Origin of the sequence: Pusillimonas noertemannii (genome assembly GCF_003096595.1) — a bacterium.
GTDB lineage: Bacteria > Pseudomonadota > Gammaproteobacteria > Burkholderiales > Burkholderiaceae_B > Pusillimonas > Pusillimonas noertemannii.
In genome coordinates, this window is sequence record NZ_QEKO01000007.1 from 57,338 (window position 1) to 100,127 (window position 42,790).

The 42,790-nt window shown below is 60.6% G+C and carries 32 protein-coding genes and 4 tRNA genes; 35 read left to right on the plus strand and 1 reads right to left on the minus strand.

Annotation, left to right across the window (positions count from 1 at the left end; translation table 11 throughout):
• Window positions 1–215 precede the first annotated feature (215 nt).
• The 7 genes from C7440_RS17270 to C7440_RS17300 all read left to right on the plus strand — a co-directional run bounded on the left by C7440_RS17270 (window position 216) and on the right by C7440_RS17300 (window position 8,860).
• Window positions 216–1,649, plus strand: a complete 1,434-nt coding sequence (locus C7440_RS17270) for a catalase (RefSeq protein ID WP_116519374.1) — start codon at window positions 216–218, stop codon at window positions 1,647–1,649.
• Window positions 1,650–2,019: 370 nt separating this feature from the next.
• Window positions 2,020–3,540 (plus strand): tRNA uridine-5-carboxymethylaminomethyl(34) synthesis GTPase MnmE, encoded by a 1,521-nt coding sequence (gene mnmE / locus C7440_RS17275; RefSeq protein ID WP_116519375.1) that lies wholly within the window; start codon window positions 2,020–2,022, stop codon window positions 3,538–3,540.
• Window positions 3,541–3,745: 205 nt separating this feature from the next.
• The gene (locus C7440_RS17280; protein WP_017523008.1) at window positions 3,746–4,534 is read left to right on the plus strand and encodes a crotonase/enoyl-CoA hydratase family protein; all 789 of its coding nucleotides are present in this window, start codon (window positions 3,746–3,748) and stop codon (window positions 4,532–4,534) included.
• 102 nt (window positions 4,535–4,636) lie between these two features.
• On the plus strand, window positions 4,637–5,401 hold the full coding sequence (locus tag C7440_RS17285) for an SDR family NAD(P)-dependent oxidoreductase (protein WP_017523007.1): 765 nt from the start codon (window positions 4,637–4,639) through the stop codon (window positions 5,399–5,401).
• A gap of 18 nt (window positions 5,402–5,419) precedes the next feature.
• A complete protein-coding gene (locus tag C7440_RS17290; RefSeq protein ID WP_017523006.1) occupies window positions 5,420–7,240 on the plus strand; it encodes an acyl-CoA dehydrogenase C-terminal domain-containing protein in 1,821 nt (606 codons plus the stop codon).
• Complete coding sequence (locus C7440_RS17295) at window positions 7,221–7,688, plus strand: MarR family winged helix-turn-helix transcriptional regulator (RefSeq protein WP_051019202.1); 468 nt, start codon at window positions 7,221–7,223, stop codon at window positions 7,686–7,688. The genes C7440_RS17290 and C7440_RS17295 overlap by 20 nt, the downstream gene beginning before the upstream one ends.
• A 119-nt stretch (window positions 7,689–7,807) precedes the next feature.
• On the plus strand, window positions 7,808–8,860 hold the full coding sequence (locus C7440_RS17300; protein ID WP_017523004.1) for a metallophosphoesterase: 1,053 nt from the start codon (window positions 7,808–7,810) through the stop codon (window positions 8,858–8,860).
• Window positions 8,861–9,680: 820 nt separating this feature from the next.
• Here the strand turns inward: C7440_RS17300 and C7440_RS17305 are convergent.
• Window positions 9,681–10,850 carry a methionine aminotransferase gene (locus C7440_RS17305; protein ID WP_116519376.1) on the minus strand — a complete coding sequence of 390 codons (1,170 nt, stop codon included), beginning with the start codon at window positions 10,848–10,850 and terminating at the stop codon, window positions 9,681–9,683.
• 250 nt (window positions 10,851–11,100) lie between these two features.
• Here C7440_RS17305 and cspE point away from each other — a divergent pair, with 250 nt between their 5' ends.
• From cspE to tuf (C7440_RS17445), 28 genes are all read left to right on the plus strand, one after another.
• Window positions 11,101–11,307 carry a transcription antiterminator/RNA stability regulator CspE gene (gene cspE, locus C7440_RS17310; protein WP_017523001.1) on the plus strand — a complete coding sequence of 69 codons (207 nt, stop codon included), beginning with the start codon at window positions 11,101–11,103 and terminating at the stop codon, window positions 11,305–11,307.
• 1,415 nt (window positions 11,308–12,722) lie between these two features.
• Window positions 12,723–14,639 (plus strand): tRNA uridine-5-carboxymethylaminomethyl(34) synthesis enzyme MnmG, encoded by a 1,917-nt coding sequence (mnmG, locus tag C7440_RS17315; protein ID WP_026067647.1) that lies wholly within the window; start codon window positions 12,723–12,725, stop codon window positions 14,637–14,639.
• A complete protein-coding gene (rsmG, locus tag C7440_RS17320; RefSeq protein WP_017522998.1) occupies window positions 14,639–15,316 on the plus strand; it encodes a 16S rRNA (guanine(527)-N(7))-methyltransferase RsmG in 678 nt (225 codons plus the stop codon). Before mnmG ends, rsmG begins: the two co-directional genes overlap by 1 nt.
• A 31-nt stretch (window positions 15,317–15,347) precedes the next feature.
• The gene (locus tag C7440_RS17325) at window positions 15,348–16,184 is read left to right on the plus strand and encodes a ParA family protein (protein WP_017522997.1); all 837 of its coding nucleotides are present in this window, start codon (window positions 15,348–15,350) and stop codon (window positions 16,182–16,184) included.
• 9 nt (window positions 16,185–16,193) lie between these two features.
• Window positions 16,194–17,114: a ParB/RepB/Spo0J family partition protein gene (locus C7440_RS17330; protein WP_017522996.1), complete on the plus strand. Its 921-nt coding sequence runs from the start codon at window positions 16,194–16,196 to the stop codon at window positions 17,112–17,114.
• Window positions 17,107–18,108, plus strand: coding sequence for an asparaginase (locus C7440_RS17335; RefSeq protein ID WP_017522995.1), 1,002 nt, complete (start codon window positions 17,107–17,109; stop codon window positions 18,106–18,108). The genes C7440_RS17330 and C7440_RS17335 overlap by 8 nt, the downstream gene beginning before the upstream one ends.
• Window positions 18,109–18,148: 40 nt before the next feature.
• Window positions 18,149–18,235 (plus strand) — tRNA-Tyr (locus C7440_RS17340).
• Window positions 18,236–18,281: 46 nt separating this feature from the next.
• Window positions 18,282–18,355: transfer RNA gene (locus C7440_RS17345), tRNA-Gly, on the plus strand.
• Window positions 18,356–18,424: 69 nt separating this feature from the next.
• A tRNA-Thr gene (locus tag C7440_RS17350) sits at window positions 18,425–18,499 on the plus strand.
• 48 nt (window positions 18,500–18,547) lie between these two features.
• Window positions 18,548–19,741 (plus strand): elongation factor Tu, encoded by a 1,194-nt coding sequence (gene tuf, locus C7440_RS17355; RefSeq protein ID WP_017525503.1) that lies wholly within the window; start codon window positions 18,548–18,550, stop codon window positions 19,739–19,741.
• 101 nt (window positions 19,742–19,842) lie between these two features.
• A tRNA-Trp gene (locus C7440_RS17360) sits at window positions 19,843–19,918 on the plus strand.
• 52 nt (window positions 19,919–19,970) lie between these two features.
• A complete protein-coding gene (gene secE / locus C7440_RS17365) occupies window positions 19,971–20,351 on the plus strand; it encodes a preprotein translocase subunit SecE (RefSeq protein ID WP_017524623.1) in 381 nt (126 codons plus the stop codon).
• Window positions 20,352–20,360: 9 nt separating this feature from the next.
• Entirely contained in the window at window positions 20,361–20,894 is a 534-nt protein-coding gene (gene nusG / locus C7440_RS17370) for a transcription termination/antitermination protein NusG (RefSeq protein WP_017524622.1), read from the plus strand.
• Between the two features lie 65 nt (window positions 20,895–20,959).
• Complete coding sequence (rplK, locus tag C7440_RS17375) at window positions 20,960–21,391, plus strand: 50S ribosomal protein L11 (protein WP_017524621.1); 432 nt, start codon at window positions 20,960–20,962, stop codon at window positions 21,389–21,391.
• A gap of 1 nt (window position 21,392) precedes the next feature.
• Window positions 21,393–22,088, plus strand: coding sequence for a 50S ribosomal protein L1 (gene rplA / locus C7440_RS17380; protein ID WP_017524620.1), 696 nt, complete (start codon window positions 21,393–21,395; stop codon window positions 22,086–22,088).
• Between the two features lie 251 nt (window positions 22,089–22,339).
• Entirely contained in the window at window positions 22,340–22,864 is a 525-nt protein-coding gene (gene rplJ, locus C7440_RS17385) for a 50S ribosomal protein L10 (RefSeq protein WP_026067971.1), read from the plus strand.
• 72 nt (window positions 22,865–22,936) lie between these two features.
• On the plus strand, window positions 22,937–23,317 hold the full coding sequence (gene rplL / locus C7440_RS17390; RefSeq protein ID WP_017524618.1) for a 50S ribosomal protein L7/L12: 381 nt from the start codon (window positions 22,937–22,939) through the stop codon (window positions 23,315–23,317).
• A gap of 159 nt (window positions 23,318–23,476) precedes the next feature.
• Window positions 23,477–27,589: a DNA-directed RNA polymerase subunit beta gene (gene rpoB, locus C7440_RS17395; protein WP_116519377.1), complete on the plus strand. Its 4,113-nt coding sequence runs from the start codon at window positions 23,477–23,479 to the stop codon at window positions 27,587–27,589.
• Complete coding sequence (gene rpoC, locus C7440_RS17400) at window positions 27,589–31,851, plus strand: DNA-directed RNA polymerase subunit beta' (RefSeq protein WP_116519378.1); 4,263 nt, start codon at window positions 27,589–27,591, stop codon at window positions 31,849–31,851. Before rpoB ends, rpoC begins: the two co-directional genes overlap by 1 nt.
• Before the next feature lie 202 nt (window positions 31,852–32,053).
• A complete protein-coding gene (locus C7440_RS17405; RefSeq protein ID WP_116519379.1) occupies window positions 32,054–34,174 on the plus strand; it encodes a hydantoinase/oxoprolinase family protein in 2,121 nt (706 codons plus the stop codon).
• An 8-nt stretch (window positions 34,175–34,182) separates the two neighbouring features.
• Window positions 34,183–35,997: a hydantoinase B/oxoprolinase family protein gene (locus C7440_RS17410; RefSeq protein ID WP_116519380.1), complete on the plus strand. Its 1,815-nt coding sequence runs from the start codon at window positions 34,183–34,185 to the stop codon at window positions 35,995–35,997.
• Window positions 35,994–36,281 carry an acetone carboxylase subunit gamma gene (locus C7440_RS17415; RefSeq protein WP_017524613.1) on the plus strand — a complete coding sequence of 96 codons (288 nt, stop codon included), beginning with the start codon at window positions 35,994–35,996 and terminating at the stop codon, window positions 36,279–36,281. Before C7440_RS17410 ends, C7440_RS17415 begins: the two co-directional genes overlap by 4 nt.
• 37 nt (window positions 36,282–36,318) lie before the next feature.
• Entirely contained in the window at window positions 36,319–37,005 is a 687-nt protein-coding gene (locus C7440_RS17420) for an isochorismatase family protein (protein WP_100224203.1), read from the plus strand.
• Between the two features lie 85 nt (window positions 37,006–37,090).
• Window positions 37,091–37,921, plus strand: a complete 831-nt coding sequence (locus C7440_RS17425) for a BMP family protein (RefSeq protein WP_116519381.1) — start codon at window positions 37,091–37,093, stop codon at window positions 37,919–37,921.
• Window positions 37,922–38,414: 493 nt separating this feature from the next.
• On the plus strand, window positions 38,415–38,792 hold the full coding sequence (rpsL, locus tag C7440_RS17430; protein WP_026067970.1) for a 30S ribosomal protein S12: 378 nt from the start codon (window positions 38,415–38,417) through the stop codon (window positions 38,790–38,792).
• Between the two features lie 136 nt (window positions 38,793–38,928).
• Window positions 38,929–39,399: a 30S ribosomal protein S7 gene (rpsG, locus tag C7440_RS17435; protein WP_017524609.1), complete on the plus strand. Its 471-nt coding sequence runs from the start codon at window positions 38,929–38,931 to the stop codon at window positions 39,397–39,399.
• A gap of 18 nt (window positions 39,400–39,417) precedes the next feature.
• On the plus strand, window positions 39,418–41,520 hold the full coding sequence (fusA, locus tag C7440_RS17440) for an elongation factor G (protein ID WP_017524608.1): 2,103 nt from the start codon (window positions 39,418–39,420) through the stop codon (window positions 41,518–41,520).
• A 70-nt stretch (window positions 41,521–41,590) separates the two neighbouring features.
• A complete protein-coding gene (tuf, locus tag C7440_RS17445) occupies window positions 41,591–42,784 on the plus strand; it encodes an elongation factor Tu (protein WP_017525503.1) in 1,194 nt (397 codons plus the stop codon).
• The last annotated feature ends 6 nt before the right edge of the window (window positions 42,785–42,790 follow it).

The window sequence follows — 42,790 nt, forward strand, 5'->3', positions numbered from 1 at the left end:
CGGCCCGGGGCGCAGGGGTCCGTACCTCCTTTCCCTTTTCTTGGCGATTAATAGTTAAATACTATTTACCTGTTTTAATCAATTAATTTTATCTTTGATCTTCCCATCGATATACTCGCCTTGTGCCTTTCGCTTTCGCCTTCACGAAAGCACGCCTTGAAGCACTCGGTTTGAATCAGCACGCCTTGCGCGAGCGCAATAAGAGGAAAGATAAGATGAAAAAACTTACCACCGCTGCGGGCGCACCCGTAGCCGACAACCAGAACACCAAGACGGCCGGCCCGCGGGGCCCGGCCCTGCTGGAAGATGTCTGGCTGATCGAAAAACTCGCCCACTTCGACCGCGAAGTCATCCCCGAGCGCCGCATGCACGCCAAGGGCGCCGGCGCCTTCGGCACCTTCACCGTCACCAGGGACATCACCCAATACACCAAGGCCCGGATTTTTTCGGAAGTGGGCAAGCAGACGCCCATGCTGATACGCTTTTCGACCGTGGCCGGCGAGCGCGGCGCGGCCGACGCCGAACGCGATATTCGCGGCGTGGCCATGAAGTTCTATACCGAGCAAGGCAACTGGGATCTGGTCGGCAACAACACGCCGGTGTTCTTCTTTCGCGATCCCCTCAAGTTTCCCGACCTGAACCACGCCGTCAAGCGCGACCCGCGCACCGGCATGCGCAGCGCCCAGAACAACTGGGAATTCTGGACCGGCCTGCCCGAGGCCCTGCACCAGGTCACCATCGTCATGAGCGACCGCGGCATTCCCGTCGGCTTTCGCAACATGCACCTGTTCGGCAGCCATACATTCAGCTTCATCAACGCCGATAACGAGCGCTTCTGGGTCAAGTTCACCTTCAAGACCAAGCAAGGCATCAAGAACTACACCGACGCCGAGGCCGGCGCCGTCATCGCCGGCGATCGAGAAAGCTCGCAGCGCGACCTGTTCGAAGCCATTGAAAACGGCGACTTCCCGCGCTGGACGGCCTATGTGCAGATCATGCCCGAAAGCGAGGCCAATACCTATCGCATCAACCCCTTCGACCTGACCAAGGTCTGGCCGCATGGCGATTATCCGCTGATCGAATTCGGCGAAATCGAACTCAACCGCAACCCGGAGAACTTCTTCGCCGAGATCGAGCAAGCCGCCTTCACGCCCGCCAACGTCGTGCCGGGCATCGGCTTCTCGCCCGACAAGATGCTGCAGGCGCGCCTGTTCTCGTACGGCGACGCTCAACGCTACCGCCTGGGCGTCAATCACCACCAGATCCCGGTCAACGCGCCCAAATGTCCCTTCCACAGCTATCACCGCGATGGCGCCATGCGGGTCGACGGCAACCACGGCCGCATCACCGGCAATGAGCCCAATGCCCAGGGCGAATGGCAAGAACAGCCCGACTTCCGCGAGCCGCCGCTTGCCATCGACGGCGCCGCCGACCGCTGGGATCACCGCGTGGATGAAGACTACTTCTCGCAGCCAGGCAACCTCTTCCGCCTGATGAACGACGAACAGAAGCAGCAGTTGTTCGACAACACCGCGCGCGCCATAAGCGGCGTCACGCCAGAGATCCAGCAACGCCACATCGACCACTGCACCCAGGCAGATCCCGCCTACGGCGCAGGTGTCGCAGCGGCGATCAAGGCGCTGGGCTGATGCCGCGGGCCGGCTGTTCAAGCGCTCTTTTGGCCGGGGCTCGATGTCCGGCCACGTTCAAACGGCGGAGTGGCATTGAACAACGGTGAAACGTAGCAATAAATCACCTGCCAAGTTGGCTGTATAAAGGCGTGCCCACAAGGCGCGCCCTTTTTACGGTGCCAGCACTTACCCGACCACTATCCCCACGTTCCAAGCAAAAAAATGCAGTCTGGCAAGCGGCGGGCTGCGCGCGCCCACTGTGCTCGGGGGGATGTGGCATTATTGAGGGGCCCGAAACTAGAACTTGGCCAGACGGTCGAACCGGGCTTTGCGGCCATTGGCCGCTTTATAGCTTTACATATTCCCAGCACACATCCTCAATCAAGCCATGGCCGCTTCATCGTCCCAACCCATTGCAGCCATCGCCACCGCCCCCGGGCGCGGCGGCATCGGTGTCGTACGCATCTCGGGGCCCGATCTGGCCCCCATCGTCAAGCGGCTATTCCACGCGCCGCTGACGCCACGACACGCCCATTACCTGCCCTTCAACGACGCCCAGGGCCAGCCTATCGACGCCGGCATCGTGCTGTTCTTCCAGGCGCCCCATTCCTACACCGGCGAAGACGTGCTCGAGCTTCAAGGGCACGGCGGGCCGGCCGTACTGCGCCGCCTGCTGGAGCATTGCCTGGAGGCCGGCCGCGAGTTCGGCCTGCGCCACGCGCAGCCCGGCGAGTTCACCCAGCGCGCCTTCCTGAACGAACGCCTTGACCTGGCCCAGGCCGAGGCCGTTGCCGACCTTATCGACGCCTCGTCCGAAGCCGCCGCGCGCAGCGCCATGGCCTCGCTCAGCGGCGCCTTTTCTGAGCGCGTCAACGCCCTCAACGACCGTATCGTGCATTTGCGCATGCTGGTCGAGGCCACGCTTGATTTCCCCGAAGAAGAAATCGACTTCCTCGAAAAATACCAGGCCCGCGACACCCTTGACGACATACGCCGGCAACTGGCCGAGCTCGTTCGCCAGGCCCGCCAGGGCATGATCCTGCGCGAAGGCCTGCACGTGGTTCTGGCCGGCCAGCCCAATGTCGGCAAGTCCAGCCTGCTCAACGCCCTGGCCGGCGACGAAGTCGCCATCGTCACCCCCATCGCCGGCACCACCCGCGACAAGGTCGTGCAGCAGATCCACATCGAAGGCGTGCCCTTGCACATCGTCGACACCGCCGGTCTCCGCGAAACCGAAGACACGGTCGAAAGCATAGGCATCGCCCGCACCTGGGCCGAGATCGAAAAAGCCAACGTCATCATCCATCTCAAGGATGCGCGCGACCCGGCTGGCGAACTGGACACAGCCATCAAGCAGCGGCTGCCCGCGCGCACGCCAGTGCTCGAGGTGCACAACAAGATGGATCTGTTGCCGGATGGCGCCACGACGAAGCCGGGGATATATGAAGAAGCGGTAAGACAAGCGGCTGTGGAGGGAGGCATGCCAAAGATGGATGATGACGGCTCTACTGCCGGCGAATCCCGGACAAGCCGTTTACAGGCAGTGGAGCATGCAGAAGCCGACTCAAACGGACAACTCCGACACGAGCCCGGCGTGTCAGTGCTGGCCATCTCCGCCAAGACCGGCATCGGTCTGGACGACCTGCGCCGAAAGCTGCTCGACATCGCCGGCTGGAACCCCGGCGCCGAATCCCCGTGGCTGGCCCGCGAACGCCACCTGGTGGCCCTGCGCAACGCAGCCGAACACCTGGACGCCGCCGACGAGCACGCCAGCCACGCCGACAATGTGCTCGACCTGTTCGCCGAAGAGCTGCGGCTGGCCCATGAAGACCTGTGCGCCATTACCGGGCAGTTCACCAGCGACGACCTGCTGGGCGAGATTTTTTCGAGTTTTTGTATTGGGAAGTGAGGTGGGGTCTATGGACGTCCATTGATAGCACGGACGGCTGTTCAAGCACCTGGACGAACCAGCCTTCGCCATTTAACAACCCATTTGCACCCATTCCGACAAACTAGGCGGCGCCCCCGGGCTTCCCCCACTTGCGCTCCCCATCATTTTATTTATAATCAATAATAGTTATGTTTTATAACTATTATTCGAGAGCCCTTTTTTCATGAGCAAACCCGCCCACTCTCCCCTGCTTGAAGTCAAATTCACCGGTGCCATCGCCCAGGTCGGCATCAATCGCCCCAAAAAGCGCAACGCCCTGAACGACGACCTGGTCAAGGCCATCAAAAACTGTTTCGAAACCATGCCCGAAACGGTCAAGGCCATTGTCTTGTACGGCATCGGCGAGCATTTTTGCGCCGGGCTCGACCTGTCCGAGGTTTCGGCGCACACCGTGCCCCAGTCTGTCATGCATTCGCGCGGCTGGCATGCGGCGTTCGAGCAGATCCAGTTCGGCCGGGCCCCGGTCATTGCGGTGCTGCACGGCGCGGTGGTGGGCGGCGGGCTGGAATTGGCCTCGGCGGCTCACGTGCGCGTGGCAGAGGAATCCAGCTTCTATGCCTTGCCCGAAGGCAAGCGCGGCCTGTTCGTGGGCGGCGGCGGGTCGGTGCGCATCACGCGCCTGATCGGCGTTTCACGCATGACCGACATGATGCTTACCGGGCGTGTGCTCGACGCGCAAGAAGGCCATCAGGCAGGCATATCGCATTATTCGGTGGGCGTGGGCCAAGGCCTGGCCAAGGCGCTGGAACTGGCCGAGAACATCGCCAGCAACGCGTCCATGACCAACTACGGGGTCATGCATCTGCTGCCGCGCATCGCAGACCAGTCCATCCACGACGGCCTGGCCACAGAATCGCTGATGGCGGCCGTGGCCCAGACCGATCCGGCCACGCTCGACCTGCTGGCCCAATTCCTGGAAGGCAAGAAGAACAAGGTGAAGTTCAAGCCCTGATCAGCCCGCAAAAGGCGAGGGGCCCGCGTTCGCATGTGGCTCGGGTTCCAGGCGGACGCTCAATGACTGCAAGCATCGACCATATACCGACTAGGGGGAACCATGGACATTCAAGGACAAAGCGCGCTCGTGACGGGCGGCGCATCGGGACTGGGCGCTGAAACCGTGCGCCAGCTGGCGGCGGCCGGCGCTAAAGTGGCAATACTGGACCTGAACGAACAGGCCGCCCAAGAGCTTGCCAAAGAGGTGGGCGGCGTTGCCCTGGTCTGCGACATCACCAATACCGATAGCGTCGAAAAGGCGCTTGACGCCGCCGCCCAGGCCCACGGCCCGGCGCGCATTCTCGTCAATTGCGCAGGCATCGGCGGCGCCAAGCGCCTGGTGGGCAAAGACGGCAGCGCCATGCCCCTTGAACACTTCAGCCGCATCATCGATGTGAACCTGATCGGCACCTTCAATGTCATGCGCCTGGCGGCGGCCCGCATGCTGGCGCTCGATCCCCTCGACGAAGGCGAACGCGGCGTCATCATCTGCACATCGTCGGTAGCAGCATACGACGGGCAAATCGGCCAGGCGGCCTACTCGGCCTCGAAAGGCGCATTGGCATCGATGACACTGCCTCTGGCCCGCGATCTGGCGCAATTCGGCGTACGCGTCATGACGATCGCGCCCGGACTGTTCCTGACCCCTCTTCTTTATCAGCTGCCCGAAGAGGTCCAGCAATCGCTGGCTTCCACAATCCCGTTTCCAAAGCGCCTGGGCAAGCCCTCTGAGTTCGCCCAACTGGCCGTGCACATCGTGAGCAACCTTTCACTCAATGGCGAGGTCATCCGCCTGGATGGCGCACTGCGCCTGCCTCCTCGCTGATCCACAGGAATTTCCGTCATGTTCTCGTACCAGCCTCCGCTCAAGGACATCCGCTTCGTACTGTCCGAACTGCTCGATGCCTCGGCCACACTGTCGCAGCTTCCGACCTATGCCGAGGTGGACGACGAACTGACGATGCAGGTGGCCGAAGAAGCCGGCCGCTTTGCCAGCGAAGTACTGTTTCCCCTGAACGCGGTGGGCGACCGCGAAGGCTGCCGCTACGAAAACGGCGCGGTCACAACGCCACCCGGCTTTGCCGATGCCTACCGCCAGTTCCAGGAGGCCGGCTGGCCCGCGCTGGCCTGCGACCCTAACTACGGCGGCCAGGGCCTGCCCAACACGCTCAACAGCGTGCTGTACGAAATGCTGAGCTCGTGCAACCACGCCTGGACAATGTACCCGGGCCTGCTGCATGGCGCCTACGCCTGCCTGCACAAGCATGCCAGCGAAGAGCTCAAGCAGCGCTATCTGCCGCGCATCGTCAGCGGCGAATGGCTGGCCACCATGTGTCTGACAGAATCGCAGGCGGGCAGCGACCTGGGCCTGCTGCGCACCCGCGCCGTGCCCCAGGATGACGGCTCGGTGCGCATCACAGGAAGCAAGATATTCATTTCGGGCGGCGAACAAGACATCACCGAGAACATCGTTCACCTGGTGCTGGCGCGCCTGCCCGATGCACCGGCAGGCAGCAAGGGCATATCGCTTTTCCTGGTTCCCAAGTACCTGCCTGAAGGAGACGGCCTGGGCAAGCGCAACGCCGTTGCCTGCACAGGCCTGGAACACAAGATGGGCATACACGGCAGCGCCACCAGCAGCCTGCAGTTCGACGAGGCCGTGGGCTGGCTGGTGGGCGAACCCAACCGCGGCCTGGCCGCCATGTTCGTCATGATGAACGCCGCCCGCCTGGCCGTGGGCATACAGGGCCTGGGCAGCGCTGAAACCGCCTACCAGAACTCGCTGGCCTATGCCCAGGAACGCCTGCAGATGCGGGCCGCGGTGCGCCCGGCGCAGCGGCGCGGCGAGCCCGCCGACCCCATCGTCATGCATCCCGCCATGCAGCGGCTACTGATGAACCAGCGCGCCTATGTGGAAGGGTTCCGCATGCTTGCCTATCACAGCGCCCTGGCGCTGGACATGGCAGAACAGCACCCCGACGCCCAGGTGCGCGCCGACATGGACGCGCAACTGGCCCTGCTGACCCCCATCATCAAGTCGATGATGACGGATCAGGGCTTTTACGGCTCGAGCCAGGCGCTACAGATCTACGGCGGCCACGGCTTCATTACCGAGACGGGCATAGAACAATACCTGCGCGATTCGCGCATCGCCATGATCTACGAAGGCACAAACGAGATCCAGGCGGTCGACCTGCTGCTGCGCAAGATATTGGCCGACTCGGGCCAGCGCCTGAACCAGTTACTGGGGCAGGTCGAGGCGACGGCCGAACAGGAAGGCAAGGGCCCCATGCAAGGCCATGCCGAAGGCCTGGCAACCCTGGCCCGCGAAATACGCGACCGCGTGGAACGCATTGCCGCCGCGGCGCAAGCCAACCCCGAGCTGCCGCACCAGGTGGCCCCCGAAATGCTGCGTCTGGTGGGCCACTGCGTCATTGCCTGGTTCTGGCTGCGCGCGGCCGCCGTGGCGCGCAAGAATGCGTTCCAAGACCCCATCTTCTACCAGGCCAAGCAGGACACCGCCCGGTACTACTACGACTTCATCCTGCCGGAAACCACTCAGCAGCTCCAGATTGTGGACAACGTTCTTCGCAGCGCCGCGGAAGGCCGGCCGCTGCCACTGCTGTCTGATGTAATGCGCCAGTATGCCGAACCCGAAGACTGATCCACCTGCGGTTCAGCCGCAAAGCGAGCACATAGACCAGAGCCACTTGATTGGCTCGGTGGGATACTGCTGCCTGCAGGCCTATCTGGAGATCGTTCCGAACATACGCAAGCAACTGGCCAAGCTGCAATTACGGCCGGTCGAATACACCGTGTTGTCGCTGATCAACAGCAATCCCCTCATCAACCAGAAACGGCTGGGGCAAACAATAAGGGTGTCGCCGCCCAACCTGGCCACCCTGCTCGACCGGATGCAGTCCGACGGCCTGATCGACCGCCAGCGCAACCCGAATGACCGCCGTTCGCAGATTCTGGCCCTTACACCCAAAGGGCAGGAAACCTGCCGCAAGGCCGAGAACGTGGCCGCCAAGGCCGATATCACGCCCACGCTTACCGATGCGGAACGCGAGCAGCTGACGCGTCTGCTGATCAAGGTGTTTCATCCATAGATACGTGCCAGGACACGTCCGGCCAAGCCGTAACATCCATATGCATGATGCGGGTATTGTCGTCAGCATCACCACATTTTGCTGCGAATTGTGGCCAAATGCGGTTATGCTTTGCCTACATGCATTTAGTTCAAAAGCTTCCCGACAACCCGCTGGACATCATCGGCGACATCCACGGAGAACTCTCCGCCCTGGTCCGCTTGCTGCAGCAACTGGGCTATGACGCCCAGGGGCGGCATCCGCAGCAGCGCCAACTCGTCTTCGTCGGCGACCTCATCGACCGCGGCCCTGACAGCCACGGCGTGGTCCAGCTCGTTCAGAAGCTGGTCGAGGCGGGCAACGCCCGCTGCATATTGGGCAATCATGAAATCAACCTGCTGATCGATGACGTCAAGGACGGTTCGGGCTGGTTTTTTGATGAACGCCATCAGCAAGACCTCAAGAACTATGCGCCGTTCAAACGCACCCCGCCCGCGCAGCGCCAGGCTTTCAAGGATTTTCTGGGCAGCCTGCCTGTTGCACTGGTGCGGGACGACATCCGCATCGTCCACGCGGCATGGACGACGGCGGCCATAGAGGCGGTGGAATCGGTAACCCTGGGCACGGTCACCGAGCAATACAAGATGTGGGACTATGCCGCCCAGACCACGGCCCGCGCCTCGGGCCTGTATGAACGCTATCTGGGCGAGAAAGAACGGTGGGCGGCCGAACTCGAAGACGAAAGCCGGCCCCCGCCCTTCTTGTATTCCATTGCCGAATACGAGGCCACCCAGCAGATGATCAATCCGCTGAAGGTATTGACCTCGGGCGTTGAGGTCCAGGCCGAAACGCCCTTCTTTGCCGGCAACAGGTGGCGGTTTTCAGACCGGGTGAGCTGGTGGGACGACTACGACGAGCCCGTGCCTGTGGTGATCGGTCATTACTGGCGCCTGATCAAGCCGATGAACAGCGCGAACATGCCCCGCTATACACAGCTGTTCAAGGACATCGCCCCCAATGCCTGGCATGGCAGGCGCCACAATGTGTTTTGCATCGACTATTCGGTGGGTGCCCGGTGGCGAGACAGAAAGGCCAGCCGCTCGGTGGAGCAATCGCGCTTCAGGCTGGCTGCGCTGCAATGGCCCGAGAACCGGCTTGTGTTCGATTCTGGGGAGACAGTGGCCACTATCTAGGTTGCGAACCAGTCATTGCTTACGGACGCGCTGCGGGTGTGTCCTTAATTGCTGCGGTTTCTTTTTGCCTTCCTTAGCTACGCTGCGAGCTGATGGAAGGCTTTTTTGTTTTCTTTTTGGACGGCGTTATTTAGCTGCGTTGAGGGCTAAAGGGACGCTTTTTTTGTGTTCTTGAAACGCTGTGGAGGCAATAAGTATTTATGCCGGGCGGTCGGGCGGTTTGTGGCAGCGCCCTCCAACGCCCAGCATAAATACTTATTGCCCCCACAGCTTATGTTGGGATGTTTGGGCGAGCATTCCATACCAGCAGCTTCCCAGATTCAATGCGAACCCCTAATCAGAAATCAGAAGTTGTTGGCCTGACGCCTGATGATATTGAACCGGAGGAGCAACTGCTGGGTTACCCCTTCTGCTGCATGACGACCTCTCTTTCAGGCCGGTTTTCTACTATTTTACAAATAGACACAATATTTCCAGCCTGTGGATAACTACTTGATCGGTGGATTGTGAACAAGCTGTGGATGCCTGGGGAATAAGTGCGCCCTTTTTCTATTCCGCCAAAATTATCCAGAAACCGTCCTCGGTAAAACAGAGGGTTATCAGACTTTGGAACCGACCCTAAATGCTTGTTTTCACTCTGGTTTACCAGGATATGCCAGTTATCCACAAACACCCATTACCACCACCAATTTTAAATATAAAAAGCTATGAACAAACAAAACCTCCACCCTTGCCAGCCGCCTTCACCCAGGTATCCAAAACAAAATCCCCGCCGTATACTGCATCCGGTCGAGATACAGCGGCTCAGCGCAAAGCGTTCTCAAATGCGGGCAAGGCGTTCGATGGCCTGATCGAGCGTTTTGTCTTCTTTGGCAAAGCACAGTCTGATCAAGCCGTGGTTGGATTCTTGTGCTTTGGGGGCGTTGTAAAAGGCGCTGACCGGAATCGCGGTTACCCCGTGTTCGAGGGTCAACCAGCGTGCGAATTCCAGTTCGGAAAGGCTGGAAACCGCGCTGTAGTCAGCCAGCAGAAAAAACGTTCCTTCGCTGGGAAGGGGGCGGAAAGAGGTTTTTTCCAGGTTGCTTGAAAGATAATCGCGGCGTTTTTCATAAAACGCCGAAAGTTGGGTATAGGGAAGCGGGTTGGCCACATATTGGGCCAAAGCCATTTGAAATGGGCTGCTCACCGTAAATACGGTGAATTGATGTACTTTACGAATTTCGGCCATGATCGCGGCAGTTGCCGTGCAATAGCCGACTTTCCAGCCTGTTATGTGATAGGTTTTGCCAAAAGAGGAGATCACAACAGCTTTTTCAGCCAGAATTGGCCGGCTGGCTGCGCTAAGGTGTTTGCGCCCATCGAATGTGATGTGTTCATAGACTTCATCGCACAGCAACAAGATGCCGTGTTTTTCCACCAATGTTTCCAGGGCGTCCAGGTCGGCTTCTGACAGCACAATTCCGGTGGGGTTATGCGGAAAGTTCAGTACCAGCATGCGGGTGCGCTTTGTAATGGCGGCCTCGACGCGTTGCCAGTCAACCGAGTAAGAAGGTTTTGATGCGCTGGGCGGGTTCATTGAAACCACTACCGGTATGCCGCCGGCAAGCTGAATGCCGGGAATGTAAAGATCGTAGAACGGCTCGATTACGATTACCTCATCGCCCGGATGAACCAAAGCCAGCAAGCTGGACATCAGCGCCTCGGTGGCGCCGCTGGTCACGGTAATTTCGCTTGATTCGTCATAGCGATGGCCGTACAACGAGAATATTTTTTCGCCGATACGCTGGCGCAGCGCAGGTACGCCGGCCATGGCGGGATATTGATTATGACCGGCATGCATGGCCTGGTTGACCAGCTCGAGCAATACCGGGTCGGGCGAGAAATCGGGAAAGCCCTGACCCAGGTTTACGGCATTGTGGTCCAGAGCCAGCTGGCTCATGATGGTGAATATGTTTGTGCCAACGTTGGGCAGGCGCGAAGTCAGGCTCATGATGAACGTTTTGTCGAGGGTGATGGATGCTTTTCAATATGCCTATCGTCGCATGGAACGAGGCACCATGATGAAAAAGTGCGACATAGGGGAAAACTAGTATTTGTGAAAGTAAGCGGCTGTGGTTATTCTTGCCGTTGCATTTGTAAACCAAGCTGTACGCGCGGTTCTGTACCAGGTGGCTGCTTTGCTTTCGTTGGTGTGGGCGTTCTTGGTTTTATGCATTTCTTTCATTTTTAGGACGCTACACATGGCTCAGAAGGGCAAAGTTAAATGGTTCAACGCCGACAAGGGTTTTGGCTTTATCACTCCCGACGATGGTGGTACTGATGTTTTTGCACACTTTTCGGCAATCGAGGGCCGTGGCTACCGCAGCCTGAACGAAGGCCAGGAAGTCGAGTACGAAGTCAAAGACGGCCCTAAAGGCCCGCAAGCAGCAGAAATTCGCGCACTGTAACAGCAAGATCTTATCTGCTTGGCCCACCTGTGGTGGGCTTTTGCTGACGCCCCACGCATTTTATGCGGGGGCGTTTTTGTATGTGCATTAATATTTACTGCATGTTCTTATAGCGCCAGAGCTAGTTATACACAATTCCTATAGATCCTCTTGCGCCCGTCATCCATAGGGTCTGGATGGATTTCCAGTAGCGGGTTCCAGCCTTGCCTTGCACCGCCGTTTACCATCAAATTGGTATTCTCCAAGGGGAAATCCCATTTTGGCGCATATTAGCTATTACCTTCTTTGGGTAATCTATGCGCCTTCTTGTCTGGCATGCTGAACGTTTTGCGTGTTAGTTGCTCACAAAGTTATCCACAGAACGAGAATGTTGATAGGCATGCTAAGTAAAGTGCGCCGGTATTTGGTTTGATAAGCCAGAATGTGGCGCTGTATGTATAAGATGGAAAGCTCAGAGTTGGGAGCGATTCTTGTTTCAGTAGTAAGACAGAAGATTGCGCATGTCTTAAAGAGCCCGCAGTTTTTAATTTTCGGCAAATGGAATCTTTATCATCATTCTCGATATTTTCTATCAAGCACAACGACGCCAAGGTTTGAAGAATTGCGCCCTGCTCAGTATGGGGTTGGACTTGTATGCCGCGCAAAGGCACTGAATGCATGAACGCGTGATGGGCTGTAGGTGAATATGCCTGGCTGCGTCCAGCTATATCTTGTGCTTAGATAAATTTCCTAGGCTAAATGGCCAGAAAGTTTTAGTTTGAACTTTATCTGCCGCAGCGCTTTGTTCGGTGGCCCTCTCTAGCAGCGTTTCAGTACTTCTTGCTATTCGTTGAGGTTTATATGTTCAGCGCACTATGGATTATTTTTATCTCATGGTTTATCGAGCTCTCGAGGCCACTCGTTGTTTCACGTGGAACATTATGAGGGTTCGGGGTATGGTGTTTCAAACCGGATTCGCATCGTAGATGGGCTTCTTCCATAAAGCATGTCACGAACCCTGATCTTGTGAACTAAAGACGAGACGCTCGGAACGGGATTGACCTGGCTCTGCTTTCTCTTCCAGATAGAACTATACGTATTGGGATATCTGAGTTCTGAGCAGTCGAGACCTTGTAGAAGGCAGTAGCGGAGTTGATGTTTCACGTGAAACATTCGATTTTCACTCCACTCGTCTCTAACATGAACCAGTTACCGTTTCTCAAGGCGTGACTGTTAGAATCGAAAATAGTGAAGTTCGAATCTCCTAGCCCTTTTCAAGCGGAGCATCTTTATTGCGCTGGCTTTGATTAGTCAACCGCCTGAATAACACCCACCATAGTTTCAATAGCCCAAGAAACAATATCATTCGTTGTTTCACGTGAAACAGGCGAGGGTCGCAAGTATAATCGGCTTTTCTCCACATATTTCTCCAGAAAATGATTTACCCCGACGAATTCGACGTCATTGTGGTCGGTGGCGGCCATGCGGGTACGGAGGCAGCTTTAGCTGCAGCGCGTACCGGAGCCTCGACCCTATTGCTGACCCACAATATGGAAACCCTGGGTCAGATGTCGTGCAACCCTTCCATAGGGGGAATAGGGAAAGGGCATCTGGTGAAAGAGGTGGATGCCCTGGGCGGCGCAATGGCCTACGCCACTGATCAGGCAGGCATACAGTTCAGGATACTGAACAGGTCCAAGGGTCCAGCTGTCCGAGCAACCCGCGCGCAAGCTGATCGTTCCCTATACCGGCGCGCCATCAGGCAGGTTCTGCAGAACCAACCCAATCTCATGATTTTCCAGCAAGCGGTAGATGACCTTATGCTGGAAGGCGACCGAGTGGTGGGTGCGGTAACCCAGGTGGGTTTGAAGTTTCGTGGTCGCACCGTGGTGTTGACTGCGGGCACATTCTTGAATGGCCTTATCCATGTTGGCTTGAATCACTATTCTGCCGGGCGCGCAGGCGACCCCCCGGCTATTTCGCTGGGCCAGCGATTGAAAGAATTGAAGCTGCCTCAAGGGCGATTGAAGACCGGGACACCACCGCGCATCGATTCCCGCACTATTGATTTCTCTCGCACCGAGGTGCAGCCAGGTGATCTGGATCCCGTCCCCGTTTTTTCTTTCATGGGAAACGCAGGCCTTCATCCCAGGCAGCTACCCTGCTGGATCACCAACACCAATGAACGTACGCATGACATCGTGCGCTCTGGCCTCGATCGTTCGCCCATGTATAGCGATCAGGGCGAGATCGAGGGCATAGGGCCCCGCTATTGCCCTTCCATCGAGGACAAGATTCATCGCTTTGCCGACAAATCCAGCCATCAAATATTTCTGGAACCCGAGGGCCTTACCACCAACGAAATCTATCCAAATGGGGTTTCCACAAGTCTGCCGTTTGATATCCAGTTGGCTTTGGTACGGTCGTTGCCGGGCCTGGAAAATGCCATTATTACCCGGCCGGGCTACGCGATTGAATATGATTATTTTGATCCACGTGAATTGAAGTCATCACTGGAAACAAGGGCAATACAGGGCTTGTTTTTCGCGGGCCAGATCAATGGCACCACAGGTTACGAAGAGGCGGCAGCGCAAGGCCTGTTGGCCGGCCTGAATGCCGCGCGCCAGTCAAAAGGGCTTGAATTCTGGTCGCCCGCGCGCAGTGAAGCTTACTTGGGTGTACTGGTAGACGACCTGATCACCCGGGGTGTTACCGAACCCTATCGCATGTTCACTTCCCGAGCAGAATATCGTCTTAGCCTGCGGGAAGACAATGCCGATCTGCGGCTTACCGAAATAGGCCGTCAGCTGGGCCTGGTGGACGACAAGCGGTGGGATGCTTTCAATAGAAAGCGGGACGCCCTTGAAGCCGAAATCCAACGTCTCAAGTCCACCTGGGTGAATCCCACGATTCTTGCCAAGGAAGCGGCAACCGCCTTGCTGGGGAAAGCATTGGAACGTGAGTACTCACTATTCGATTTATTGAAGCGGCCCGAGGTGTCCTACGAGCGGCTCATGAGCTTCGAAGCGGCAGAAGGCGAACTGCTGGCGGGCCCCGGGGTAGAAGACGAAGCGGTCGCCGAACAGGTAGAGATTCAGGTCAAGTACGCGGGTTATGTCGCCCGTCAGCAAGAGGACGTAAAGCGCCAGGCTGCCCAAGAGGGACAGGCCATACCTGAAGATCTTGATTACGACGCCATCCAGAGCCTGTCCATCGAAGTAAGGCAGCGGCTCAAGGCGGCGCATCCGGAAACCATAGGCCAGGCAAGCCGCATTTCGGGTGTGACGCCGGCGGCCATTTCGCTGTTGCTGATCCATATAAAGCGATACCAGCATGGCCGACGGGCTGCGTAATGGCCCAGGCAAACTTGGAACAGCAGCTTGCCCAGGCGGTGCAGCAACTTGAAGTCGACCTGTCGCCGCAGCGCCAGGCCTTGCTGCTGCAGTACCTGGCACAGATGCAGCGCTGGAACAGAACATACAACCTGACGGCTATACGCGACGCCGGGCAGATGCTGGTGCAGCACGTGGTCGACAGCCTGGCGGTCGTAGCGCCATTGCAAAAGGCCTTGCAGGGCCGCGAAGGCGCTACCATTGTCGACGTCGGCTCGGGCGGGGGCTTGCCCGGAGTGGTCATCGCGGTGGCCTGCCCGCACTGGACGGTCCATTGTGTCGACGCGGTGGAAAAGAAAATAGCCTTCGTGCGCCAGATGTCGGGTGTGCTGGGCCTGGCCAACCTGCATGCGGTTCATGGCCGCGTCGAAGCCATGCCGCCGCTGCAGGCCGATGTCGTGGTTTCCCGGGCCTTTGCATCGCTGCTCGATTTTGCGACACTAGCCGGCGGGCATGCTCGCCCGGACGGCATGCTGATGGCCATGAAAGGCCGTCATCCCGAAGAAGAAATTACCGCCTTGCAGTCGCAGGGAAACTGGCGGGTGAAATCGGTGCAGCAGCTTCAGGTGCCAGGCCTGGATGCGCAGCGCTGCCTGGTATGGTTGGAACCCGCCGATACTAACAGTACCGTTGCATAAGTACGCAAATAGCTGGCCGTCAAGGAATCGCATGAACCACAATAACGCCGCCGACATCGTCAAGGTGTTCTGCATCGCCAATCAGAAGGGGGGGGTGGGCAAGACCACCACAGCCATCAACCTGGCCGCCGCGCTGGCCGCGCTTGATAAAAAGGTTCTGCTGATCGATCTCGATCCGCAAGGCAATGCCACCATGGGCAGCGGCGTCGACAAGAACGCGGTCCAAAGCAATCTGTACCAGGTTCTGCTCGACGAGGCCACTATCGCCTCGGCGCGCGTGCGGTCGGAAAGCGGCGGCTACGACGTGCTGCCCGCCAATCGCGAGCTCTCTGGAGCCGAGATCGATCTCATCCAGATGGAAGAGCGCGAGATGCAGCTCAAGCGCGCCATCGCACAGGTCATTGACGACTACGACTTCATCCTCATCGACTGCCCGCCCACGCTTTCTTTGCTTACCCTCAATGGCCTGGCATCGGCCGATGGCGTCATCATTCCCATGCAGTGCGAGTACTTTGCGCTGGAAGGCCTTTCCGACCTGGTCAACACGATCAAGCGGGTGCATAACAACATCAACCCCGGGCTGCGTGTAATCGGCCTGCTTCGGGTCATGTTCGATGCTCGCGTCACGCTGCAGCAGCAAGTGTCGGCGCAGATCGAATCGCATTTTGGCGACCGCGTCTTCCAGACCGTCGTGCCGCGCAATGTCAGGCTGGCCGAGGCGCCCAGCCATGGCATGCCCGGCACCGTCTACGACAAAAGCTCCCGCGGCGCCAAGGCATATATCGAATTCGGCGAAGAACTGATCAAGCGGGTAAAGAAAGAGACGCTGCGCTCGATCGCGCGGCCTCCCAAACTGGACAACTTGTAAGGACACATCATGGCGACGAAAAAACCCAAAGGACTGGGCCGAGGCCTCGATGCCTTGCTTGGGGCGGATGCCGGGGTCATCGGCACGCTGGGCAACAAGGCCGAGGCTCCCGAAGCCCAATTGCCCACCAAGCTTAGCGTCAAGTCCCTGAAGGCGGGCAAATACCAGCCGCGTACCCGAATGGACGAGGGCGCGCTCGGCGAGCTTGCCGAATCCATACGCACCCAGGGCATCATGCAGCCCATTCTGGTGCGTCCGCTTGGCCAGGCCGGCAGCTACGAAATCATTGCCGGCGAGCGCCGCTTCCGTGCCGCGCAGTTGGCCGGCCTTAGCGAAGTGCCCGTGCTGGTCCGAGAGGTGGCCGATGAAAACGCGGCCGTCATGGCCCTTATCGAGAACATCCAGCGCGAAGACCTCAACCCGCTCGAAGAGGCCCACGGCGTCAAGCGGCTGCTCGACGAGTTCGGGCTTACCCACGAACAGGCCTCGCAGGCCATAGGGCGGTCGCGCTCGGCCACCAGCAATCTTTTGCGCCTGCTCAACCTGACCGAGCCCGTGCAAACCATGCTTCTGGCCGGCGACATCGACATGGGCCATGCGCGCGCCCTGCTGGCCACGGAAGCGGCCCAGCAGATACTGCTGGCCAACGAAATCATCGCGCGGCGCCTTTCGGTGCGTGAAACAGAAAAACTGGTCAGTCGCCAGCTGCGCGAACTGGACGGCTCTGCCCCATCGGGCCGCAGCGCCCGCACGGCTCCGTCGGGCGATGCCAAGCGGCTCGAGCAGGCTTTGTCCGATCACCTGGGCACCCGCGTAAGTCTGAAGGTGGGCGCGCGCAACCGTGGCCAACTGGTCATCGACTTTCACGACTGGGAACACCTGAACGCCTTGCTCGAGCGCCAGGGCCTGGCCAGCGTCATGGATGCCTGAAGACGTGCTGCCCCGCATCGCCGTACTGACCACGGGGGGGACCATTGCGGGGCTTCCCGCAGAAGGCCTGAGCTATCGTGCCGGCTCGCTCCCGGCCCAGCGCCTGCTCGAGTCGGTGCCCCAGGCAGCCAAGTGGGCGCGGCTTTCGGTCGAAGCCGTTGCCGAAGTCGGCAGCCAGGATGTCGATCATGCCTTGTGGCGCACTCTGGCGGCGCGGGTGCGCGCCTTGATGGACGACGGCCAGGTTGATGGCATTGTCATCACCCACGGCACCGACACTCTGGAAGAAACCGCATTCTTCCTTCATATGGCCGTGCAGGCGAACAAGCCCGTCGTCCTTACAGGCGCCATGCGCCCGGCGCACATGCCGGGCGCGGACGGGCCCGCCAATCTGCTCGACGCAATCGCCGCCGCCTGCAGCCCCGCGGCGCGCCCTTTGGGCGTGTGCGTGCTGATGAACCAGACCTTGTACGACGCCGTAGAAGTGCAGAAAGCGCGCGCCGAGGGCCTTGACGCCTTCTCGTGCCGCAATCATGGCCCTTTGGGCCGGGTCTCGGGACATCAGCTTGCCTTGCATCCGGGCGCTGGGCAGGGCAATCCGGCGTGGCGCGGCGCCTTTGCCGACGACAGCCGCCTCGACGCATGGCCCCGGGTGCACATCCTGTACGCCCATGCGGGCATGGATGCCGCGCTGCTGGACGCCATGCTTGCAACCAGGCCTGACGGCATTGTGGTGGCGGGCGTGGGCAACGGCAATGCTTCCGCGCCGACGTGGCGACGGCTGCAGGCCGCGGCAAGCGAAGGGGTTGCTGTAGTCAGGGCAAGCAGAACCCCGGCAGGCCAGGTATGGCCGGGTGTCGAAGTGGACGACGAGCAGCTGGGCTTCATCGCCGCGGGCGGCCTTAGCCCCCAGAAGGCACGCGTGCTGCTTCTGTTGGCCCTGCAGCGGCGGGACAACACCCGCCAGCTTAAAGCACATTTTCTGGGCATTTGACAAGCCCCAGAAAAAAGCTCATAATTCGTGGTTCTCTTTTGGTGGGATGCCCGAGTGGTTAAAGGGGGCAGACTGTAAATCTGTTGGCCTTGCGCCTACGTTGGTTCGAATCCAACTCCCACCACCAGAGCTTACCCGCATGCGCTGTCGGGCGAGAAGAACGGAATCCCCACGCGGGTGTAGCTCAATGGTAGAGCAGAAGCCTTCCAAGCTTACGACGAGGGTTCGATTCCCTTCACCCGCTCCAGGTTTTTCAAGGCTCGCTTTTTGGCAGGGCAACCTGCAAAAAGGCGGGTTTTTTACGGTAAAGAAGTACGCCCATGTGGCTCAGTGGTAGAGCACTCCCTTGGTAAGGGAGAGGTCACGCGTTCGATCCGCGTCATGGGCACCACTCACCTCATTCATTTTCGTTGCTTAATTCCACAGTCAGGAGTCAGCCATGGCAAAAGGTAAGTTTGAGCGGACCAAACCGCACGTAAACGTAGGAACGATTGGCCACGTTGACCACGGCAAGACGACGCTGACGGCGGCGATCACGACGGTGCTGGCCAAGGAATTTGGTTCGGGCGAGGCCAAGGGCTACGACCAGATCGACGCAGCGCCCGAAGAGAAAGCGCGCGGCATCACGATCAACACCTCGCACGTGGAATACGAGACGGCAGCGCGCCACTACGCGCACGTTGACTGCCCGGGCCACGCCGACTACGTCAAGAACATGATTACGGGCGCCGCGCAAATGGACGGCGCCATTCTGGTGGTGTCGGCCGCTGACGGCCCCATGCCCCAGACGCGCGAGCACATTCTGCTGTCGCGCCAGGTGGGCGTGCCGTACATCATCGTGTTCCTGAACAAGGCCGACATGGTCGACGATGAAGAGCTGCTCGAGCTGGTCGAGATGGAAGTGCGCGAGCTGCTGTCCAAGTACGACTTTCCGGGCGACGATACGCCGATCGTGAAGGGTTCGGCCAAGCTGGCGCTGGAAGGCGACGACGGCCCCCTGGGCAAGCAAGCCATTTTGCAGCTGGCCGAGGCGCTCGATTCGTACATCCCCACGCCTGAGCGTGCGGTCGATGGCACGTTCCTGATGCCTGTGGAAGACGTGTTCTCGATCTCGGGTCGCGGCACGGTGGTCACGGGCCGTATCGAGCGCGGCATCATCAAGGTGGGCGAAGAAATCGAGATCGTGGGCATCAAGGACACGGTCAAGACCACCTGCACGGGCGTGGAAATGTTCCGCAAGCTGCTCGATCAGGGCCAGGCCGGTGACAACGTGGGTATCTTGCTTCGCGGCACCAAGCGCGAAGACGTCGAGCGCGGCCAGGTGCTGGCCAAGCCCGGCTCGATCAACCCGCACACCGAGTTCACGGCCGAGGTGTACATTCTGTCCAAAGAAGAAGGTGGCCGTCATACGCCGTTCTTCCAGGGCTATCGTCCGCAGTTTTACTTCCGTACGACGGACGTGACCGGCACGATCAAGCTGCCTGCGGACAAAGAGATGGTGCTGCCCGGTGACAACGTCTCGATGGAAGTGACGCTGATCGCGCCGATCGCCATGGAAGAGGGCCTGCGTTTCGCCATTCGCGAAGGCGGCCGTACCGTGGGCGCCGGCGTGGTGGCTAAAATCATCAAGTAAGTCTTAAAATGCAACAAACGGACGGGGCCGGCGCCTCGTCCGGGTAGTAAACGGGCCCTGCATCGCACCCTGTCGCTGCGCGGAGCCCTTCAGCAGGTTATAGGGGTATAGCTCAATTGGCAGAGCGTCGGTCTCCAAAACCGAAGGTTGTAGGTTCGATTCCTACTGCCCCTGCCATCATCGCCGCGGCAAAGCAGGCCGCAATAGCAGCGAGGTCACTCGCCCGGATATGTCGAACACCAGCGTAGAAACCGTTAGCAGCACCGTAGACCGCCTCAAGCTGGGTCTCGCGGTGCTCGTCATCATTGCCGGCATCGTCGCGTTTTCGGTGCTCGACGACCAGCCCACCGTGGCGCGGGTCGGCATATTCATCGGCAGCGTCATCGTGGCCGCGCTCATTGCGTGGTTCAGCGAACCCGGCCGGCGCAGCATCGGCTACTTGCGCGACTCGTACAACGAAGTCAAGCGGGTCGTCTGGCCCACGCGCAAAGAAGCCACCCAGATGACTGCCATCGTGTTTGCCTTCGTTGCGGTCATGGGCCTGTTTCTGTGGCTTGTCGACAAAACCCTGGGCTGGGTCATCTATGGCCTGCTGCTGGGCTGGAGATAAAGGGCACACATGAGCAAGCGTTGGTATGTCGTCCACGTCTATTCGGGCATGGAAAAAAGTGTGCACAAGGCGCTCCTCGAACGCATAGAGCGTGCCGGGTTGCAGACGTCCTTTGGCCGCATACTGGTTCCCTCCGAAGAAGTCGTAGAGGTCAAGGGCGGTAAAAAGTCCATCACCGAGCGTCGCATCTTCCCCGGCTACGTGCTGGTCGAGATGGACCTCACCGATGAAACCTGGCACCTCGTCAAGAACACCAACCGGGTCACGGGCTTTCTGGGCGGCTCGGGCAATCGTCCCGCGCCCATCTCCGACCGCGAGGTCGAGAAAATCCTCTCCCAAATGGAAGAGGGCGTCGAAAAGCCTCGTCCCAAGATTCTCTTCGAAGTGGGCGAGATGGTCCGCGTCAAAGAAGGTCCGTTCGCCGATTTCAACGGCAACGTCGAAGATGTCAACTACGAGAAAAGCAAGGTGCGCGTGTCCGTGACCATTTTTGGCCGGGCCACCCCTGTCGAACTCGATTTCGGTCAGGTCGAAAAAACCTGATTTTTACAACCCCCGGGGAGCCCGGCGTGTAAGGCGCAGGCGTTTGAACCCGCAAGGAGCAAAGCATGGCGAAGAAAATCGTCGGCTTTATCAAGCTGCAAGTACCGGCTGGTAAAGCAAATCCATCACCCCCCATTGGTCCGGCGCTGGGTCAGCGCGGCCTGAACATCATGGAATTCTGCAAGGCGTTCAACGCCCAGACGCAGGGCATGGAGCCCGGCCTGCCGATTCCCGTGGTCATCACCGCCTACGCCGACAAGAGCTTCACCTTCATCATGAAGACGCCTCCGGCGGCCATTCTTATCAAGAAGGCCACCGGCGTGCAAAAGGGTTCGGCTCGCCCGAACGCCGACAAGGTGGGCGTGCTTACCCGCGCGCAGGCTGAAGAAATCGCCAAGACCAAGTCGCCCGACCTGACGGCATCCGATCTGGACGCCGCTGTGCGCACGATCGCTGGCAGCGCCCGCAGCATGGGCATCACCGTCGAGGGGGTTTAACATGGCCAAGCTAGGTAAACGCGCCGCCGCGATCAAGGCCAAAATCGATCGCACCAAATTCTATCCCGTGTCCGAAGCGCTCGCGCTCGTCAAGGAAACGGCCACGGCCAAGTTCGATGAATCCATCGACGTCGCCGTGCAACTGGGCATCGACCCCAAAAAATCCGACCAGCTCGTGCGTGGTTCGGTGGTTCTGCCCGCAGGTACCGGCAAGTCGGTCCGCGTAGCCGTGTTCACTCAGGGCGACAAGGCCGAAGCCGCTAAAGAAGCAGGCGCTGATATCGTCGGCATGGAAGATCTGGCCGAAAGCATCAAGGCCGGCAATCTCGATTTCGACATTGTCATCGCCTCGCCCGACGCTATGCGCGTCGTGGGTGCGCTGGGCCAGGTTCTGGGCCCCCGCGGCCTCATGCCCAACCCCAAGGTGGGCACGGTCACCCCTGACGTCGTCACCGCCGTCAAGAACGCCAAGGCCGGCCAGGTGCAGTACCGCACCGACAAGGCGGGCATTATCCACGCCACCATCGGACGCGCTTCCTTCGGCGTCGAGCAGCTTCAGCAAAACCTGAACGCGCTGGTCGATGCATTGAACAAAGCCCGCCCCACGGCGTCCAAGGGTATTTACCTGCGCAAGCTGGCCGTCTCGTCCACCATGGGCGGCGGCGCTCGCGTCGAAATAGCATCGCTGTCGGTTTAAAACCCAAACCACAGCAAACAGAACTTTGGGCTGTACCCGGGGCTTCCCGGGTGCTGCTGTCAAAGACCGCTGGAGCCCGCAAGCCGGTCGCAAGGCCGGCCCAGGGGCTTAATCACCAGGCTGCTTGCAGCCCGTATCCAGCGCAGACGGCGCCCATGGAAGATTTCTTTTTTCAAGAACTCGACCAGGTGCGCCGCATTCGGTAGACACAAGAGACCCTCTCTCGTGTCGTTAGATGGAGTGTTCAAACCGTGAGTCTCAATCGTGAAGAGAAAGCGGTCGTAATTGAGGAAGTCTCTGCAGAACTTGCAAAGGCCCAGTCAGTTATTATCGCCGAGTACCGTGGTCTGGACGTCGCTGCCGTCACCGTATTGCGCAAACAAGCGCGTGAGTCGGGTGTGTATCTGCGTGTTCTCAAGAACACGCTGGTGCGCCGAGCCGTGGCCGGTTCGCCTTTCGAGGCGCTTTCGTCCCAAATGACCGGTCCTCTGATGTACGCCGTCAGTCAGGATCCGGTTTCGGCCGCCAAGGTACTCGCCAGCTTTGCAAAAACCAACGACAAGCTCGTTATCGCAGGCGGGGCATTGCCCAACAACGTCCTGGATGTCGAGGGCGTGAAGGCTCTGGCCACCATGCCGTCTCGCGAAGAGCTGTTGGCAAAGCTGATGGGCACCATGCAGGCACCCGTTACGCAGTTTGTGCGTACGCTCAACGAAGTTCCCACCAAGTTCGTGCGTGGCCTTGCCGCCGTGCGCGACCAGAAGGAAGCCGCCTAAGCGGCTCCGGGACTCGTCGAAAGACAGAGCGATACCCAACCCTGGCATTTATACCTATTTGGAGTTCTAAAAATGGCAATAAGCAAAGAAGATATCCTGGACGCAGTCGCTAACCTGACCGTCCTGGAACTGTCCGAACTGATCAAGGACATGGAAGAGAAATTCGGTGTGTCGGCTGCTGCCGCCGCTGTCGCCGTTGCTGCCCCCGCAGCCGGTGGCGCTGCTGCCGCTGCAGAAGAAAAGACCGAATTCGACGTCGTGCTGGCTGAAGTCGGCGCGAACAAGGTCAGCGTCATCAAGGCCGTTCGCGAAATCACCGGCCTGGGCCTGAAAGAAGCCAAGGACCTGGTTGACGGTGCTCCGAAGCCCGTCAAGGAAGGCATGGCCAAGGCTGACGCCGAAGCTGCCCAGAAGAAGCTTGAAGAAGCCGGCGCCAAAGTCGAGCTCAAGTAAGCTTGTCGACGCCTGCCCGGGAAGGTTTTCGGCCTTCCCGGGCTTTTGCGTCTCCAGAAAACCCGTATTTGCAACCCTTTGGGGCCAAGCCGGGTTTTCTGGAGTCGTAAGCCAGGGCCGTGGTTGACGGCCCATGTAACCCCTCGAGTCGGAGTGCTCATGCCTTATTCGTATACCGAAAAAAAGCGCATACGTAAGAGCTTCGCCAAGCGTGAAGACGTCCAAGACGTACCCTACCTTTTGGCGACTCAACTGCAATCATACCTAACCTTCCTGCAGTCTGATACACCCCCATCCCAACGCAAGGACGAAGGCCTGCAAGCCGCCTTCACCTCTATATTTCCGATCGTAAGTCACAATCAGATGGCCCGCCTGGAGTTCGTCAGCTATGTGCTGGGCGACCCGGTGTTCGACGTGAAAGAATGCCAGATGCGCGGCCTTACCTACGCTTCGCCCCTGCGCGCCAAGGTGCGCCTGGTGCTGATGGATCGCGAAGTCAGCAAGCCCACCATCAAAGAAGTGAAAGAGCAGGAAGTATACATGGGCGAGATGCCGCTCATGACCAATACCGGCTCTTTCGTCATCAACGGTACCGAGCGCGTCATCCTGTCGCAGCTGCACCGTTCGCCGGGCGTGTTCTTCGAGCACGACCGCGGCAAAACGCATAGTTCGGGCAAACTGCTGTTCTCGGCGCGGGTCATTCCCTACCGCGGCTCGTGGCTTGATTTCGAGTTCGACCCCAAAGACGTTTTGTTCTTCCGTGTCGACCGCCGCCGCAAGATGCCGGTAACCATCCTGCTCAAGGCCATCGGCATGACGCCCGAGGCCATCCTGGCGCACTTCTTCGACTTCGACAACATCGAGATCCAGGCCGAAGGCGCCATGCTCGAGTTCGTTCCCGAGCGCTGGAAGGGCGAAGTGGCCCGTTTCGACATCACCGACCGCGACGGCAAGGTGCTTGTCGAGAAAGACAAGCGCGTCAATGCCAAGCATCTGCGCGACATCGCCGCGGCCAACATCGAGCGCGTCTCGGTGCCCGAAGACTTCCTGCTGGGCCGGGTGCTGGCCAAGAACGTGGTCAACCCCGAAACGGGCGAGGTCATTGCCAACGCCAACGACGAGATCACCGAGACCATTCTGGCCGATATCCGCGATGCCAACATCCGCGAAGTCCAGACGCTGTTCACCAATGACCTCGATCGCGGCGCCTACATCTCGCAGACCCTGCGCACCGATGAAACCGCCGACCAGATGGCCGCGCGCGTCGCCATCTACCGCATGATGCGTCCCGGCGAGCCTCCCACCGAAGAAGCGGTCGAGGCCCTGTTCCAGCGCCTGTTCTACAGCGAAGAAACCTACGATCTGTCGCGCGTCGGCCGCATGAAGGTCAACAGCCGCCTGGGTCGGGGCGAAGACACGTCCGGTCCGCTCACGCTTACCGACGAAGACATCCTTGACACCATCAAGGTGCTGGTCGAGCTGCGCAACGGCCGAGGCCAGATCGACGACATCGATCACCTGGGCAACCGCCGCGTGCGCTGCGTGGGCGAACTGGCCGAGAACCAGTTCCGCGCCGGCCTCGTGCGCGTCGAGCGCGCCGTGAAAGAGCGCCTGGGCCAGGCAGAGACCGAAAATCTCATGCCGCACGACCTGATCAACTCCAAGCCCATTTCGGCGGCCATCAAAGAGTTCTTCGGTTCCAGCCAGCTGTCGCAGTTCATGGACCAGACCAACCCCCTGTCCGAGATCACCCACAAGCGCCGCGTGTCGGCACTGGGCCCCGGCGGTCTTACACGCGAGCGCGCCGGCTTCGAGGTGCGCGACGTGCACCCCACCCACTACGGCCGCGTCTGCCCCATCGAAACGCCCGAAGGCCCGAACATCGGCCTGATCAACTCCATGGCGCTGTATGCGCGCCTGAACGAGTACGGCTTCCTTGAAACGCCCTATCGCAAGATCGTCGACGGCAAGGTCAGCGACCAGATCGACTATCTGTCGGCCATCGAAGAAAGCAACTACGTCATCGCGCAGGCCAACGCCACGCTCGATGAAAAAGGCCGCTTCGTCGACGACCTGATCGCCTGCCGCGAGGCCGGCGAAACCATGCTGACGGCGCCCGAGAACATCCAGTACATGGACGTTGCTCCGTCGCAGATCGTGTCGGTGGCGGCTTCGCTGATTCCCTTCCTCGAGCACGACGACGCCAACCGGGCCCTGATGGGCGCCAACATGCAGCGCCAGGCCGTGCCCTGCCTGCGTCCTGAAAAGCCGCTGGTAGGCACCGGCATCGAGCGCACCGTGGCGGTCGACTCGGGCACCACCGTGCAGGCCGTGCGTGGCGGCGTGGTCGACCACGTCGATGCCGACCGTGTCGTGATTCGCGTCAATGACGACGAAAACGTGGCGGGCGAAGTCGGGGTCGACATCTACAACCTCATCAAGTACACGCGTTCCAACCAGAACACCAACATCAACCAGCGTCCCATCGTCAAGCGCGGCGACCAGGTGGCGCGCGGCGACGTGCTGGCCGACGGCGCATCGACCGACCTGGGCGAACTGGCCCTGGGCCAGAACATGCTGGTCGCGTTCATGCCCTGGAACGGCTACAACTTCGAAGACTCGATCCTGATCTCCGAAAAAGTGGTGGCCGACGACCGCTACACTTCGGTGCACATCGAAGAGCTGACCGTGGTGGCCCGCGACACCAAGCTGGGCGCCGAGGAAATCACCCGCGACATCAGCAACCTGGCCGAAACCCAGCTCAACCGCCTCGATGATTCCGGCATCGTGTACATCGGCGCCGAAGTGCGTGCCGACGACGTGCTGGTGGGCAAGGTGACGCCCAAGGGCGAAACCCAGCTCACTCCCGAAGAGAAGCTGCTGCGCGCCATCTTTGGCGAGAAGGCTTCCGACGTCAAGGACACCTCGCTGCGCGTGCCTTCGGGCATGGTCGGCACGGTGATCGACGTCCAGGTCTTCACCCGCGAAGGCATCGAACGCGACAAGCGCGCCCAGTCCATCATCGACGACGAGCTGCGCCGCTATCGCCAAGACCTCAACGACCAGCTGCGCATCGTCGAGAACGACACCTTCGACCGTATCAGCAAGTTCCTGGTCGGCAAGACCGTCAATGGCGGCCCGCGCAAGCTGGCCAAGGGTGCGTCCGTCGCGCGCGACTACCTCGAAGACCTCGACCGCTGGCAGTGGTTCGACATCCGCCTGGCGGACGAGGCCCACGCGGTGGTGCTCGAGCAGGCCAAAGAGTCCCTCGAGCACAAGCGCCATCAGTTCGACCTGGCCTTCGAAGAAAAGCGCAAGAAGCTTACGCAGGGCGACGAGCTGCCTCCGGGCGTGCTGAAGATGATCAAGGTGTACCTGGCCGTCAAGCGCCGCCTGCAGCCGGGCGACAAGATGGCCGGCCGTCACGGCAACAAGGGCGTGGTCTCGCGCATTACGCCGGTCGAAGACATGCCCCACATGGCCGACGGCACGCCGGCTGACATCGTGCTCAACCCGCTGGGCGTTCCTTCGCGGATGAACGTGGGTCAGGTGCTCGAGGTTCACCTGGGCTGGGCCGCCAAGGGCCTGGGCCATCGCGTGGCCGACATGCTCGACGAAGAGCGTGGCGTGCAGGTCAAGCAGCTTCGCACCTATCTGCAGAAGGTCTACAACGCGGGTGGTGGTTCTGCGCATCTCGAACAGTTGTCTGACGACGAGATCGTCGAAATGGCCCGTAACCTGAAGAACGGCATGCCGGTTGCTACACCGGTGTTCGACGGGGCGACCGAAGAAGAGATCGGCGAGATGCTCGAGCTTGCCTACCCCGACGAAGTCGCGGAAAAGCTCAAGCTCACCCCGGGGCGTACCCAGGCCTGGCTGGTCGACGGTCGTACCGGTGAACAGTTCGAGCGTCCTGTCACGATCGGCTACATGCACTACCTGAAGCTGCATCACCTGGTCGACGACAAGATGCACGCGCGTTCCACCGGTCCGTACTCGCTTGTTACGCAGCAACCCCTGGGCGGCAAGGCCCAGTTCGGTGGTCAGCGTTTCGGCGAGATGGAAGTCTGGGCGCTCGAGGCCTACGGTGCGTCGTACACGCTGCAGGAAATGCTCACGGTCAAGTCCGACGACATTACCGGCCGCACCAAGGTGTACGAGAACATCGTCAAGGGCGACCACGTTATCGACGCGGGCATGCCCGAGTCGTTCAACGTCCTTGTCAAAGAAATTAGATCTTTGTCGCTCGACATGGATTTGGAGCGTAAATAATGAAAGCGCTACTCGACCTTTTCAAACAAGTCTCGCAAGACGAGCAATTCGACGCCATCAAGATCGGCATCGCGTCGCCGGAGAAGGTGCGTTCGTGGTCTTACGGAGAAGTCCGCAAGCCCGAAACCATCAACTACCGCACGTTCAAGCCCGAGCGTGACGGCCTGTTCTGCGCCAAGATCTTCGGCCCCATCAAAGACTACGAGTGCCTGTGCGGCAAGTACAAGCGCCTGAAGCACCGTGGCGTCATCTGCGAAAAATGCGGCGTTGAAGTCACTGTCGCCAAGGTTCGCCGCGAACGCATGGGCCATATTGAGCTGGCCAGCCCCGTTGCGCACATCTGGTTCCTGAAGAGCCTGCCGTCGCGTTTGGGCATGGTGCTTGACATGACCCTGCGCGACATCGAACGCGTGCTGTACTTCGAAGCCTGGTGCGTCATCGAGCCGGGCATGACGCCGCTCAAACGCGGCCAGATCATGTCCGACGATGACTTCCTGGCAAAAACGGAAGAATACGGCGACGACTTCCACGCCCTCATGGGCGCCGAAGCCGTGCGCGAACTGCTGCGCACCATCGATATCGACCGCGAGGTCGAGACCCTGCGTGCCGAGCTCAAGGCCACGGGTTCCGATGCCAAGATCAAGAAGATCTCCAAGCGCCTGAAGGTGCTCGAGGGCTTCCAGAAGTCGGGCATCAAGCCCGACTGGATGATCATGGAAGTGCTGCCCGTGCTGCCGCCCGACCTGCGGCCGCTGGTGCCGCTCGACGGCGGCCGTTTCGCCACGTCCGACCTGAACGACCTGTATCGCCGGGTCATCAACCGCAACAACCGCCTCAAGCGCCTGCTCGAGCTCAAGGCGCCCGACATCATCCTGCGCAACGAAAAGCGCATGCTGCAAGAGTCGGTCGATTCGCTGCTCGACAACGGACGTCGTGGCAAGGCCATGACCGGTGCCAACAAGCGCCAGCTGAAGTCGCTGGCCGACATGATCAAGGGCAAGAGCGGTCGCTTCCGCCAGAACCTGCTGGGCAAGCGCGTCGACTACTCCGGCCGTTCGGTCATTGTGGTGGGCCCCCAGCTTAAGCTGCACCAGTGCGGCCTGCCCAAGCTGATGGCGCTTGAACTGTTCAAGCCCTTCATCTTCAATCGCCTCGAAATGATGGGCCTGGCCACCACCATCAAGGCGGCCAAGAAGCTGGTCGAAAGCCAGGAGCCCATTGTCTGGGACATTCTCGAAGAAGTCATTCGCGAACATCCCGTCATGCTCAACCGGGCACCCACGCTGCACCGCCTGGGCATCCAGGCGTTCGAGCCCGTGCTTATTGAAGGCAAGGCCATCCAGCTGCATCCGTTGGTTTGCGCGGCGTTCAACGCCGACTTCGACGGCGACCAGATGGCTGTACACGTGCCGCTTTCGCTGGAAGCCCAGCTCGAGGCGCGCACGCTGATGCTGGCCTCCAATAACGTGCTGTTCCCGGCCAACGGCGAGCCGTCCATCGTGCCCTCGCAAGACATCGTGCTGGGCCTGTACTACACCACCCGCGAGCGCATCAACGGCAAGGGCGAGGGCATGTTCTGCACCGACCTGGCCGAAGTCCAGCGCGCCTACGACACCGGCGAAGTCGAGCTGCAGACCCGCATCACGGTGCGCCTGCACGAGTTCGAGAAAGACGCCAGCGGCGAGTTCCAGCCCGTGCTCAAGCGTTTCGAGACCACGGTCGGCCGCGCCCTATTGTCCGAGATCCTTCCCAAGGGCCTGCCGTTCTCTTCGCTGAACCGCGCGCTCAAGAAGAAGGAAATCTCCCGGCTCATCAACCAGTCGTTCCGTCGCTGCGGCCTGCGCGCCACGGTCATCTTCGCCGACAAGCTGATGCAATCGGGCTTCCGCTTGGCCACGCGCGGCGGCATCTCGATCGCCATGAGCGACATGCTGATCCCCTCGGTCAAGGAAGAAATCCTTGCCCAGGCCAGCCAAGAGGTCAAAGAGATCGACAAGCAGTATTCGTCCGGCCTGGTTACCGCCCAAGAGCGCTACAACAACGTGGTCGACATCTGGGGCAAGGCGGGCGACAAGGTCGGCCGCTCGATGATGGAACACCTGTCCACCGAACCCGTGGTCAACCGCCACGGCGAAGAAGTGCGCCAGGAGTCCTTCAACTCCATCTACATGATGGCCGACTCGGGCGCCCGGGGTTCCGCCGCCCAGATCCGCCAGCTGGCGGGCATGCGCGGCCTGATGGCCAAGCCCGACGGCTCCATCATTGAAACGCCCATTACCGCCAACTTCCGCGAAGGCCTGAACGTACTGCAGTACTTCATCTCGACCCACGGCGCTCGCAAGGGCTTGGCCGATACGGCGCTTAAAACCGCCAACTCGGGCTACCTTACCCGCCGCCTGGTCGACGTGACGCAAGACCTGGTCATCACCGAAGTCGACTGCGGCACCACCCACGGCTACACCATGAAGGCGCTGGTCGAGGGCGGTGAAGTCATCGAGCCGCTGCGCGACCGCATTCTGGGCCGCGTCACCGCGAACGACGTCGTCAACCCCGAGAACCAGGAAACGGCCGTCGCCGCGGGCACCCTGCTCGACGAAGACCTGGTCGACTACATCGACAGCCTGGGCATCGATGAAGTCAAGATCCGTACGCCGCTTACCTGCGAAACCCGCCATGGCCTGTGCGCGCACTGCTATGGCCGCGACCTGGGCCGCGGCTCCATGGTCAGCCAGGGCGAGGCGGTCGGCGTCATTGCGGCGCAGTCCATCGGCGAACCCGGCACGCAGCTCACCATGCGTACCTTCCACATCGGCGGCGCGGCTTCGCGTGCGGCCATGGCCAGCTCGGTCGAGACCAAGTCGGCCGGTACGGTGGGCTTTGCGCTGACCATGCGTTATGTCACCAACGCCAAGGGCGAGAAAGTGGCCATCTCGCGGTCCGGCGAAATCGTCATCTTCGACGACAGCCGCCGCGAGCGCGAGCGCCACAAGATCCCCTACGGCGCCACCATTGCCGTCAACGACGGCGACGTCGTCAAGGCGGGTCAGCGCCTTGCCAACTGGGATCCGCTTACGCGCCCCATCGTGTCCGAGTTCGCCGGCCAGGTCCGCTTCGAGAACATCGAAGAGGGCGCAACCGTGGCCAAGCAGCTGGACGAGATCACGGGTCTTTCCACGCTGGTGGTCATTACGCCCAAGACGCGTTCCGGCAAGACCATGATGCGTCCGCAGATCAAGCTGCTTAACGAGGCGGGCGAAGAGGTCAAGATCGCCGGCACCGAGCACGCCGTGAACATCTCGTTCCCGGTGGGCGCACTGATCACCGTGCGCGACGGACAGCAGGTTTCGGTGGGCGAGATTCTTGCCCGTATTCCGCAAGAATCCCAGAAGACCCGCGACATTACCGGCGGTCTGCCTCGCGTGGCCGAGCTGTTCGAAGCCCGTTCGCCCAAAGATGCCGGCACCCTGGCCGACGTCACGGGTACTGTTTCCTTCGGTAAGGACACCAAGGGCAAGCAGCGCTTGGTCATCACCGACCTTGACGGCGTCAGCCACGAAACCCTGATTCCCAAAGAGAAGCAGGTGCTGGTGCACGACGGCCAGGTGGTGAACAAGGGCGAGATGATCGTCGACGGCCCGTCCGATCCGCACGACATCCTGCGCTTGAAGGGTATCGAGCAGCTGGCCAGCTATGTCGTCAACGAGGTCCAGGACGTCTACCGCCTGCAGGGCGTGAAGATCAACGACAAGCACATCGAAGTGATCGTGCGGCAGATGCTGCGCCGCGTGAACATTACCGATGCCGGCGACACCAGCTTCATCACCGGCGAGCAAGTCGAGCGCTCCGAGCTGCTGAACGAGAACGACCGCATGGAAGCCGACGGCAAGATTCCCGCCACGTACGACAACGTACTGCTGGGCATCACCAAGGCCTCTCTGTCGACCGATTCGTTCATCTCCGCAGCTTCCTTCCAGGAAACCACGCGGGTGCTGACCGAAGCGGCCATCATGGGCAAACGCGACGAGCTGCGCGGCCTGAAGGAAAACGTCATCGTCGGCCGGCTCATCCCCGCCGGTACCGGCATGTCGTACCACAAGGCCCGCAAGGACAAAGAGCGTTTCGAGGCCGCCGAGCGCGAAGCAGCACGCGCGCTGGCGAACCCCTTCGAAGACACGCCCCCGGCGTCGGTCGAGGCGCCCGTCATTCACGATGGGTCCAACGACGAGCCTTCTTCCGCTTCGGACGACAACTCGGCCGAATAAGAAGAAACCAATGCGGCGGGGCTTGCGCCCCGCCCCTCGAAAACCGCCGCTGCCTTCTGGCATGCGGCGGTTTTTTTATGCCGGCGGCCGTCCTAGGGATTTACCTGCCTGGTGTTCTCCATACTTGTTGCCTGTAAAAGTAGCTGTTGTAAAAGCTACAAATACACCTGTAATTACAGATAAAACAGGAGGCAAGGCAGGCATGGATGGAGCACAAGCGCGCAAGTACGTCATCGCCACCAACGTGGGCGGCACATGTACGGAAACCGTGGTTTTTGCGGCGGGCGAACCCATACGCATCGGCAAGGCGCTGTCGACGCCGCCCGATTATGCAACCGGAATCTTCGATTCCATACGTTCCGCCGCCGACGCCATGGGCGAAGAGGTCGACAGCCTGCTGGCGCAAACGTATCTCTTCGTGCATGGCTCCACGGTGGTCGACAACACCATTCTTACGCGAGACGGCGCCAAGGTCGGGCTGTTAACCACCGAGGGCTTCGAAGACACCATACTGGTCACGCGGGGCGCTTATGGCCGCTGGGGCGGCCTTACCGAAGACCGCATCAAGCACATCGTAAAGACCGAGAGGGCCGCGCCGCTGGTGGCTCCCGAGCTGATCCAGGGCGTGGGTGAACGGGTCGACTCGGTGGGTGACGTGCTGCGCGAGCTCGATCCGGACGAGGTGGAGAAGGCCGTGCGCTATCTGGTGGATGAAAAGGGCGCCCAGGCCATCGCCGTGTCGCTGCTGTGGTCGTTCGCCAATCCGGCCAACGAGCGCACCATCAAAGAGGTGGCGAACCGCGTCGCGCCCGGCGCCTACTGCACCTTGTCCTCCGACATCGCGCCCCTGCCCGGCGAGTACGAGCGCACGTCCACGGCGGTGATCAACGCATACTGCGGCGGCATCACGCAAAGCTACCTGGCCGACCTGCAGGGCAAGCTGTCCGACACGGCATACCGTGGCCAGACCATGGTCATGCAAGGCTATGGCGGGCTGCTGCCGGCGGGCGAGGCGGGCGACCGCTCGGTGGGCATGCTCGAATGCGGGCCTGCCGCGGGGGTGATAGGCAGCAAGTCGCTGGGCCAGCTGCTGGAACAGCCCGACGTCATTGCGGTCGACATGGGCGGCACCACGTTCAAGGTCAGCGTCATCCAGGACGGCGAAATCGAATATGCGCGCGAACCCATGGTGGACCGCTTCCACTATTCGGCGCCCAAGATCGAGGTGGTTTCCATCGGGGCGGGCGGCGGCTCCATCGTCAGCATCGACGAAGCCACCGGAGAGCCGCGCGTCGGGCCGCGTTCGGCAGGCTCGCGGCCGGGCCCCATCTGCTATGGCCTGGGCGGCAAAGAGCCCACCCTTACCGACGTGTTCATGCTGATCGGCTACATGGATCCCAACACCTTCCTGGGCGGCAGCATGAAGCTCGACGTCGAGCCGGCGCGCAAGATCTTCGAAGAGAAGATCGCCCGGCCCCTGGGCATGGGGGTTGAAGAGGCGGCCATCGGCATCTACCGCCTGGCTTCGGCGCAGATTACCGACCTCATCCGCGAGATCACGGTCGAGCGCGGCCTTGATCCGCGCGATTTCGTGATGCATTCCTTTGGCGGTTCCTGCGGAATGCTGTCCACCATGTTCGGCGCCGAGCTGGGCGTGCGAAAAATCGTCATTCCCTATACGGCTTCGGTGAACTGCGCCTTCGGCCTGGTTTCAGCCGACATCGTTCATCAGTACTTGGTAACGCGGACACTGCCCGCCAGCGTGCCTGCGGCAGAAATCAATGCGCTATACGAACCCCTGATCGAACAGGCGCGCGCCCAGTTGCGCGAAGAGGGCTTCACCGACGACCAGATGCGCTTCGAATGGTCGGTCGACCTGCGCTATGCGCGCCAGGTGCATGAGCTGACCACGCCCGTCCGGGCCAGCGTGCCCTTGACCGACGAGGGCCTGGTCCAGTTGCTGGCCGATTTCGAGGCGCTGTACGAACGCAAGTTCGGCAAGGGGTCGGCCTATCGAGAGGCGGGCATCGAGATGAAGCTGTTCCGCCTCAAGGCCGAAGGGCTCTTGAAGAAGCCCGAGGTGCCCACCGTGGCCATGGGCGGAGAAGACGCCAGCGCCGCATTGACCGGCAAGCGCGACATCTTCGTCGAGCGCGCCAATGGGCTGGCGCCGGCCGACATCTACGACTTTGAAAAGCTGACGCCCGGTAATCGCCTGGCGGGCCCGGCGGTAATCCATACGCCCATCACCACCATCGTGCTGCAGGCCGGGCAGAAGGCCAGCGTCGATCAGTATCGCAACGTCATCGTCGAATTCGAGTGAGGTCAAGCATGGATCCAATTACCTATTCCATCATCCGCCACCGCTTGTTCCGCGTGGTCGAAGAAGCGGTGATCACCCTCAAGCATGTATCGGGCACCGCCATTACCAACGAAGGCCACGACCTGATGGTCAGCCTGTACAGGGCCGACGGTTCGCTGCTGATGGGCGGCGTCGGCTTCCTGCATCATCTGACCAGCGCCGCCGAGGCCTGCAAGGCGGTGATACGCCGCTTCGAAGGGCAGATCGAAGAGGGCGACGTCTTCATGCTGAACGACCCCTATACGGCCGCGCTGCATACTTCAGACGTCTACATGCTGGCCCCCATCCACCACGACGGAAAGCTGGTGGCATGGAGCGCCTGCTTCGTGCACGTGTCGGATATCGGCGCCATGAACCCCGGCGGCTTTGCGCCGGACGCCGCCGACATCTACAGCGAGGGCTTCAGCAGCCCCGGCCTGAAACTGATCAGCCGCGGCGAACTGCGTCAGGACGTATGGGACACCTTCCTGAACATGGTGCGCAGCCCCGAGATGGTGGCGCTGGACCTGCGTTCGCTGATCGCATGCAACAACGTCGCCGGACAGCGCATGCTGGCATTGATCGACAAATACGGCGCCGATGCCGTGGACCACGTGGGCCGCACATTGATCGAGCAGTCGGAACAATTGCTGCGCCAGCGCCTGCGCGAACTGCCCGACGGCCAGTGGCAGTCGCGCCAGTACATCGACGTCAAGGGCGAGACGGCCAAGGTGCTGCTGACCATGACCAAGCGCGACGACACCCTTACCTTTGACTTCACCGGTTCCAGCCCCCAATCGCAGTACAGCGTGAACTGCACCAAATGGGCGGCGCTGGGCGGGCTGTTCGCGCCCCTGTTCCCCTTGCTGTGCTACGACATCACCTGGAACCAGGGCGCCGTGGAGCCCATCAAGATGATCGCCCCCGAGGGCAGCATCGTCAACTGCACCCGCCCCGCCCCCGTCTCGGTGGCCACGGTGGGGGCGATCCAGTCGGTCAATAACGCCGCCTGCTCGGCCATCGGCAAGATGCTGGCCGCCAGTGAAAAGTACAAGGACGAGGCCACGGCCGTGTGGCATGCCAACCATTTCGCGGTCTTCATGTTCGGCCATACGCGGGAAGGGCGACTGGCCATCGACACCCTTACCGAGACCTTTGCGGGCGCGGGCGGCGCCAAGACCTATGGAGACGGCGTGGACATAGGGGGCGAGATGCCCAACCCGATCTCGCGCATGGCCAATGTCGAGACCGTTGAAGGCGCTTTTCCCATTCGCTACCTGTTCCGGCGGCGCATGCTTGATTCCGGCGGGGCCGGCCGATATCGCGGCGGCCTGGGCGGCGAGATCGCGATAGTGCCGCATGGCAGCCCCGACGGCGGCATCAACTTCGTGCTGTCGGGCAAGGGTTCCAAGTTTCCCATGAGCGACGGCCTGGCTGGCGGCAGCTCGGGCACCGCCAACGACTACGTGCTTTTTCGCGGCCCCAAGGGCGGCTCCGCCTCCCGCATGGAAACCAGCGCCGGGGCGTTGTCGGGTGAGCCGGAAGCCGTCAGCTGGGGGGTCTTTCCCCTTGGAAGCAACGATGCATTCTATCTGCGCTGGAACGGCGGCGGCGGCGTGGGCGACCCCTTGTCGCGGCCGCTTGCCGACGTCGCCGCCGACGTCGCGACGCGAACCGTATCCGAAGAGGCTGCCGAAGAACTGTACGGCGTGGTCTTCCAGAACGGTAGCCCCGATGAGTCCGCCACCCGGGCGCGGCGCGACCAAATGAAGGCAGAGCGCCTGAACACAGGAGTGCACGCATGACGAACCGTATTTCCCCCACCCTGGTGCGCCGTGAAACGCAGGATGGGAGCAGCGTGTGCTGCGCCGAATGCGGCCATGAACTCACTGCGGCCGGCAGTTCCTCGCACTGGAAGGACCACGCCGTGCTGAAGTCCGAGCCCGTCGCCGAGCTACCCGGCTGGTCGGCTTCGGTGCACCCCGATCTCGTCCTGCGCCAGTTCGTCTGCAACGGTTGCGGGCAGTTGCTGGACAGCGAGATCGCCTTGAGCGAAGACCCTTTCCTCTATGATGTCGTCGACGGTTGAAGCCGTCGTCCTCTAACTCGGGCCATTGGTGATTGCAATGCATAACATACAGATTCGACAGGAAATCCTCGACCGCCTCATGGCGCGTCGCGGCCGCATCAACTTTTACGAGACGATAGATCCCAAGCGCACGGCGCTGGTGGTCATCGACATGCAGAACACGTTCTGCGCCTCGGGCTCGCCGGCCGAGGTGCCCTCGTCGCGCGGCATCGTGCCGCACATCAATGCGCTTGCCGCGGAACTGCGCAAGGACGGCGTGCCGGTTATCTGGGTGCTGCATGCCAATACCCAGCACAAGGGACGCAGCGATTGGGAGCTGTTCTACAACCATGTCGTGGCCGGCGAGGTGCGTGCCCGCACGCTGGAAAGCAATTCGCCGCAGAACCAGGCGGTCTATTCCGAGCTGCAGGTAGGCGACGAGGACATCACCATCATCAAGAACCGTTACAGCGCCCTCACGCCGGGCTCCTCTTCGCTCGAGCGCGTGCTGCGCAGCATGGGCATTGATTCGGTGCTGATCGCCGGCACCAAGACGAACGTCTGCTGCGAATCGACCGCCCGCGACGCCATGATGATGGATTTCAAGGTGACGATGCTGTCCGATTGCTGCGGAGCGCTGTCCGATGAAGAGCACCGCTCCGCCCTGGAAAACATCATTCAGCAATTCGGCAACGTCATGACCAGCAAGGAAGCGCTGGAGATGATGCGGTCGCACAAAGCCTAACGCGTTGGCTGGACCCGCCACAGCAAGGCGGGCCGGCCGCGGGCAGTAACGCAGCATTGATATAAAACCCCATAAGGAGACAAACATGCTACGCCGATTGCTTTGCACCCTGTGCCTGGCCGTTCTTCCGTTTACCGTAAGTGCGCAGGACAAGACGCCGTTGAAGGTGGCGCTGGTCCTGCCCGGCTCGGTAACGGATGGCACTTTCAACAGTGCGGCTGCCGAGGGCATCAAGAAAGCCCAGCAGAAATACCCCGACCTGCAGGTTTCAATACGCGAGAACACGGGAGTGGCCGAGGCGCAAGAGGCCCTGTCCTCGTACGCCCGCGATGGCTATGACGTCGTGATCGCCCATGGCTTCCAGTTTGCGGACTCGGCCAAGCGCATCCACAAGCGTTTTCCCGACACCTGGTTCATCGTCAACACCACCAAGGTGTCCGAAGCGCCCAACCTGGCGTCGTTCGACAACCGCTGGGGCGATGCCGGCTATATGGCGGGAGCCGTTGCCGCCCTGGTCAGCAAGTCGGGCAAGATCGCCAACGTCCCCGCCATTCCCGTGCCCACCATTCAGGAGTACGACGAAGGGTTCAAGCGCGGCAGCAAGCGCATCAATCCCCAGGTGCAGGTGTTGTCCGCCTACGTGGGTTCGTTCTCCGACATTGCCAAGGCCAAGGAAATCACGGCCAGCATGATAGACAGCGGCGCCGACGTGGTGTCGGGCATCGGCAACGAGAACGTGCTGGGCACTTTGCAGGCCGCCAAGGAAAAAGGCGCCCTGATGATAGGCACCGCCTTCGACTCGGCCGCCCTGGCGCCCGACACCATCGTCACGACGGCGCTCGTCAGGTTCGACGTGAACATCGACATGGCCATCAGCAAGGTCATGGACGGAACCGCTCCACCCGCGTCTACCTGACCGACCTGGGCCGCGCCAAGTATGCCCAGGCCTGGCCCGACGCCTACAAGATCATCCAGCATGCGCTCGAGGTGCTCGAGCCCGAAGAGCGGGCGGCGCTGGGGGTTTCCCCGAAGAAAATGGCCGATCACGTCTGCCGTTACTAAGGTGGTGCCTGACGCCAGCCTCCGTGAAAGCGTAGCGGCGTGGTAGGGCCAAGCAGTACACGCGTTGACCTTGGTGCTTTCCCTATGCTAATATGGCTAGCTAACCGTAAAAACCGCCTGGGCAAAACGTCCAAGCGCCTTTTTGCGGTTGCTGCAATACCCCGCTCTTTTACATGTTTTGTGCTAGGCGGTTATTGCGACCGCCTAAGTTGTTTTTGCGTTCTGCAACGTATACAAGCGTTCAAGAATAATAAAAGCCTAGGCGAAAAATTGGTACTTGTTTTGTTAGTACGTTCAATGCTCGCCCATTGCCTGGGCGCGTAAAAACCACAGGATGCGTAAAGGTCATGCCAACCATTAGTCAACTCGTGCGCAAGCCGCGCGAAGTCAGCCGCGCCAGCAGCAAGAGCCCCGCGCTCGAAAACTGCCCCCAGCGCCGTGGTGTCTGCACTCGTGTGTACACCACCACCCCCAAGAAGCCCAACTCGGCCCTTCGTAAGGTCGCCAAGGTGCGCCTTACCAATGGCTTTGAAGTCATTTCCTACATCGGCGGCGAAGGCCACAACCTGCAAGAGCACTCGGTAGTTCTGGTGCGCGGCGGTCGTGTCAAGGATCTGCCCGGTGTTCGCTACCACATCGTGCGTGGCTCGCTCGACCTGCAAGGCGTGAAAGACCGCAAGCAGGCGCGTTCCAAGTACGGTGCCAAGCGCCCCAAGAAAGCTTAAGTTTTCATTCGGCTGGCCCGACCAGTCGTATTGGTGCGGCCGTGGGTTCGCCCATGGCATGTAAGTGGTCATCTCCTTATAGATGGCCGAGGCCGCAAGAAGCGGCTCAACTGAACTGTCACAAGGAAGTTTTAAAATGCCTCGTCGTCGCGAAGTACCCAAGCGTGAGATCCTCCCCGATCCCAAATTCGGCAGCGTAGAGCTCGCCAAATTCATGAACGTCGTCATGTTGTCCGGTAAGAAGGCCGTTGCAGAGCGCATCATCTACGGCGCCTTTGATCACATTCAGGCTAAAACTGGCAAAGAGCCCATCGAAGTGTTCAACACCGCGATCAACAACATCAAGCCCGTCGTCGAAGTCAAGAGCCGACGGGTTGGCGGCGCCAACTATCAGGTTCCAGTCGAAGTGCGCCCTGTGCGCCGCCTGGCCCTGGCCATGCGCTGGCTGCGTGAAGCGGCCAAGAAGCGTGGCGAGAAATCGATGGACTTGCGCCTGGCCGGCGAATTGCTCGACGCTTCCGAAGGACGCGGCGGAGCAATGAAAAAACGCGAAGACACGCACAAAATGGCCGAAGCCAACAAGGCTTTCAGCCATTTCCGTTGGTAATCTAAGGACTTACAAATCATGGCCCGCAAAACCCCCATCGAGCGCTACCGCAACATCGGTATCTCTGCCCACATCGACGCAGGGAAGACCACTACTACCGAGCGCATTCTGTTCTATACCGGCGTCAACCACAAGATTGGCGAAACCCATGAAGGCTCGGCCACCATGGACTGGATGGAGCAGGAACAAGAGCGTGGCATCACCATCACCTCGGCTGCAACCACTGCGTTCTGGCGCGGTATGGCGGGCGATCGCCCCGAGCATCGCATCAACATCATCGACACCCCGGGACACGTCGACTTCACCATTGAAGTCGAGCGTTCCATGCGCGTTCTCGATGGCGCTTGCATGGTCTATTGCGCGGTGGGCGGTGTGCAGCCCCAGTCCGAAACCGTCTGGCGTCAGGCCAACAAGTACGGTGTGCCCCGTCTTGCGTTCATCAACAAGATGGACCGCACGGGCGCCAACTTCTTCAAGGTCTACGACCAGCTGAAGCTGCGCCTGAAGGCCAACCCCGTGCCCATCGTCATCCCCATCGGCGCTGAAGACACTTTCAAGGGCGTGGTCGACCTGGTCAAGATGCGCGGCATCATCTGGGACGAAGCCTCCCAGGGCACCAAGTTCGATTACGTCGACATCCCCGCCGAGCTGCAGGATGACGCCGAAGAATGGCGCGAGAAGCTGGTCGAGTCGGCTGCCGAAGCCAACGAAGAGCTCATGAACAAGTACCTCGAGTCGGGCGAGCTCTCCGAAGACGAGATCAACCTGGGCCTGCGCCTGCGCACCATTGCCGGCGAAATCCAGCCCATGCTGTGCGGCACCGCCTTCAAGAACAAGGGCGTGCAGCGCATGCTCGACGCCGTGCTCGACTACCTGCCCTCGCCGGTCGACATTCCTCCTGTCGAAGGCATGGACGACGACGGCAACCCCATCAGCCTGCCGGCCGACGACAACGCCAAGTTCTCGGCGCTGGCTTTCAAGCTGATGAGCGACCCGTTCGTTGGCCAGCTGACCTTCGTGCGCGTGTATTCGGGCGTCCTGCATGCCGGCGAAACGGTCTACAACCCCGTCAAGGGCAAGAAAGAGCGTATCGGCCGCATCCTGCAGATGCACGCCAACAACCGCGCCGAGATCAAAGAGGTTCTGGCGGGCGACATCGCTGCCGTGGTGGGCCTGAAAGACGTCACCACGGGTGAAACCCTGTGCGACGTCGGCCAGCACATCCTGCTCGAAAAGATGGAGTTCCCCGAGCCCGTCATTTCGCAGGCTGTCGAGCCCAAGACCAAGACCGACCAAGAGAAGATGGGTCTTGCCCTGTCCCGCCTGGCGCAAGAAGATCCTTCCTTCCGCGTGCGTTCCGACGAAGAATCGGGCCAGACCATCATCTCGGGCATGGGCGAGCTCCACCTCGAGGTTCTGGTCGACCGCATGCGCCGCGAGTTCGGCGTTGAAGCCAACGTCGGCAAGCCCCAGGTGGCCTACCGCGAAACCATTCGCAAGACCTGCGAAGAGATCGAAGGCAAGTTCGTCAAGCAGTCGGGCGGCCGCGGCCAGTACGGCCACGTGGTGCTCAAGCTCGAGCCCCTCGAACCCGGTGGCGGCTACGAGTTCGTCGACGCCATCAAGGGTGGCGTGGTTCCGCGCGAGTACATCCCGGCGGTCGACAAGGGCATCCAGGAAACCCTGCCTGCGGGCGTGGTGGCCGGTTACCCGGTGGTCGACGTCAAGGTTACGCTGTTCTTCGGTTCGTACCACGATGTCGACTCGAACGAAAACGCGTTCCGCATGGCTGCTTCCATGGCTTTCAAAGATGGCATGCGCAAGGCCAGCCCCGTGCTGCTCGAGCCCATGATGGCCGTCGAAGTCGAAACCCCCGAAGACTACGCGGGCACCGTGATGGGCGACCTGTCCTCGCGGCGCGGCATGGTCCAGGGCATGGACGACATCCCCGGCGGTGGCAAGATCATCAAGGCCGAGGTGCCCCTGGCCGAAATGTTCGGTTATTCGACCAGCCTGCGTTCGCAGACTCAAGGTCGGGCGACCTACACCATGGAGTTCAAGCAGTACGCAGAAGCTCCCAAGAACGTCGCTGACGAAGTCATCAGCGCACGCGGTAAGTAATATGGGTTCCGCCCACCTTCCGGTGGGCGGCTAGAATTTTGTTTCCTTGAAAATATTGATGGGATGAATCATGGCAAAAGGTAAGTTTGAGCGGACCAAACCGCACGTAAACGTAGGAACGATTGGCCACGTTGACCACGGCAAGACGACGCTGACGGCGGCGATCACGACGGTGCTGGCCAAGGAATTTGGTTCGGGCGAGGCCAAGGGCTACGACCAGATCGACGCAGCGCCCGAAGAGAAAGCGCGCGGCATCACGATCAACACCTCGCACGTGGAATACGAGACGGCAGCGCGCCACTACGCGCACGTTGACTGCCCGGGCCACGCCGACTACGTCAAGAACATGATTACGGGCGCCGCGCAAATGGACGGCGCCATTCTGGTGGTGTCGGCCGCTGACGGCCCCATGCCCCAGACGCGCGAGCACATTCTGCTGTCGCGCCAGGTGGGCGTGCCGTACATCATCGTGTTCCTGAACAAGGCCGACATGGTCGACGATGAAGAGCTGCTCGAGCTGGTCGAGATGGAAGTGCGCGAGCTGCTGTCCAAGTACGACTTTCCGGGCGACGATACGCCGATCGTGAAGGGTTCGGCCAAGCTGGCGCTGGAAGGCGACGACGGCCCCCTGGGCAAGCAAGCCATTTTGCAGCTGGCCGAGGCGCTCGATTCGTACATCCCCACGCCTGAGCGTGCGGTCGATGGCACGTTCCTGATGCCTGTGGAAGACGTGTTCTCGATCTCGGGTCGCGGCACGGTGGTCACGGGCCGTATCGAGCGCGGCATCATCAAGGTGGGCGAAGAAATCGAGATCGTGGGCATCAAGGACACGGTCAAGACCACCTGCACGGGCGTGGAAATGTTCCGCAAGCTGCTCGATCAGGGCCAGGCCGGTGACAACGTGGGTATCTTGCTTCGCGGCACCAAGCGCGAAGACGTCGAGCGCGGCCAGGTGCTGGCCAAGCCCGGCTCGATCAACCCGCACACCGAGTTCACGGCCGAGGTGTACATTCTGTCCAAAGAAGAAGGTGGCCGTCATACGCCGTTCTTCCAGGGCTATCGTCCGCAGTTTTACTTCCGTACGACGGACGTGACCGGCACGATCAAGCTGCCTGCGGACAAAGAGATGGTGCTGCCCGGTGACAACGTCTCGATGGAAGTGACGCTGATCGCGCCGATCGCCATGGAAGAGGGCCTGCGTTTCGCCATTCGCGAAGGCGGCCGTACCGTGGGCGCCGGCGTGGTGGCTAAAATCATCAAGTAAGTCTTG

What these genes read in the sequence shown, in the direction of transcription:
- C7440_RS17270 (WP_116519374.1), top strand. Translation starts at nt 216, where the DNA reads ATGAAAAAACTTACCACCGCTGCGGGCGCACCCGTAGCCGACAACCAG.
- mnmE (WP_116519375.1), top strand. Translation starts at nt 2,020, where the DNA reads ATGGCCGCTTCATCGTCCCAACCCATTGCAGCCATCGCCACCGCCCCC.
- C7440_RS17280 (WP_017523008.1), top strand. Translation starts at nt 3,746, where the DNA reads ATGAGCAAACCCGCCCACTCTCCCCTGCTTGAAGTCAAATTCACCGGT.
- C7440_RS17285 (WP_017523007.1), top strand. Translation starts at nt 4,637, where the DNA reads ATGGACATTCAAGGACAAAGCGCGCTCGTGACGGGCGGCGCATCGGGA.
- C7440_RS17290 (WP_017523006.1), top strand. Translation starts at nt 5,420, where the DNA reads ATGTTCTCGTACCAGCCTCCGCTCAAGGACATCCGCTTCGTACTGTCC.
- C7440_RS17295 (WP_051019202.1), top strand. Translation starts at nt 7,221, where the DNA reads ATGCCGAACCCGAAGACTGATCCACCTGCGGTTCAGCCGCAAAGCGAG.
- C7440_RS17300 (WP_017523004.1), top strand. Translation starts at nt 7,808, where the DNA reads ATGCATTTAGTTCAAAAGCTTCCCGACAACCCGCTGGACATCATCGGC.
- C7440_RS17305 (WP_116519376.1), bottom strand. Translation starts at nt 10,850, where the DNA reads ATGAGCCTGACTTCGCGCCTGCCCAACGTTGGCACAAACATATTCACC.
- cspE (WP_017523001.1), top strand. Translation starts at nt 11,101, where the DNA reads ATGGCTCAGAAGGGCAAAGTTAAATGGTTCAACGCCGACAAGGGTTTT.
- mnmG (WP_026067647.1), top strand. Translation starts at nt 12,723, where the DNA reads ATGATTTACCCCGACGAATTCGACGTCATTGTGGTCGGTGGCGGCCAT.
- rsmG (WP_017522998.1), top strand. Translation starts at nt 14,639, where the DNA reads ATGGCCCAGGCAAACTTGGAACAGCAGCTTGCCCAGGCGGTGCAGCAA.
- C7440_RS17325 (WP_017522997.1), top strand. Translation starts at nt 15,348, where the DNA reads ATGAACCACAATAACGCCGCCGACATCGTCAAGGTGTTCTGCATCGCC.
- C7440_RS17330 (WP_017522996.1), top strand. Translation starts at nt 16,194, where the DNA reads ATGGCGACGAAAAAACCCAAAGGACTGGGCCGAGGCCTCGATGCCTTG.
- C7440_RS17335 (WP_017522995.1), top strand. Translation starts at nt 17,107, where the DNA reads ATGCCTGAAGACGTGCTGCCCCGCATCGCCGTACTGACCACGGGGGGG.
- tuf (WP_017525503.1), top strand. Translation starts at nt 18,548, where the DNA reads ATGGCAAAAGGTAAGTTTGAGCGGACCAAACCGCACGTAAACGTAGGA.
- secE (WP_017524623.1), top strand. Translation starts at nt 19,971, where the DNA reads ATGTCGAACACCAGCGTAGAAACCGTTAGCAGCACCGTAGACCGCCTC.
- nusG (WP_017524622.1), top strand. Translation starts at nt 20,361, where the DNA reads ATGAGCAAGCGTTGGTATGTCGTCCACGTCTATTCGGGCATGGAAAAA.
- rplK (WP_017524621.1), top strand. Translation starts at nt 20,960, where the DNA reads ATGGCGAAGAAAATCGTCGGCTTTATCAAGCTGCAAGTACCGGCTGGT.
- rplA (WP_017524620.1), top strand. Translation starts at nt 21,393, where the DNA reads ATGGCCAAGCTAGGTAAACGCGCCGCCGCGATCAAGGCCAAAATCGAT.
- rplL (WP_017524618.1), top strand. Translation starts at nt 22,937, where the DNA reads ATGGCAATAAGCAAAGAAGATATCCTGGACGCAGTCGCTAACCTGACC.
- rpoB (WP_116519377.1), top strand. Translation starts at nt 23,477, where the DNA reads ATGCCTTATTCGTATACCGAAAAAAAGCGCATACGTAAGAGCTTCGCC.
- rpoC (WP_116519378.1), top strand. Translation starts at nt 27,589, where the DNA reads ATGAAAGCGCTACTCGACCTTTTCAAACAAGTCTCGCAAGACGAGCAA.
- C7440_RS17405 (WP_116519379.1), top strand. Translation starts at nt 32,054, where the DNA reads ATGGATGGAGCACAAGCGCGCAAGTACGTCATCGCCACCAACGTGGGC.
- C7440_RS17410 (WP_116519380.1), top strand. Translation starts at nt 34,183, where the DNA reads ATGGATCCAATTACCTATTCCATCATCCGCCACCGCTTGTTCCGCGTG.
- C7440_RS17415 (WP_017524613.1), top strand. Translation starts at nt 35,994, where the DNA reads ATGACGAACCGTATTTCCCCCACCCTGGTGCGCCGTGAAACGCAGGAT.
- C7440_RS17420 (WP_100224203.1), top strand. Translation starts at nt 36,319, where the DNA reads ATGCATAACATACAGATTCGACAGGAAATCCTCGACCGCCTCATGGCG.
- C7440_RS17425 (WP_116519381.1), top strand. Translation starts at nt 37,091, where the DNA reads ATGCTACGCCGATTGCTTTGCACCCTGTGCCTGGCCGTTCTTCCGTTT.
- rpsL (WP_026067970.1), top strand. Translation starts at nt 38,415, where the DNA reads ATGCCAACCATTAGTCAACTCGTGCGCAAGCCGCGCGAAGTCAGCCGC.
- rpsG (WP_017524609.1), top strand. Translation starts at nt 38,929, where the DNA reads ATGCCTCGTCGTCGCGAAGTACCCAAGCGTGAGATCCTCCCCGATCCC.
- fusA (WP_017524608.1), top strand. Translation starts at nt 39,418, where the DNA reads ATGGCCCGCAAAACCCCCATCGAGCGCTACCGCAACATCGGTATCTCT.
- tuf (WP_017525503.1), top strand. Translation starts at nt 41,591, where the DNA reads ATGGCAAAAGGTAAGTTTGAGCGGACCAAACCGCACGTAAACGTAGGA.